Raw genomic sequence first — 50,267 nt, 5'->3', positions numbered from 1 at the left:
AAAAGGTAAGCTACTAAGAGCGAATGGTGGATGCCTTGACTGGTAAAGGCGATGAAGGACGTACTAGACTGCGATAAGCTACGGGGAGTTGTCAAGAAGCTTTGATCCGTAGATTTCCGAATGGGGCAACCCAATGTATAGAGATATACATTACCTATATAGGAGCGAACGAGGGGAATTGAAACATCTTAGTACCCTCAGGAAAAGAAATCAATAGAGATTGCGTCAGTAGCGGCGAGCGAAAGCGCAAGAGGGCAAACCCAGTGCTTGCACTGGGGGTTGTAGGACTGCAATGTGCAAGAGCTGAGTTTAGCAGAACATTCTGGAAAGTATAGCCATAGAGGGTGATAGTCCCGTATGCGAAAAACAAAGCTTAGCTAGCAGTATCCTGAGTAGGGCGGGACACGAGGAATCCTGTCTGAATCCGGGTCGACCACGATCCAACCCTAAATACTAATACCAGATCGATAGTGCACAAGTACCGTGAGGGAAAGGTGAAAAGAACTGAGGTGATCAGAGTGAAATAGAACCTGAAACCATTTGCTTACAATCATTCAGAGCACTATGTAGCAATACAGTGTGATGGACTGCCTTTTGCATAATGAGCCTGCGAGTTGTGGTGTCTGGCAAGGTTAAGCAAACGCGAAGCCGTAGCGAAAGCGAGTCTGAATAGGGCGCTTAGTCAGATGCTGCAGACCCGAAACGAAGTGATCTATCCATGAGCAAGTTGAAGCTAGTGTAAGAACTAGTGGAGGACTGAACCCATAGGCGTTGAAAAGCCCCGGGATGACTTGTGGATAGGGGTGAAAGGCCAATCAAACTTCGTGATAGCTGGTTCTCTCCGAAATATATTTAGGTATAGCGTTGTGTCGTAATATAAGGGGGTAGAGCACTGAATGGGCTAGGGCATACACCAATGTACCAAACCCTATCAAACTCCGAATACCTTATATGTAATCACAGCAGTCAGGCGGCGAGTGATAAAATCCGTCGTCAAGAGGGAAACAACCCAGACTACCAGCTAAGGTCCCTAAATCTTACTTAAGTGGAAAACGATGTGAAGTTACTTAAACAACCAGGAGGTTGGCTTAGAAGCAGCCATCCTTTAAAGAAAGCGTAATAGCTCACTGGTCTAGTGATTTTGCGCGGAAAATATAACGGGGCTAAAGTAAGTACCGAAGCTGTAGACTTGCACACAACTTAGATTATTTAAGTTTAGAATATAAAAAAACTAAGTTATATGTTTTAAGTTATATTTTTACTGATTTTTATAGAGTAAAGATAGAAATAAAGCTTAGTAAAATCAGTAAAAATATTCTTGGTTTAAAGTTTAAGTAGTTTAAGTTGTGTGCAAGTGGTAGGAGAGCGTTCTATTTGCGTCGAAGGTATACCGGTAAGGAGTGCTGGAGCGAATAGAAGTGAGCATGCAGGCATGAGTAGCGATAATTAATGTGAGAATCATTAACGCCGTAAACCCAAGGTTTCCTACGCGATGCTCGTCATCGTAGGGTTAGTCGGGTCCTAAGTCGAGTCCGAAAGGGGTAGACGATGGCAAATTGGTTAATATTCCAATACCAACATTAGTGTGCGATGGAAGGACGCTTAGGGCTAAGGGGGCTAGCGGATGGAAGTGCTAGTCTAAGGTCGTAGGAGGTTATACAGGCAAATCCGTATAACAATACTCCGAGAACTGAAAGGCTTTTTGAAGTCTTCGGATGGATAGAAGAACCCCTGATGCCGTCGAGCCAAGAAAAGTTTCTAAGTTTAGCTAATGTTGCCCGTACCGTAAACCGACACAGGTGGGTGGGATGAGTATTCTAAGGCGCGTGGAAGAACTCTCTTTAAGGAACTCTGCAAAATAGCACCGTATCTTCGGTATAAGGTGTGGTTAGCTTTGTATTAGGATTTACTCCGAAAGCAAGGAAACTTACAACAAAGAGTCCCTCCCGACTGTTTACCAAAAACACAGCACTCTGCTAACTCGTAAGAGGATGTATAGGGTGTGACGCCTGCCCGGTGCTCGAAGGTTAATTGATGGGGTTAGCATTAGCGAAGCTCTTGATCGAAGCCCGAGTAAACGGCGGCCGTAACTATAACGGTCCTAAGGTAGCGAAATTCCTTGTCGGTTAAATACCGACCTGCATGAATGGCGTAACGAGATGGGAGCTGTCTCAAAGAGGGATCCAGTGAAATTGTAGTGGAGGTGAAAATTCCTCCTACCCGCGGCAAGACGGAAAGACCCCGTGGACCTTTACTACAGCTTGACACTGCTACTTGGATAAGAATGTGCAGGATAGGTGGGAGGCTTTGAGTATATGACGCCAGTTGTATATGAGCCGTTGTTGAGATACCACTCTTTCTTATTTGGGTAGCTAACCAGCTTGAGTTATCCTCAAGTGGGACAATGTCTGGTGGGTAGTTTGACTGGGGCGGTCGCCTCCCAAATAATAACGGAGGCTTACAAAGGTTGGCTCAGAACGGTTGGAAATCGTTCGTAGAGTATAAAGGTATAAGCCAGCTTAACTGCAAGACATACAAGTCAAGCAGAGACGAAAGTCGGTCTTAGTGATCCGGTGGTTCTGTGTGGAAGGGCCATCGCTCAAAGGATAAAAGGTACCCCGGGGATAACAGGCTGATCTCCCCCAAGAGCTCACATCGACGGGGAGGTTTGGCACCTCGATGTCGGCTCATCGCATCCTGGGGCTGGAGCAGGTCCCAAGGGTATGGCTGTTCGCCATTTAAAGCGGTACGCGAGCTGGGTTCAGAACGTCGTGAGACAGTTCGGTCCCTATCTGCCGTGGGCGTAAGAAGATTGAAGAGATTTGACCCTAGTACGAGAGGACCGGGTTGAACAAACCACTGGTGTAGCTGTTGTTCTGCCAAGAGCATCGCAGCGTAGCTAAGTTTGGAAAGGATAAACGCTGAAAGCATCTAAGCGTGAAGCCAACTCTAAGATGAATCTTCTCTAAGCTCTCTAGAAGACTACTAGTTTGATAGGCTGGGTGTGTAATGGATGAAAGTCCTTTAGCTGACCAGTACTAATAGAGCGTTTGGCTTATCTTTAATAAAGCATCACTTCCTTGTTAAGGTTTTTAAGAAAGCTTTGAATGTTTTATATGAAATATTTATATAAACATTATGTTTTTAAGCTAATAAAATCTTTCAAGTAGAGTTTGTATTAGAACTTGCTCTTAACATTGTTTTTTAAGTATTCTATATAAAAACTTATTAAAGATAAAAGATAAGTAAAGAAGAAAGAGAATAAAGAAAAAAATAAAGAAATAAAAGATTAAGCTTTATTTATAAATTAAATCTTTCAAAGAATATTTAAATAACAATGTCCGTGATTATACAGATGTGGAAACGCCTTGCTCCATCCCGAACCAAGAAGCTAAGCACATCGTGGGTGATGATACTACGCCTTACTGGCAGGGGGAAAGTAGCTCATTGCGGACTTGTTAAATGTCTTCATTGCTTACTTTATATATAAATCCTATGTTTATTTTTATTGTTGTTTTAGATGATGCTTAGAATTGTGTTTAAAAAAGAGTTTGTTGCTGTTTAGGGTTTTTAAGAGAATAGGGTGTTTTTAGGGGTTTGGAAAATAATAGAGGATAAAATTTAAAATTTTCTAAGTTAAAATTACGTAAAATATATTAACAATATTTTTGAAAAGATGTCGAAAATTTGAAGGCATCAAAATGGATTTTATAAAATTTCTTAATCATTTTCAACCCATATCTAAATCTTCTCAGCAAGCTAGTGTATACAAATCTTTTAAGTTGAATTTAAAACCAAATATTCTTAATGAAAAAGACGAAAATTCCTCTTCATTTCAAGAGCAAAAAACAGATGTAGCTCAAACTATGCTTCAAAGATTAGAAGATGAAAAAGTTTTCAATCAAAAGGTAAGTGATAAAGTAAAAAAGCTGAAAGAGGTATGACTACTATATATTTTAGAGATCCTATTACAAATAAACTCGTTCGTAGTGCTTTAAGTTCAACAGCCATCAATAAAATGGGGATTGAATTTGACAAAGAAGATATGACTAAAAGACTTGATGGATCATATATATTAAGTGGAAAAGCTGAAAATTTCGTGGCTGGATGGTATGCTGATATAGCATATACTAGAGCTTATGTGGCTAGTGATAGAAATAATGATAGATATTTAGAAGATTATGAACTTGAAGATACGAAAAGTGGTTTTGTAGCACAGGAAACAAATTTAGGACTTTTTGTGCAATCTTATACACAATTAAATGGTAGCGTGGATACTCTATTTGGTTTTGAAAAAGATTTTAGAGAAATGCGTCCAGATGATACTAAAGATATAGATTATGCTGGTAGAACTATAGGTTTAGAGCTTGATAAAATGATAAGAAAAGATGGAGATTTTAATGGAGAGCTTAGTTTTAGCGAAACTGGCATGTAAGCAGTAAAAACCAAAGCTCCAAATTCTGGATGGACTGAAAGCGTAGGTATGTTAACTTTAACTAAATTTAATCAAACTAATACAATAGAAATTAAAGATATCTTAGATAAATTAGGTAAAGGTGTAAAATATGATGATTTAAGTGAAGATGAAAAATCTCTACTTAAAATGCAATTATCTGATAAAATTTTTGATGAAGTTGAAGATAAAGAAACTGGTAATAAAAAACTTGTTCTTAATCTGGATAAATTTAAAATTTTCTATGAAGGTTTTGTGGATTTATTTAAACAAAGAAGTGCAAGAATGCTAGGTTTAAAACCTGAAGATGCAACTAAACTTAATTATGACAATCTTGGTGAAATTGTCAACGAAATGAAGCAAACTTATTTTGATACAAATTCTACAAGTTATGGAAAAATAGCTGATTTAATTAAAATTTGGGCTTAGTTTTTATAATTATCTTGTAAAGTGTATTGTTATTTTTATTTTGATATGTTGTATTCTTATAAAAAATCAACTAATAAAAGTTTAGTCATATAGACTAAATAAAATTAAGTATATTTTTTTATATTTATACTTGACAAAATAACACTCAATGTTGTATAATACTTTTAGCAATCAAAAAATAGAGTGCTAAAAATTTAAGGAAAGAGCTATGAAAAGCCGAGATAAAAAGGATTTGATTTTAGATTCCATCATCCAAACTTATCTTTTAGATAATGCTCCTATTGGTTCAAATGAATTGAATTTAAATCTTTGCATCCCTGCTTCAACTATACGCGTTTATCTTAAAAGGCTTAGCGACGAGGGGTTGATCACTCAGCTTCATATAAGTAGTGGTAGAATTCCTACTATTTTGACAATGCAAAATTATTGGCAAAGTTTTTGGAAAAAAGAACAAGATCAAGATATCAATATCAAAAGTGAGAATTTTTTAAAAGAGTTGAGCAAAGAATTTGAAATTTATTGTCTTGTTTATGGTGGTAGAAGCTTAGTACTTAAAGAAGTGCTTGATCTAAATGCTAAGTTTATAGTGCTTGATTTTAAAGAAGAAGAGCTCGTTTTAAAATATGAAAAAGAAGCATGGAATTTTTTACAAAGTCTTATAGGATTAGATCTTTTTAGTATAGAAAGAATAGCTTTGAGAGTTCATTTTATGGATCTTGTAGAAAAAATAGCTAGCTTAAGACAAAATTTGATTTGCTATAGAAGTAATGAAGAAAGAGCTTATCAAATTTATCAAAATGATGAATTTGTTAAGCTCTTAGATTGTGGAGTTCATCGTTATTTTAAAGAAAGTCTTGAATTTGAACCTTTATTTAAAGAAGGTTTTATGGGGCTTAAGGTGGATGCGCAGTTTTTGGGCGAAGATGTAAATATTATCTTAGCAGGTAGTGTTTATACGGATTATAAAAAAATATTACAATACATAAAGGAGGCGGCGTGAGCGAGCAAAAGCAAGAATTTGAAAACGAAAACGCAGAAAATTCTGAACATTTGCAAGATGAGAATTTGCAAAATATCGAAGATGTTGAGCAAAACAAATTGCAAAAAGACTATGATGAATTAAAAGACAAATATATGCGTGCAAACGCTGAATTTGAAAATATTAAAAAAAGAATGGAAAAAGAAAAGCTAAGCGCTATGGCTTATGCAAATGAAAGTTTTGCAAAGGATTTGCTTGATGTTTTAGATGCTTTAGAAGCAGCTATCAATGTCGAATGCCATGATGAAATTAGCTTAAAAATCAAAGAAGGAGTGCAAAACACTTTAGATTTGTTTCTTAAAAAACTTGAAAAGCATGGAGTAGCTCTTATCAAAGAAGAAAAAGAGTTTGATCCAAATTTACATGAGGCAATGTTTCATGTAGATAGTGAAAATCATCAAAGTGGTGAAGTGGTTACCGTGCTTCAAAAAGGCTATAAAATAGCCGATCGCGTAATCCGCCCAACCAAAGTTAGTGTAGCAAAATAAATTTTAAAAAAAGGATAAAAAATGAGTAAAGTTATAGGTATAGATTTAGGAACAACCAATTCTTGTGTTGCTGTGTATGAACGCGGCGAGAGTAAAGTAATCCCAAACAAAGAAGGTAAAAATACAACTCCTTCTGTGGTAGCTTTTACAGATAAAGGCGAGGTTTTAGTAGGAGATAGTGCAAAACGCCAAGCGGTGACTAACCCTGAAAAAACTATTTATTCTATTAAAAGAATTATGGGTTTGATGATCAATGAAGACGCGGCTAAAGAAGCTAAAAACAGACTTCCTTATCATATCACTGAAAGAAATGGTGCTTGTGCGATTGAGATCGCAGGTAAAATTTATACTCCGCAAGAAATTTCAGCAAAAGTTTTAATGAAACTAAAAGAAGATGCTGAGGCTTTCTTGGGCGAGAGTGTTGTAGATGCGGTTATTACCGTGCCTGCATATTTTAACGATGCGCAAAGAAAAGCGACAAAAGAAGCAGGAACGATAGCAGGACTTAATGTATTAAGAATTATCAATGAGCCTACTTCAGCAGCTCTAGCTTATGGACTTGATAAAAAAGATAGTGAAAAAATTGTGGTTTATGATCTAGGTGGGGGAACTTTTGACGTTACTGTGCTTGAAACCGGCGATAATGTAGTAGAAGTTTTAGCAACAGGTGGTAATGCTTTCTTAGGAGGCGATGATTTTGATAATAAACTTATTGATTTTCTAGCTAATGAATTTAAAGATGAAACAGGCATAGATCTTAAAAATGATGTTATGGCTTTACAACGCTTGAAAGAAGCAGCAGAAAACGCTAAAAAAGAATTAAGTTCAGCTAATGAAACTGAAATTAATTTACCATTTATCACAGCAGATGCAAGTGGGCCAAAACATTTGGTTAAAAAACTCACTAGAGCTAAATTTGAAGGTATGATTGATTCTTTAGTGGCTGAAACCATCACTAAAATCAATGAAGTAGTAAGTGACGCAGGTCTTAAAAAAGATGAGATCAAAGAAATCGTTATGGTAGGAGGCTCTACTCGTGTTCCTTTAGTGCAAGAAGAAGTGAAAAAAGCCTTTAATAAAGATCTTAACAAGTCTGTAAATCCTGATGAAGTTGTGGCTATTGGTGCGGCGATTCAAGGTGCGGTTATAAAAGGCGATGTTAAAGATGTGCTTTTACTTGATGTTACTCCGCTCTCTTTGGGTATAGAAACTCTAGGCGGGGTAATGACTAAGATTATCGAAAAAGGTACAACTATCCCAACTAAAAAAGAGCAAGTTTTCTCAACCGCTGAGGATAATCAAAGTGCTGTAACTATCAATGTTTTACAAGGGGAAAGAGAATTTAGTCGTGATAATAAATCTTTAGGAAATTTCAATCTTGAAGGAATTCCACCAGCACCACGCGGTATGCCACAAATCGAAGTTACTTTTGATATTGATGCAAATGGTATTTTAACTGTTAGCGCAAAAGATAAAGCAACAGGTAAGGCTCAAGAGATCAAAATCACAGGTTCAAGCGGACTTAGCGAAGAAGAAATTAATAACATGGTAAAAGATGCCGAACTTCACAAAGAAGAAGATAAAAAACGCAAAGAAGCTGTAGATGCTAGAAATGCAGCTGATAGCTTGGCCCATCAAGTAGAAAAATCTTTAAGTGAGTTGGGTGAAAAAGTTGCTGCTGCTGATAAAGAAAATATCCAAAAAGCTCTTGATGATTTGCGCGAGACTTTGAAAAATCAAAATGCAAGCAAAGAAGAGATTGAAAGCAAAATGAAAGCTTTAAGTGAAGTTTCTCACAAACTAGCTGAAAATATGTATAAAAAAGATGAGCCAAACACAGCCAATGATAAAAAGAAAAAAGATGACGATGTAATCGACGCTGAAGTTGAGTAATCTTTCAAAATCTTCATTCAAGCCTTGTTAAAAGGCTTGAACTCAATTCTATTTTATCTTATTTAATTTTTAAAAATTTTTTAGTAGTGATTTTATATAATATATTATTAATAAAAATATAAGGAACACATCATGGAACAAAGCCAATTCCAGCCTATTGTCAACTTTATATGGAGTGTGGCAGATGATTTGCTTCGTGATGTTTATATGAAGGGTAAATACCGCGATGTTATCTTACCCATGACAATCATAAGAAGAATTGATGCGGTTTTAGAGCCTACAAAAGATAAAGTTCTCAAAGTTTACAACACTTATAAAGATAAATTTGAAAATTTAGATTTTATACTAGGCGGAAAACAAGGAAACAACCTAGGCTTTTTTAATTATTCTCGATTTAATCTACAAACCCTTCTAAATGATCCAAAAAACATAAGAATAAATTTTGAAAATTATTTGGATTGTTTTAATGAAAATATCAAAGATATCATTTTAAAATTTAAATTCAAAAACCAACTTGACACCTTAGAATAATCAAACATACTTTTTGGAGTGATAGAGAGATTTTGCTCACCTAAGGTAAATTTCAGTATAGAAGATATCTTAGATGAAAAAGGAAATGTTATCCACAAAGGCTTAAGCAACCTTGGCATGGGGTATGTTTTTGAAGAGCTTATCCGTAAATTTAACGAAGAAAATAATGAAGAAGCCGGAGAGCACTTTACCCCAAGAGAGATTATAGAGCTTATGACTCATCTTGTATTTTTGCCTGTAAAAGAGCAGATCAAGCAAGGAACATGGCTTATTTATGATTATGCTTGTGGAAGTGGTGGTATGCTAACAGAATCAAAAGAATTTATCACAGATCCTGAAGGGCTTATACAGTCAAAGGCAAATATTTATCTTTACGGACAAGAAATCAATCCTGAAACTTATGCTATATGTAAAGCAGATATGCTGATAAAAGGCGAAGATCCAGATCATATAAAATTTGGCTCTACTTTAAGCAATGATCAACAAAACTTACAATTTGATTTCATGCTTAGCAATCCACCTTATGGTAAGTCTTGGGAAAATGATCAAAAAATTCTAGGCGTGGAAAAGAAAGGTTTAAATTCAACTTGTAATGATCCAAGATTTAGCGTAGGTATCACAAGCAAAAGCGATGGACAAATGATGTTTTTGCTCAATATGCTTAGCAAGATGAAATTTGACACCCATTTGGGTTCTCGTATCGCAAGCGTGCATAATGGAAGCTCACTTTTTAACTCAGATAACGGTATGGTAGCTATAAGAAAGCATATCATAGAAAACGACTATCTTGAAGCCATAGTCGCCCTACCTACTAATATGTTTTATAACACCGGCATTCCCACTTTTATATGGATCATCACCAACAAAAAGCCAGAACACAAAAAAGACAAAGTCCAGCTTATAAACGCTACAAATGAAGAATATTTTTCAAAAATGAAAAAATCTTTAGGCTCTAAACAAAATGAAATGACTAAAGAACATATAGAAAAAATCACTAAATTATTTTTAGAAAATGCAAGCAACAAAGATTGCAAGATTTTGGATAATGAAGACTTTGGCTATACTAAAATCATCATAGAAAAACCAAAAAGCATAGAATTTCTAAAAGATGATGAAAAATTTGCAAAACTAAAAGACAAAGATAAAATCTTAGAAAAATTACAAGAATTAGAACAAAATCCACAAGACTTTAAAAACAGAGAAGAATTTATCAAATTTTTAGGTGTAAAGCTTAAAAAAAGCGAAGAAAATCTCATCATCGATAGTGACAAAACCAACAATACTAAAAAATTCCACTCAAAACAGACATACAAAACTACTATGACATAGAAGTAAAGCCTTATGTAGCAAACTCTTGGATAGCGTGGGAGAGTGCAAGTGTGGGCTATGAAATACTTTTTAATAAATACTTTTATACTTATACGCCACCAAGAAAACTAGAAGAAATAAACAGCGAATTAGAAAAGCTAGAAAAAGAAGTGCAAGATCTTTTAAGAGAGATTATGCAGTGAGAGTTTTTAAAGATAGTGGCATAGAATGGCTTGGGGAAATTCCGGAGCATTGGCAGATAGTTCCTATTAGATATTGTTTTAATGAATTTAATGTAAGATGTAATGATAATAACTATCCATTGTTATCTGTAACTATAGCAAATGGTGTGGTTTATCAAAATGATATAACAAACAAAAAAGATACTTCTAATGATGATAAATCAAGTTGCAAAATAGTTCCTATAGGTGCAATAGCTTACAATAAAATGAGAATGTGGCAAGGTGCTGTTGGTATAAATATGCTTGAAAAAGGTATAGTAAGTCCCGCTTATGTTGTAGCTATTTCAAATAAACAAATAAATATTAGTTTTAGTTATTATTTATTAAAATCAAAAAATATGATTAGTGAATATGAAAAATATTCTTACGGACTTTGTTCGGATATGAATAATTTAAGATATGAAGATTTTCAAAATATTAAAATTCCACTTCCGCCCTTAAAAGAGCAAGAGCAAATTGCAAATTTTTTAGATGAAAAATGTGAAAAAATAGCAAATTTTATAGAGAAAAAAAGAAAAACTCATCACACTTTTAAAAGAACAAAAACAAACCCTGATAAATGAAACTATCACAAAAGGACTTGATAAAAATATAAATTTCAAAGATAGTGGTATAGAACATTTAGGGGAGATTCCACAACATTGGAAGATTGTGAAATTAAAATATTTAGGAAGCTTTCAAAATGGAATAAGTATCAATTCTGAAGCATTTGGAGCAGGATATCCTTTTGTTAGTTATGGAGATATTTATAATAATATTTGTATCCCTTATAATATTAAAGGGCTTGTGAATTCTACAGAAATTGATAGAAAAATATATTCTGTAAAACAAGGTGATATCTTTTTTACTAGAACTTCTGAAACTATTGATGAAATAGGTATAAGTTCGGTATGTTTAAAAACTATTGAAAATGCAGTATTTGCAGGTTTCTTGATACGCTTTAGAGCTGATAAAAAAGTTTTAGATAATAATTTTGCAAAGTTTTATTTTAGAAGAAGCTTTAATCAATCCTTTTTTTGCAAAAGAAAATGGTTTAGTAACTAGAGCTTCTCTTAGTCAAGAGTTGTTAGGTAGATTATCCGTTGTTATCCCACCCCTAAAAGAACAAGAGCAAATCGCAAAATTTCTAGATTCTGAAATTTCTAAAATAGATGCTATAATAGAAAAAACCAAAAAACAAATAAAACTCATAAAAGAATACAAAACCACACTCATAAACCAAGCTGTTTGTGGTAGGATTAACTTATAAAGGGATAAAAGATGATTACTAAAATTTCTATGAAAAATGTAGCGAGTTATAAAGATGAAACAACACTAGAAACAAATAAGCGTATTAATTTGATTTATGGTTTAAATGGAGCAGGAAAAACGCAAATTTCTAAATTTTTAGCAAATCAAAAAGATGAAAAATTTAAGGATTGTAAAATAGAAGGTTTAATCAATCAAGAAAATTTAGTTTATAATCAAGATTTTATTGATGAAAATTTTTATGATACGGATAGGCAAAAAGGTATTTTTACACTCTCTGAAGAAAATATAATTGTAAAACAAGAAATTGAAAATTTACAAAAAGAATTAATAAGATTAAAATCTAGTCAAGATGAAAATCAAAGAAAATTAGAAGAAAAACAAAAAGATATAATAAAAATAGAAAATGATTTTAAAGGTGATATTTGGAAAATCAAGCAAAATTACAGTGATAATTTTAAAGATTTTTTTGAAGGAAAAAAGGGAAGCAAAGAAAGTTTTTTTAAATTTATAAATCCAAAAATAGAAGAAGTTTTATCTCTTGATACAATAAATCAAAATACAAATTTAGAAGAATTAAAGAAACAATATAACATTCTTACTGATGCGACACAAGTTAAATTAGAAAATATCAATGAAATTCCAAATATAGAATTTAAAAATATAGAAAATAACTTAATGTTTAATGAAATAATTGTAGGGAATCAAGATAGCGTTATCGCAAATTTAATTAAAAAGTTAGGGAATGAAGATTGGGTAAAAGATGGTTTTGATAAGTATGTTTTGCAAGATTCTCAAACTTGTCCTTTTTGCCAAAGTAACACAATCACTACAGAATTTAAAAGCTATTTAGAGAATTATTTTGATAAAACATATGAAAGTAAAATAAAAGAAGTAAAAAAATTAAATGATGAATATCAAAATTTATTGTCAAATATACCAAGTATAGAGACTTTTTACAGAGGAGATATTTTAGATGATAAAAATTCAGAATTTGAAAAATTATATTCTCAAGTAAAATTAAAACTTGAAGAAAATATTAGAAAAATTCAAGAAAAGATTAAAGAACCTAGTAAAAAAATAGAATTAGAAAAAACTAATGAAGTGTTTCAAAATTTTAATGATTATATCAAAGAAATACAACAAAAAATCATAGAATTTAATAGCAAGTTGGATAATTGTAAAAATGAGAAAGAGAAATTAGAAAAACAATTTTGGGAATTTGTGATTTTTGAAAAAAAGGAGATTATAGAAAAATACAACAAAGATAAAAAGGAACAGGAAATAAATAAAGGAGTTTTAGATAAAGAAAATCAAGCTATCAAAGATGACATACAACATATAGAAAATACCATAAAAGAAAAACAAAAAGAGGTAATTAATATCCAAGAAGCAGTTGATAAGATAAATAACCATTTGAAAGATTTAGGAATTTTAAGTTTCTATATCAAAACTCATGACAATGAAAAGCAAGAATACATTATCGCAAGAGAAGGAGAGAATAAACCTAGTTTTAAAACTCTAAGTGAAGGTGAAAAAACTTTAATTTCATTTTTGTATTTTTTGCAACTCTGTCAAGGCAAAAAAGAAAAAGATGAAGCAATTTTAGATAAAATTATCGTGATTGATGATCCTATTTCTAGCCTTTCTTTTAATTATGTTTATAATATAGCTCAACTTATTAAAGAAATATTTTTACGCAATAAAGATGGTAGTTATAAACAAATTTTTATTTTAACACACCATTTGTATTTTTTTAAGGAATTAATAGGGTTTAGAGAAGATTATAAAAAAGATATTTATACTTTTAGAATTAGAAGAAATGAGAATTATATATCTCATATCGATATAATGAAAGAAGATGAAATTTTAAATGACTATCAAGCTTATTGGCAAATTTTAAAAGATTATAAAGAAGGTAAAATTCATGCTATATTAATTCCTAATACTATGAGAAATATTTTAGAATATTTTCTAGGTTTTATTCAAAAAGATACAATTGATATAATAAAAAAAATAGAGAATGAAGATAAAGAAAAGAAATTTGAAGCTTTTTGTCGGTATATCAATAGAGAATCCCATTCTTTTATGGGTAATATGTCAGATGTAAAAGAAATCAATATCGATATATTTTTTGAAGCATTTAAAAAAGTATTTGAATATTTGGGACATCTTGAACATTATAACATAATGATGACTAAAGGAAACCAACAATGACTAACTACCAAGAAAAAGATTTAGAAGATTTCATAGAGTCTTATTTGTTAGAAAACCATGCCTATATCAAAAGAACAAATGAAAATTACGATAAAAATTTATGTATCGATACAGAAATTTTTGAAAATTTCTTGCAAGCTACACAAAGTGTAGCATTAGAAGAGCTTAAAAAGCGTTGTGGGCAAAACTATAAAAAAGAACTTTTTGATCGTATTTTCTCACAGATCAAAACTAAAGGCATAGTTAAAGCTTTGCAAGGCTATGTGGAGATCAAAGGCATTAAAATTTACCTAGCCTTTGCCAAGCCAAATACCAATGCAAACGAAGAAAGCGTGAAAAAATACGAGCAAAACACCCTTTCTATCATACGCCAGCTTTACTATAGCACGCAAAATAAAAACTCCCTTGATATGGTGATCTTTTTAAATGGCTTGCCTCTTATCACCATAGAGCTTAAAAACCATTTCACCGGACAAAATGTCTTTCACGCTATAGAGCAATACAAAAAAGATAGAAACCCAAAAGAAGCTATATTTAACTATACGATAGTGCATTTTGCGCTAGATCATGATCTTTGTTACATGAGTACGAAATTAGATCAAGATGCGACTACATTTTTACCTTTTAACCTTGGTTTAAATAATGGTAGTGGCAAAATAGGCCTAGCAAATGGAGCAGGTAATCCGCCAAGTGATGGTATAAAAACAGCTTATTTGTGGGAGAAAATCTTTAAAAAAGATACTTTGCTAAATTTATTTTTTAATTTTGTGCAAGTTGTAAAAAAGAAAAATGAAGAAATCATCATATTTCCTAGATACCATCAATTCGATGTGGTAGAAAAGCTACTCGCCCATGCAAAAGAAAACGGCACAGGGCAACGCTACTTGATCCAGCATAGTGCAGGAAGTGGCAAGAGTAATTCTATATCTTGGCTTGCACATAATCTCGTAAGCTTGCATAGACTTGAAAAAAATATCTTTGATTCTATCATCGTAGTAACCGATAGAAAAGTGCTTGATAGTCAAATAAGAGAAAATGTAAAATCCTTTTCGCAGACAAAAAATTTAGTAGAAGCTATCACTCATGGAAGCAAACAGCTTAAAAATGCTTTAGAAGAAGGTAAGAAAATCATCATCACAACCATACAAAAATTTCCTTTTATTTTAGATGAAATCAAAACTTTAAAAAGCAAAACTTTTGCTATCATTATCGATGAAGCTCATTCAAGTCAAAGCGGAAGCAATGCTCAAAAAATGGCAGAAGCCATAAGGGATAAAAGCGGCGATGAAAGTCAAAATTTAGATGATGAAATTTTAGAAATCATAAAAAATAAAAAACTCCAAAGTAATGCTTCTTATTTTGCATTTACCGCTACGCCTAAGCCAAAAACCTTAGAAATGTTTGGTATGCCTTGTGATGTTAATGGAGAACAAAGGTTTATCCCTTTTCATCTTTACTCGATGAAACAAGCCATAGAAGAAGGATTTATACTTGATGTATTAAAAGGCTATACAACCTATAAAAGTTATTATAAAATCATATCTTGTACAAATGATAATCCAAAATACGATAAAAAAAGAGCAAGCACAAAACTAAAAGCCTATGTCCAAAACAATATCAAAACAATCGAACAAAAATCACAAATCATGTGTGAGCATTTTTTCCAAAATAGCTTTAAAAAGATAAATGGTAAAGCAAAAGCTATGATTGTAACAAGCTCAAGAGAAAATGCTGTAAAGTATTATCTTGTTTTTAGAGAATATTTAAGAAAAAATTATCCACATTTTAAAGCCATTGTAGCTTTTTCAGGTGAAGTAAATTTAGAAGGTGAAATTTATAGCGAAAGTGCTTTAAATGGTTTTGCGGAAAATGTTTTAAAAGATGAGTTTAAAAAAGATGAGTATCGTTTTTTAATCGTTGCGGAAAAATACCAAACCGGATTTGATGAGCCATTATTACATACTATGTATGTGGATAAAGCATTAAGTGGGGTAAGTGCAGTACAAACTCTATCAAGACTAAACCGAACTTGCAAAAACAAAGAAAACACTTTTGTGCTAGATTTTGTAAATACTCATGAAGATATAGCAAAATCTTTTAGTGTGTTTTATGAGCAAACTTATTTAAGTGAAGCCACAGATGATAATAGAATTTTTGATTTAAAGGCAAATCTAAATGAGTATGAAATTTATACCCAAGAAGAAATAGATGATTTTGCAAATGCTATTTTAAGAAAAGAAAAAGAAAATATCATTCATGCAAAATTGGACATAATGCTAGATAGATTTAATCAAAAAAGTGATGATGAAAAATTAGATTTTTATAATAAAGCAAAAACTTATCTTAAAGAGTATTCTTTTCTTGCACAAATATTGCCTTATGAAGACATAGAGCTTGAAAAACTCTATATATTACTTAAAAAACTTGCTAGTAAGATCATCTTGCCTAAATCAGAGGATTTAGCTAAAGGAATTTTAGATAATGTGGATTTTGATAGTTATCGCTTGCAACTTGATAAAACACAAGACATCGTTTTACAAGGAAATGAAGAGCTAAAGCCTTCGTTTGCAGATGGTTCGAGCAAAAGTGTTGAAGCTGAATTAGAAGAACTTTCAAACATCATCAAAGATTTTAATAACAAATACGCAAATATAGACTTTAATGAAAGCGATAAAATTGCTAAAATCTTATATGATATAAAAGATGATATAGCAAAAAATGAAAGAATACGTGAAACTTTTAGCAAATCCGATATACAAAATTCTCGTATCGAGTTTGATGCGCTTTTAAAAGATAAAATTCAAGATATCTTGGAGTTAAATTTAGAACTTTTTAAACAATTTAATCAAAATATAGAATTTAAAGACAAGATAGCAAATACCATGTTTAATATGGTTTGTAATGATTTTTAAAGTATAAAATTGTCAAAAAAGGATAAATGTTTGTGAGTGTAGATTTTTTTAAAACCTTTGATATTTCAAATAATGAAAGATTAAAAGCTAAAAAAGTGCAGGGTAAAAAATATGAAATTTTTCTTAATGAAAATGAGCAAAGTCTTATAACTCCTAAAGTGTCTTTTAAAGAAATTTTGAGGTATTATTATCTTTATCCTAAAAATGCCATTCCTTCTTTTAAATTACCTTTTTTTAAGCCTGATTTGAGTGATTTTAGCACCCCACATATTACTTGGCTTGGCCATTCTTCGCTTTTTATAAGTTTTAAAGAGTATAAAATTTTGATTGATCCTATTTTTAACACTCATGCTTCGCCCATTTCTTTTATCAACAAGGCTTTTAAAAATGCTCCTGTTTATAATATAAATGATTTTAATGAAATTTTTGCTGTGATTATCACGCATTCGCATTTTGATCATTTAGATGCTAAGAGTGTAAAAGCTTTAAAAGAAAAAGCACGATTTTTTATCACACCTTTAAAAGTGGGAAATTATCTAAAAAGCTATGGGGTGAGCGAGAAAAAAATCATAGAGCTTGATTGGTGGAGTGGAATAGAATTTGGTGATTTAAAAATCATTGCAACACCTGCACAGCACAGTTCAAGTAGGGGAGATGGTAAAAACAAAACCCTTTGGGCTTCTTTTGTGATGGAATTTTTAAGTGTAGATAAGAGAGTGTTTTTTAGCGCAGATGGAGGGTATTTTACGCATTTTAAAAAAATAGCTGAGTATTTTGGAGATTTTGACTTAGCTTGTCTTGAAAGCGGACAATTTAATATCGCCTGGCCATATTCACACTCTTTTCCTGAGCAAATTTTAAAAGAAGCAAAAGATCTTAATGCAAAAGCTGTCATGCCTATACATTGGGGGAGATTTTTAGCAGGAACTCATGCGTGGAATGAGGTGGTAAAATTTCTTTATGAAAATTTAGATTTACCCCTTATCACACCAAAAATGGGCGAGGCTTATGAAGTAGGAGCTAAATTTAAACAGGATTTTTGGTGGAAAGAAGAATAAATTAACACAAGTTTATAATTTATATTTTGGTTTTTGCTATAGTTTTATAAAACTAAAAAGGAGATTTTATGAAAATCATTCAATGGAATAGGGCAGAATTTATCCCAAAAGAAGTGAAAATCAATGTTTTAATTGACAATGAAAAAGGCAAAGAAATTCAAATTTTATTAGCTAAAGATAGTGTGATGAAAGAGCATAAAGCTCCTTTTGCTATACATGTTCAAGTTTTAAGCGGTAAAATTTGGTTTGAAATGGAAAAGGAAAAATTTGAATTAAATGCTTTAGATATGATAAGCCTAGAGGCAAATGTAGCACATTCTTTAGGTGGATTAGAAAATTCTATAATAAGATTGAGTTTAAATAAATCAGATAGTGTTCAAAGGGTAAATGCTGTGCTTATTAAGCCTTAAAGTAATTTTAAGACTTAATAAGAAGCAATGAAATTTGCTATTCTTTCTAAACCTTTTTTGATAAGCTCATCGCTTGTGGCATAAGAAAGTCTGAAGTATCCATCCATTCCAAAACCTATACCTGGAACAACGGCAACTTTTTCTTGTTCAAGCAATTTTTGGCAAAATTTCATAGAATCTTTTTCTATTTTTTGTATATTTACAAAAAGATAAAAAGCACCTTCTGGTTTATAAACACTGATATTTGGGATTTGTTTAAGCATATCTAAGGCTAAGTTACGGCGTTTTTCAAAGGCTTGACGCATTTTTTCTATATCTTCATCACATTCTCCATTTAAAGCAGGAATGGCTGCATGTTGAGTGATGGAGCAAATATTCGAAGTGCTTTGTCCTTGAAGTCTTTTAACGGCTGAAATTAGGGCTTTATTTTTGCTTGCCATATAGCCAAAACGCCATCCTGGCATAGCTCCACATTTGCTAAGTCCGTTAATAGTCACAGTGCGTTTTAAAGCATCTTCGCTTACACTTGCAAAAGCTACAAAATCAAAACTATCATAGCGAAGTTTTTCATACATTTCATCACTTAAAACAGTAATTTGAGTTCCTTCTAAAACTTTAGCAATTTGAGTTAATTCTTCTTTAGAATAAATCGATCCTACAGGATTTGAAGGAGAATTTAGCATCAAAACCTTGGTTTTAGCTGTGATAGCTTTTTTTAGTTGTTCAGCGGTAATTTTAAAGCCATTTTCTTCCAAGCCTTCTATAAATACAGGTTTTCCACCTGCAAATTTTACCATTTCAGGATAGCTTACCCAGTAAGGACTAGGGATAATGACTTCATCATCTTTTTCTACTAAGCATTCTATACATTCAAAAAGAGAGTGTTTTGCGCCTACATTGGTGATAATTTCGCTTGTTTCATAATCAAGATTATTATCTTTTTTAAATTTGGTTTGAATAGCTTTTAATACTTCAGGAATTCCCGCAACAGCAGTGTATTTTCCACATCCTTTTTCAATAGCATTTATGGCGGCATTTTTGATGGTTTGCGGTGTGTCAAAATCAGGTTCGCCTGCTGAAAAACTAATGATATCCTCGCCTTTAGCTTTAAGTTCATTGGCAAGTGCGGTGATAGCTAAAGTGATAGATTCTTCTAAAACTTGAGATCTTTTTGTAAGCATTTTTCAATCCTTGATAATTTTTGTTTAATTTTAGCAGAAAATTGCATTTTTGTAATAAATTTAATTTAAAAATGAGTTATAAATTTCAATAAATGTGAAAATTTGTATTAATTTTTTAGGAAAAATTAATACGCATAATAATATGCATAATTTTATGTATTATAAAAAATTATTATTTTTGTGATTCAGGTCGTTTTAATATAAGATTTTCAAGTTCTAAAATTTTCTTTTCTAACTTTTCTAGTTTGTCATCGCAATTTGCATCTATAGCTCTAATATTTTTATTTTTACGCTCTTCGATAATATAAGCAGGAATTCCAACGGCAGTTAAATTTGCACCTACATCTTTAACCACTACAGCATTTGAGCCTATTTTGGCATTTTCTCCTATGGTGATATTGCCAAGTACTTTTGCACCTGAGCCTATGATCACTCCTTTTTTGATGGTTGGATGGCGTTTGATTCCTTTTTCAAGGCTTGTTCCACCTAAAGTAACGCCTTGATAAATTAAAACATTATCTTCTATGATCGCTGTTTGACCTATAACCACCCCATTGGCATGATCTATAAAAATACGTCTTCCAAGTTTTGCTCCAGGATGTAAATCTACTCCAGTTAGAAATTGCGAAATTCCACTAATCATTCTGGCAATGCGTTTAAAATTTCTTATGTAAAAAAAATGTGCAAAACGGTAATTTACCACAGCCCATACTCCAGGGTAATTAAAAAAAAGTTCTATAGAAGAATTAAAAGCTGGATCTTGTGCCTTTGGTTGAGAAAAATCTTCTTTTATAATACCCCAAAAATTCATCTAAACTCCTATACTTTTTAAATAACCATTATCATTTAAGAAGAGATAAAGTTCCCCTAAAATATGTTTTTTTTGTTTGTCATTGACAAGCTTAGAATTACTTATGCGTTCATTAAGTATATTCATGATAGCGTGTATATCATAGTCTAAATCTTCTAAGGCATCAAGTATGGATTGTGCTTCTATAATCCCCTCAACTTCATAGCCTTTTTCATTGATACTTATAATAGCTTCAGTAGGATGAGTAAAAAGATTGTGTTTCATTCCAAGTACTTCTTGATAGGCACCTACAAGGAAAAACCCTAGAAAATAATTTTCTTTTTCTACATCTACATCGTGTAAAAATAAAGGCTTATCTTTAGAGTATGAAATTTCTCCATCACTATCGCAGGTTATATCCCAAATACTTGCACTTCGAGTCGGTTCTTCATCTAAGCGATCAAGTGGCATGATGGGGAAATTCTGTTCTAAGCCCCAAAAATCAGGTATGCTTTGAAAGAGCGAAAAATTTACCAAATACCTTTCTTGTACTTCATCTTGTATGGCAAGTAAATCCGCAGGATTTTGCTTATCGCCTAAAAGCAAGATGGCTTTTTTTGTAATCAAATGAGTTAAAATTTCAGCATTGGAGCGATCTTGTAAATCCACATAGCCCAAATCAAAAAGAGTTAAAATACTCTCTAAATGATCTATGCTATCGTGCAAGTATTCTAATGCATTGGAAGGTTTTATGCTTTTATAAAGATCATAAAGCTCATCGATAAGTTTTGGATTTTGTTTTTTAAGTATGAGTTTGTTTTCTGCATATTCTTGAGAAAAAAGTTCCAATACAGGAGCGATTAAAACAGCATGATTAGCTGCTACAAAACGTCCACTTTCTATAAAAATATCAGGTTCTAAATCTTTTTTTTGTTCAGCTATGTTTTTTAGGATAAAAACTACATCGTTAGCGTATTCTCTTAGGGTGTAATTTCTACTTTTTTCATTTTTAAATTGTGAGTATTCTACAGCCAAACCACCACCAAGATTAATAGCTTTTAGATTTTTAGCCCCCATTTTTCTAAGTTCTGTATAGATATTTCCTGCTTCATTTAGGGCTTTTTTTAAAGGATGAATTTCGGTAATTTGTGAGCCTAGATGAAAGTGAATCATGGTAAATTGTTCTAAAAGTTTGTTTTCTTTGAGTAAATTTACTGCTTCTATGAGTTCAGTGGATGTAAGTCCAAATTTAGAATTAATCCCACCGCTTTTTGCCCAAATTCCAACTCCAGCAGAATGCAAACGCACGCGTAAGCCTATATTTGGTTTAGGTTTAAAGCGTTCTTTGGCTATGTCTATGATAGCTTCAAGTTCATTAAGTCCTTCTATGGTTAAAGTGATATTATGCCCCATTTCAGCTGCGATAAAGCCTATATTGATAAGTTCTCTATCTTTAAAGCCATTTACTGTAATAGGTGCGCCTTCGTTATTATAAGCCATAGCGAGTAAAAGCTCTGCCTTAGAACCTGCTTCAAGTCCGTAGTTATAGTCTTTTCCAAGCTTTACAAGATTTTTTACAAAACCAGGGTATTGATTGACCTTTAAAGGATAAACAGCATTAAATCCTCCTTTATAGCCAAATTCCTTTCTTGCTTTATTGAAATTTCCGTAAATATTTTCAATTTGTTTTTGAATAAGATGAGGAAATCTTAAAAGTAAAGGCCCCTTGTATCCATCATCTCTTAATTCTTTAACTATATCAATAATAGCAGGTTTTTTCTCATGATTGATACAAACTTTACCATTTTTGATAATAAAATTTTCATTTCCCCAAATATCAATACCATAATCCATTATAAAACCTTCTTTAAGTCTGAAATTTTAATCATTTTTTCTTCTTTTTTTGCTAAATTTTTATAAAACAAACTTTCACTTTGTGCTTCATTTTCTCCCATACAAAGAAAAATTTCAGCATTATTTTTATCCGCGTTTTCGAGATGTTTAGCTAGTTTTCTTGCCTCATAGCTTAAAAACACTTTATATTCTTTTCTTAAATTTGTAGCGATATGCAAAAGTTTTTGGATATAAATTTCATCCATAGCACAAAGATAAATTCCTTCTCTTTGAACCTTTTCTTCTTTTTGTTCTAAAATAGCTATAATTCTTTCTATGCCCATGGCAAAACCTACGCCAAAACCACTTTTTCCATCAAGGTATTCAATGAGTCTATCATATCTTCCACCCCCAGCAATAGCAGCTTTTGCACCAATTTCATCGCTAATGAATTCAAAAGCCGTTTTAGAGTAGTAATCAAGCCCTCTAACAAGCTTAGGATCCACTTCAAAATCCACTCCATTTTCTCTTAAAACGCTTTGTAAAATTTCAAAATCTTTTTGACAAGATGAGCATAAATTTTGATTTAAAAGCGGAACATCGTTAAGTAAGCTTTGGCAATGCTCATTTTTACAGTCTAAAACACGAATGGGATTTAAGTTTTTTCTACGCAAACAATCCTCGCAAAAACCTTCTTTGCCATCTAAAAAATGTATTAAATTTTCACGATATTTTGGCATACATTCTAAACAACCTAAAGAGTTAATCAGTAGTTTAAATTTAATATCTAAGCGTGAAAAAATTTCTACTAACATTAAAATAATACTTGCATCTTCATAAACGCTTGCGTTTCCAAAACTCTCAACGCCAAATTGATGAAATTCTCTTAAGCGTCCCTTTTGGGGTCTTTCATAGCGGAACATGGAACCATGATAAAACCATCTTTTCACACTAGTGTTTTTATCGAGTTTTTTTTCTATATAGGCACGCACCACCCCAGCAGTTCCTTCAGGGCGCATACAAACATGATTTTCGCCTTTATCGATAAATTCATACATTTCTTTACCTACTATATCAGAACTTTCTCCTACGCTTCTTTTAAAAAGGGTGCAAAGTTCTAAATGCGGTGTGTTGATAAAAGTAAAGCCATAGTTTTTAACTACTTCTTCACAGGTTTTAATCACTTTTTCATAATAATATGCATCTTTATCTAATAAATCTTTCATTCCTTTTAAAGCGTTAATCATTGTAAAAATTCCTTTATTTGTTGGTGTAATTTTTCTTTATTTTCTTTTGCGTCAAGTGTTAAAATTTCTATAGAAATTTTTTCTTTTAAAAAATGAAGCACTTTTTCGAGTTTATCTTGCACACTTAAAAAATACTCAATGCCACGTTTTTCTATGCTATCTAGTTCTTTTTGATTGAGGCGTTCTTGAATAAGGTTTGCATCTCCTTTTAAAAAGATAATTTTTTGTGGAAAAAAATTTTCTAAAGCAAAACTATTTAAAGCAAAAAGCAAATCGTTTTCAAAATCTTTGGCATAAGCCATGCCTGAAATAAAACTTCTATCGCTAATAATGAGTTTGTTTTGATTGGTTTTTAAGATTTCTTCAAAATGTTGAGCACGATCAGCTAAAAAAAGCAAGAGTTCAGCTCTTTTGCTAATAGGATGAGTTTTATTAAGTAAAATTTCTCTTAAATGTTTTCCAAGTTCTGTTCCGCCAGGTTCGAGTGTAAAAATGGCGTCTTTGTAAATTTCTTTTAAAAGTGAAATTTGCGTACTTTTTCCTACGCAGTCAATACCTTCAAAAACTACATACAAGATTGATCCTTTAAAAAAGGTAGAATTTCTTTTGGAACAAGAGAACTTACATCGCCCCCATGTGCTACTATAGAGCGAACAATAGAACTTGAAATAAAAGCATGTTTTAGACTTGGCATAAGATAAATGGTTTCCATATCTTCCCAAAGTGCGTGATTTGCATAGCCAATTTGCAATTCGTATTCAAAATCACTCACCGCTCTAAGTCCACGGATTATAGTATTAACTTTTAATTCTTTGGCTAAATCTACAAGTAAATTATCAAAAGCAATGATTTTAACATTTTTTAAATTTTGTGTTGCAAGCAGGGCTAGTTCTTTGCGTTTTTCTAAATCATAGCAAGGTTTTTTATGTTCACTTTTTGCTATGGCAACGATGACTTCATCAAAAATTTTTAAAGCTCGTTTGATAACATCCAAATGTCCGTTGGTAATAGGATCAAAAGTCCCAGGATATAAACAAGTCATTTTTGCTCCAATTTTTTTTAAAAATATAACAAATTTAAACTAAAAATTTTGCCATTTTTCATATAAATTGTGTTTTATTTTTAAAAGATCTAGCCATTTACCTACGATAAAATTTTCCATTTGTTCTAGATTGTTTGCTTTAGAATAACTTGCGATAATAGGAGGTGCGATAATAACTCCCATTTGGCTAAGTTTTAACATATGTTCTAAATTTAAAGTAGAAAAAGGCATTTCACGTACGCCTAAGATGAGTTTTTTTCTTTCTTTTAAGGCCACTGCTGCAGCACGCATTAAAAGAGTGTCTGCAAAACCAGCGTGAATTTTTGCTAAACTTGAAATCGAACAAGGAGCAATGATAGTTTTTTCTATTCCAAAAGATCCACTTGCTACACTTAGACTTAAATTTTTATCATCTAAAAAATGAGTGTATTTAAAATTTTCTTGACAAATTTCTTCTAAATTTGCTTCATTTTCAGCTTTGAAACTAAGTTTTGCACCTTGAGTTAAAATACAATAAAGTTCGCATTGATTTTCTAAATTTTTTAATAATTTTAAGCCTAAATTGACACTGCTTGAACCAGAAATTCCTAATAAAACCTTCATTGTATAATCATCCTATTTTTACCCACTACGATGCCTTGCATAACTTTACCTTCTTTGTTTTTTGCACGAATCCTTTCGCCCATATTTGCACTTTGCAAAGCCACAAGTTCGATTAAAACATCAACATTTGCTTCACTTAAAACTCCGATTATAGGATCATTTCGGCGTATTAAAGCTGTGGTTTTAAACATATTTGCTCTTAAAATGGTGTTTTTGTTAATATTGCTTTTAGCTACAAAATTATCTACATCATCTAAGGTTAAGGCATTTAAAGGAACTTTATCAAAATCAATCAATACGCTTTTATAGTCAAAAGCTCCAAGTTTATCTCCTCTTTTTATAGCGCGTTCGCTTTTTAAAACTTCTAAATTTGCTTGAATGAAATATCTAAAAAATACATTTTTTTGTATATTTTGCGGAGTTTTAAATTCAGCTCTTAAAAAGCCTTGTGCTTGATTAAAACGCCCATTAGCAATTCTTAGAAATTCATATTGATCAAAATCTTTAGGCAATGATGTTATTTTTAAATCAATTTGAGAAATTATAATTTTAGGAAAATTATTTCTAAATTCTTTAGCTAGTGCCGTTTTGATTTCTTCTAAACTAGCTGCTTGGATATAATTTATCACAATAAAAAAAGTTAAAAAAATAATTTTCATTTTTATCCTAAGAATTATAATGCAATAAATAGTATTTTAGCTTTTATAAGTTTAACAAAGCCTTTAGAAGGCTTTGTATAGAGTTAAAAAGTAGGAATAACAGAGCCTTTGTATTTTTCTATGATGAAATTTTTAATTTTATCGCTTGTTAAAATTTCTTTAATAGCAAGGCTTTTTTGATTTGTTTCTTCACCTTTTCTTGTAGCTAAAACAATAGCATATAAACTATCTTTATCTTCCATAAAAATACCATCTTTTAAAGGATTTAAACCTGCTCCAAGAGCATAGTTTGTGGTAATAACAGCCAAATCAGTATCATTTAGGGCTCTTGGAAGTTGAGCGGCTTTAAGCTCTATAAATTTAAGATTTTTTGGATTTTTACTTATGTCAATAGGGGTTTTAAGGGTGCTTTGACTTTTAAATTCTATTAAATTTGCTTTAGCTAGCAAATCAAGAGCTCTGCTTTCATTGGTAGCATCATTAGGTATAGCGATTTTAGCACCATTAGGAATGTCTTTTATATCTTTTATGGAGTTAGAATATATAGCCATAGGAACTAAAACAATAGCACCCAAAGAACTTAAATTTGTTCCTTTATGGGTATTAAAATCATCTAAAAAAGGTTTATGCTGATATAAATTTGCATCTAAATCTTTTTCATTTAAAGCGATATTAGGTATATTATAGTCATTAAATTCTTTAACTATTAACTTCCAACCTTTTTCTTGAAATAAGGGTTTGGAGAAATTTAAAATTTCAGCATAAGGCGTTGGTGTTGCACCTATGATTATGGTTTTATCTGCTCCAAAACTAAGGCTAATTGTAAATAAAACACTTAAAAATATTTTTTTAATATTCATGCTATACTCCTAAAAAGCTGGGATTAATATATCTTTATAATGTTCATTAATGATGGCTTTAAATTTATCGCTTCTTAAAATTTCATCAATTACTTTGGTTTTTTCGCTATTTTTATCTTCTGAGCGTACCACAACATAATTTACATAAGGGCTATTTTTATCTTCCCTAAAAATAGTATCTTTACTTGGATTCAGACCGGCTCCAAGTGCGAAATTAGAATTAATTATAGCAATATCAACATCATCTAAAGCTCTTGGAAGTTGTGCGGCTTTAAGCTCTATAAATTTAAGTTTTTTTGGATTTTTGTTTATGTCCAATGGGGTTTTTAGAGTATTTTTGTTAAGCTCTATTAATTTTGCTTTCTCTAAAAGCTCTAAAGCTCTGCTTTCATTGGTCGCATCATTAGGTATAGCAACTCTAGCACCTTCTTTAAGATTTTCTAAATTTTTGATTTTTTTACTATAAACTCCTACTGGAGCTATAAGTACAGGCGTTGTTGCAATTAAATTTGAACCTTTCTTTAGGTTGTATTCTTCTAAAAAAGGTTTGTGTTGATATAAATTTGCATCAAGTTCTTTTTCCTCTAATGCACGATTGGGCAAAATATAGTCTGAAAATTCTACTATTTTAAGCTCATACCCTTTGTTTTTAAAATCATCTTTCATTAGTTCTAGTAAGCTACCAAAAGGATTTGGAGTGGCTCCTATAGTAATGTTTTGTGCAAATAGACTAGATAAATTTAGAATGCAAGCGAGTATAATAATTTTAAATAAATTCATAAAAACTCCTTTGTATTTAAGAAAAAAGTCCCTAGGTAAGGGACAAAATTAAAAAGCAGGTAAAACAGATCCGTTGTATTTTTCTATGATAAATTGTTTGATTTTATCACTTTGTAGAGCTTGGATTAAGGCTTTGATTTTTGGATCGTTTTCATGTCCTACTCTTACAACAAGAATGTTTGCATACGGGCTTTCTTTATCTTCGATAAATACGCTATCTTTTGCAGGATTTAGATTTGCAGAGAGAGCGTAGTTGGAATTAATTACAGCAAAATCAACATCATCTAAAGCTCTTGGAAGTTGTGCGGGCTTTAATTCTACAAATTTAATTTTTTTAGGATTGTCTATAATATCAAGAGGTGTTTTTAAAGCCTTATCTTTAAATTTTACCAAACCTTTTTTTGCAATAATATCTAAAGCTCTACTTTCATTGGTTGGATCATTTGGAATGGCGATTTTAACCCCTTCTTTAATATCATCTAGACTTTTATATTTCTTGGAGTAAACAGCCATAGGTTCTATGTGTATGGCAGCTACTTTGATAAGTTTGGTGCCTTTGTTTTTATTAAATTCTTCCAAATAAGGAGTATGTTGGAAAAAATTTGCATCGGCTTCTCCGTTATCAACAGCTAGATTAGGTAAAACATAATCCGTAAATTCTTTGATTTCAAGTTTATAGCCTTGTTTTTCTAAATCAGGTTTTACTTGCTCTAGGATTTCAGCATGAGGGACGGGAGTTGCTGCAACTGTGATGGTTTCTAATGCATTTGCATTAAGACTTAATGTTAAAATACTTGCTATAAATAAAGATTTGATTTTCATTTTTTTCCTTTTTAGTCATTTTGTGCTTGCTTTAATCTTAATAAATTCACTCTGACTATCAGGAAGAAGCATATAAAAACTTGTTGATAGTCAGATTAACGCATCTGATACATCATTTTAATTCCTTTAATTTTTTGTTTAAATTTTACTTAAAAAAACTTATACTTATCTTAAAAGGAGATATAATCTCCTTATTTTTTGAAACCTTTATAAAGCAAACTTCCTAAAAATAAGATAAAAATAATTGCTTGCCAAAAGAAATTTTCATCATTGTTTATATTGATAACTATGCTAATTCCAAGTAAAATCAATAGAGTGGCGATGATATATGTAGTTTTGCTATTTTTAGCCCAAGTATAAAATAAATTACCTAGAATTTGAACTAACTGAACTAATATAAGTAGAATAACTACAGTTTGAATCATAACTTCTTTGTTAAATCTTTCATAACCATAGCGAATAGCGACATCTCCCAAACCTCCACCACCGACAGTTCCAGCAAGAGCAGAAAAACCAATGGTAAAGATCAAAGTTAGGGTAATTCCGCTAATTATAGCAGGAAGGGCCTCACTAAAGATAACCTTGAAGATAATTTGAATATTGCTAGCACCATAACTTTTTGCAGCTTCTATGATTCCTTTGTCTATTTCTTTAAAAGCGCTTTCAAGCATCTTTGCCAAATAAGGAGCTATTCCGATAGCTAAAGGAACTATGGCAGCATTTGTACCTATGCTTGTCCCTACTATGATTTTAGAAAGTGGTAAAAGAACAACTATAAGAATTAAAAATGGAAAGGCACGCAGTATATTTGTAATAAAATCTAAAATACTATAAGCGATTTTATTTTCTTTAATTCCATTTTTATCCCAAATAGCAAGTAAAATTCCAGGAATAATAGCCAATAAAAATCCAAATAGTACAGCCATTAAACTCATATAAATTGTTTCATTAAGCGCAGGTTTTAAAATGTTTTCATAATTTTCACTGAAACTTGTAATAGAACTTAAACTCACTTCTTTAATATCCTGCCAAGAAAATTCATTAAAAAATTGAGAAATTCTACTAAAAAAAGCACTGAAGATAGAGATGTTTTCTTCATTCATGATGCCACCTCCCATAATACTCCACTTTTTTCTATGTAGTCAAGAACCTTGTCTTTATCGTTTTCATTTATATTTATAACTAAATTTCCCAAGGCTTTTCCATTAAGTTTTTCTATTTTACCCCAAACTATGTTAAAGTCTATATTTAGAGTTCTTGCCATATGAGTGATGACGCTATTTTGGGCAACTTCTTTTGGAAAGTAAAGTTTGATATTAAGTCCGTGCTCAGGCAAGAAGTCGCTTTCTCCTAAAAATTCTTTCATTTTAGCATTAGGCCTTAAAAAAAGCTCATCAATTGCTCCACTTCCTATGATTTGTCCATGTTCAAGTAATAAAGCTTTTTGAGCTATGTCTTTTACTACATCCATTTCGTGAGTTACTAAAACAACAGTAATCCCAAATTCAGCATTGATTTTAAATATAAGCTCTAAAATATTTTTTGTAGTGTTTGGATCAAGAGCCGAAGTAGCTTCGTCACTAAGTAAAATTTTTGGGTTTAAAGCTAAGGCTCTAGCAATAGCAACGCGTTGTTTTTGCCCTCCACTCAGTTCTCTTGGATAGGATTTATTTTTATGATCAAGCCCTACGATTTCAAGTAGGGAATTGACTTTTTGGGCAATTTCTTTTTCGCTCATGTATTCTTTATTAAAAAGCTTGGCATGAAATTTACACTGAGTATAGTGTGTTCTTAAAGGCATAGCAACATTTTCAAATACATTTTTGCGCTCCATTAGGGCAAAATTTTGAAAAATCATCCCTATATCTTTTCTAAGCATTCTTAACTCTTTTAATTTTTTTTGACTTAAATCTTTAATTTCTTGATCAAAGACTTTTAAACTTCCTTCTTGATAATTCTCAAGTCCATTAATACATCTTAAAAGAGTGGATTTTCCAGCTCCACTATGACCTACTATGGCGTAAATTTCACCCTTTTTAATCTCCAAAGAAACATCGTTTATCACGAGTTCCTTGCCATAATATTTTTTTAAATTTTTTATTTTTATCAAATTTTTAACCTCTTAGATTTTGAAGTTCAACTGATATTTTTTCAAGTTGAATTTTTAAATTTTCTAGAGCTTCTTTATTTTGCTCAACCACCTCTTTAGGTGCGTTAGCGATGAATTTTTCATTTGAAAGCATGGAGTTAAGCTTGAAACTTTCTTTTTCAAGCTTATTTTTTTGATTTTCAAGTCTTGTTAAAATACCACTTAAATCAACATTTTCAAGCGTAATAAAAATTTCTAAATTCTCGCTAACATCACATATTGCCTTTGGTAATTTTTCTTCACTAAATTCTATTTGCTCGCACTTTGCGAGCATCATGATAAAATTCATATAAGCTTTGATTTCATCTTTGATTTTTTTATCGTTAAATTTGATATAAGCTTTTTCTATTTTAGAATTTCCAAGATCGATTAAACTTTTAGCACGGCGGATACCAACTATGCTTTCTATGAGCAAAGAAAAGATTTTTTCTATATTTTTATCTTGTTCTTTAAATTTTGGATATTTGCTTATCATAATAGAAGGGCTTGTTTTAAGTTCTGTATCGCTTAGTTTGTGGTATAAATACTCGCTGATAAAAGGCATGAAAGGATTTAAAAGTTTTAAAGCTTCTTTGAAAATACTACCAAGTTCTTTAACGCTTGATTTTTCGGCTTTGCTAAGCTCTATACCCCAATCGCAAAAATCATCCCAAAAGAATTTATATAGAGTATTAGCTGCATCATTAAAGCGATAATTGTCTAAATTTTCTCTTACATCCTTAACACAAGTTTGAAATTTGGCATAAATATATTTTGCTAATTCTGAATGAAGTGTGATATTTTCCAAATCTTCAAATTTACTTTCATTTAAAAGCAGATAATTTGTAGCATTATAAATTTTATTTGTAAAATTTCTAACTTGTAAAAGTTTATCATTGCTAAGTTTAATATCGCGTCCTTGTATAGCAAGAAGTGCTAAAGTAAAGCGTAAAATATCAGCACTATATTCTTTAATGCTTTCATTTGGATCGATGACATTTCCAAGACTTTTACTCATCTTTCTACCTTGCTCATCCTTTACAAGAGCGTGTAAATAAATATCTTTAAAAGGAAGTTGATGTAAAGCATTAGTGCTTTGAAACATCATTCTAGCCACCCAGAAAAATAAAATATCAAAACCTGTAATGAGTAAAGAATTAGGATAAAAATCTTTTAAATCCTTTTCAGACCAAATTTTATCTTTACCCCAATTTTCATTCCCCCAGCCTAAAGTGCTCATAGCCCAAAGTCCTGAAGAAAACCAAGTATCAAGCACATCTTCATCTTGTTTGAAATTTTGACTTTGACATTTTGGACAAGTTTTAGGCGTATGTTGGCTTGCCCATTCATGAGAGCATTCGCAATAATACACAGGAATTTGATGCCCCCACCAAAGTTGTCTTGAAATACACCAATCTCTTAAATCTTTCATCCAGGCATTAAAGCTATTTATCCAGTGATTTGGGTAAAATTTACTTTCTCCAAGCGCAACTTTTTCTATACTTTCTTGGGCGATTTCTTTTTTTACAAACCATTGTTTGGAGATATAAGGTTCAACTATATTGTTGCAACGATAGCAATATCCTATTTGATTGTTATGCTCTTCTATTTTTTCTATAAAACCAAGACTTTCAAGTTTGGCTACGATTTTTTCTCTTGCTTCTAAGCGTTCTAAACCTTGAAACTCTAAACAATGCTCGTTTAAAATTCCTTTTTCATCAAAAACACTTATAAAATCTAAATTATGTCTAAGTCCCACTTCATAATCATTCATGTCATGAGCGGGAGTAACTTTTACAACTCCTGTTCCAAATTCTTTTTCTACATGTTCATCGGCTATGATTTTAATGGCTTTTTTGCTTATAGGCAAAATCACTTCTTTACCCACAAATTTAGTATAGCGTTCATCATCAGGATGTACCATAACTGCAGTATCGCCAAAAAAAGTTTCAGGACGCGTTGTGGCTACTACTAAAAATTCATCGCTATCTTTTAAAAAGTATTTAATATGATAAAGTTTTCCTTTGTTTTCTTTGTATTCAACTTCTATATCACTTAAAGCGCCATCGTGAGTACACCAATTGATCATATAGTTTCCGCGTACAATAAGTCTTTTATCATAAAGTTCTACAAAGGCTTTTTTTACGGCATTAACCAAACCTTCATCCATAGTAAAACGCAAGCGACTCCATGCAGGAGTGATGCCTAGTGTTCTCATTTGGTCTAAAATTTTTCCACCGCTTTGCTCTTTCCACTCCCATACTTTTTCTATAAATTTTTCTCTACCTAGTTCTTCTTTTTTAATGCCTTGAGCAAGGAGTTGTTTTTCTACAACATTTTGAGTGGCAATACCTGCGTGATCAAGTCCTGGTTGATAAAGAACCTTATAACCGTCCATTCTTTTATAACGCGTCATAATGTCTTGTAGAGTGAAGGTTAAAGCATGTCCTATGTGTAAAACTCCAGTGACATTAGGAGGAGGCATCATAATGCAGAAATTTTTATCTTTTTCTTGTATGGTTTTATTGCCATCGATTTCAAAATATCCGCGTTCTTCGCAAATTTGATAATACTCTTTTTCTAAATTTTTATCATACATTATTTGCCTTTATTGTTTTAGCTTATTTAATAGAGCTAATTTCTATAATTTCACAAAACGGGAAGAAATATTGTGCTGTATTAAGTCCAGTTTTCAAACTTTTGATATGTTTAGAAAAATCACTTCCTTTGCCGTCTTTTTTAATTTGAAGTTTAAGTCTTTCTAAAATTTCTTCACGTGCTACATGTTCATTTAATTCTTTTGGATTGTTTAAATATGGGCTTAATCTATCTAAACTAATATATTTATAAGCTTTTTTCATATCTGAAAAGATAATTTCTTTGTTATAGATAGTTAATTTCATTTCCCCTTTTGGTAGCATTTTAACAAAAATACTTAGATAATAATCTTTTGCATTATCTTGTATAACGCTTAGCATATCTTTTAACAGATTGATTCTGTATTGGCTTAAAAATTTTCCATCTAAAATGTAAACTTTCATATTTTCTGTGCTAAGCTCAGGTTCTAAACGACTGTTTTTTCCTATGTTTAGATATTCTCTAGCGGTATTTAGATATTTATTTTTGTTTGATTTGTTTGATTGAAGTTCTTTTTTTACAGCTCTTTCTCTTTCTAAGATCTTTTGTTGTTTGCTGATTTCTTTTTTAAGAGCTTCTATTTTGGCTTGTTTATTTTCTTGTTTTAATTTTTCTTTATCCGTATCTAAAATTTGCTTATTTTCATTTGTATTAATATTATTACTTGTATTGGTGTCATTATTTAAGCTTTGATTGTTTTCGCTTATTGATGTATTAAATGTATCGTTATTTAAGCTTTGATTTTCATCTAATAGGTTTGTTTCTTGCTTTTGGATGGTATTGTTATTAATATTTATATCTAATGAACTATTGTTGGTTTGGATCGAAGGTGAATAGGAATTATCGTAGTTATTGGTATACGATTTTTGTTCGGTGTAAGTGTTGGTATTTAAGGTGTAATTCTTTGGTTTTGAATATTCAAAAAGATAATAATATGTTCCACCTAATATCACAATAACAGCAATTAATATGCTAACAATAATAGAAAAAATTTTCAAATTCATTTGCTATCCCTTAAAAACAGAAAGTTAAATAATTTTAGCATTGTACTATAATCTAATATAAAGTAATTTTAAATTTTTATATTTTTAAGTAATTTTTTTTTATAATTTTAACTTTTATAAGGAAAATAATGCCACTTTCAAAATTAAATAATGAACAATATCTTGCCGCTACTGCTGATTTTGGACACAATCTTGTTATTGCAAGTGCAGGGACGGGAAAAACTTCTACTATTGTTGCAAGAATTTCTTATCTTTTAAGCAAGGGAGTGGCACCTCAAAAAATTATGCTTTTGACTTTCACAAATAAAGCCAGTAAAGAAATGATAGGGCGTTTAGGGAAATTTTTTGATAAAAATATTACCAGTAAAATACTTGCAGGAACTTTTCATAGTACGGCTTATACCTTACTTAGAAATGCGGATAAAAATATAGCCTTAAAGCAAGCAAGCGAGTTAAAAACTCTACTTAAAAGTGTCTATGAAAAAAGAACTTTTAGGCATTTAAGTGATATAAAACCTTATCAATCAAGTTATTTATATGATCTTTATTCTTTGTTTCAAAACAAAGCGCACAATCAAGATTTTTATACTTGGTTTTGCCAAAACTACGAAGATCAAAGTATTTATGCTGAAATTTATGAAGATATTTTAAAAGAATATGATAATGAAAAAAAGCGTTTTAATTATGTAGATTTTAATGACTTGCTTATCAATCTAAAAGATCTTTTAAAAGAAGAAAAATATGAATTTGATGAAATTTTAGTAGATGAATATCAAGACACAAATACTTTGCAAAGTTCCTTAATAGAGGCTTTTCATAGTAAAAGTTTGTTTTGCGTAGGGGATTATGATCAAAGTATTTATGCTTTTAATGGAGCGGATATTAATATCATAGGTGGGTTTAAAGATCGTTTTAAAGATGCAAAAATTTTTTCTTTAAATAAAAACTACCGTTCATCAAGAAGTATTTTAGCTTTGGCTAATAAAGTGATTTTAAATAATGAAAGATTATATCCAAAAGAACTTATTGTTACAAGAAATGATGAGTTTAAAGCCCCATCTTTGCTTACTTTTGAAGAATTATTTGATCAGTATCAAAATATAGCCAAAATGATACTTACAAGTGGAGTAAGTTTGGAAGAAATTGCCGTGATTTTTCGCAACAACTCAAGTGCTGATGGGGTTGAAGTAGCTTTAAGGGAGCAGGGCATTGCAAGTATGAGAAAGGGAAGTGGAAGTTTTTTTGAAAGTTTAGAAGTTAAAGCTTTTAGCTCCATGCTTGCTCTTGTGGTAAATCCTAAAGATATCATGGCTTTTATTCATTTGGTTCAATATACCAAAGGTGTGGGTGGAGTTTTAGCAAAAGAAATTTTTGACGCACTTTTAAAATTAGGGCATGGAAATTTAATAAAAGGTTTTTTAGATCCTGATAAAAATGTAAATTTGCAAAATCATCAAAAAAGAAATTATCAACTTGGACTTTTTGCGGATTTAGAAGAATTAGCCAGCGAAACTCGTTTTAAATTTGAGAGCGAATTTGATGCACATCCTATTTTAAGACTTTCAAAAATCAATGATTTGTGCGCTAGAAATTTGGAAAAAATCTATCTTTTTTTAAAAAAAGCTATGGAAATAAAACATTCTTTGACTTTAGTCAATTTAATTTGTGAAAATTCTTTTTATAGAGAAATTTGCGAAGAACTTGCAACCAAAAGAGCGACAAATAAAGCAGGGCAGGTGGATTTATTAAGAAAGAGTGAAAATTTAGAAAAAATAGAAACAAAATTCAATGTTTTAAAAGAGCTTACAAAAAATTATAGCGATATTTACAAGTATTATAATTTTCTAACTTTAGGTGCAAGCGAAATGAGTAGTGGCAAAGGAGTTAATTTGCTTAGCGTGCATGCAAGTAAGGGCTTGGAATTTGATCTTGTTTTTGTGATTGATCTTGCGCAAGGTCGCTTTCCTAATCAAAAGCTTATGGGAATGGGTGGAAGCTTAGAAGAAGAAAGAAGACTTTTTTATGTTGCGGTAACTAGGGCAAAAAATATACTTTATTTAAGTTATGCTAAATATGATAAAAACAAAAAAACTTCTTTCGCTCCTTCTCGTTTTCTTATAGAAGCAGGGCTTTGCAAGGGAGAGTTAACTATAGATTGATAGAATTTTCTTTCATTATATTATAAAGAAAGGTTTATTTTATGAAAAAAATATTAATTTTAAGTTTAGCAGCAGCAAGTTTTTTAAATGCTGAAATTTTAGTTTATGGTCCAGGTGGTCCTGCTCCTGTACTAAAAGAGCTTGCTTTAAAATTTGAAGAAAAAACAAAAGAAAAGGTGATTGTAACTGCAGGTCCAACTCCAGCTTGGATAGATAAAGCAAAAGAAAATGCAGATTTGATTTTTTCAGGCAATACTTCAATGATGGATGATTTTGCTAAAAAAATTCCAAGTTTAAGTTTAGAAAATTTAAGCGTTTTAAATATGCGTCCATCAGGTATTATCGTGCGTCCAAATAATCCAAAAAATATTAAAAATTTTGAAGACATTTTAAAAGATGGCGTAAATGTTATGGTGGTTGATGGTGCAGGACAAGTTGGACTTTATGAAGATATGGCTTTAAAAAGTGCAAAAAGAGAAAATTTGGTAAAATTACGTAAAAATATAAAAATTTATGCTAAAAATTCCAAAGCCGCCGTAGATGAGTGGAATAACAATCCAAATATCGATGCTTTAATTATTTGGTCTCATTGGGCAAAGGCTTTAGGCGATGATAAAGCTTTATTTATCAAAGATAAAAATGCAGTGATTTATCGTGCAGCTGAAATAGCTCCTACAAAAAAAGGTTTAGAAAATAAAAAAGCTTTAGAATTTGTCGATTTTATTAAGAGTAAAGAAGCTCAAAAAGTGTGGAAAAAATATACTTGGAAAGAAGTAAAATAATTTTCAGTGAAATTAAAAATAATTAATGTTTATAGGATATAATCACTCCTAAAACATTAATTGCAATAATGTTTAAAATATCAAAAAAGGAAATTAAATGAGTACAGTAAATTTTAAAGGAAATCCTGTAAAACTTAAAGGAAATTCAGTAGAAGTTGGAGCAGATGCTCCTAAGGTAAATCTTAAAGCTAAAGATTTAAGCGTGATTGAAATCGGTGCAGCGGGTAAAACTCAAATCATTTTAAGTGTTCCAAGCTTAGATACACCAGTTTGTGCTACAGAAGCTAGAGAATTTAATAAAAAAGTAGCCAGTTACAATGGTGCTGAAGTGATTGTAGTAAGTATGGACTTACCTTTTGCTATGGGAAGATTTTGCAGTACAGAAGGTATTGAAAATTTAAGTGTTGCAAGTGATTTTGTGGCAAAAGAATTTGGTGAAAAATATGGTGTTTTGATAAATGAAGGTGCTTTAGAAGGGCTTTTAGCTCGTGCCGTATTTGTGATTAAAGAGGGTAAAGTGGCATATAAAGAACTTGTAAATGAAATCACAGAAATGCCAGATATTGCAAAACTTGATGCATTTTTTGGTGGTTCTAGCTGCTGCGGTGGTTGTGGTTGCCATTAATTTTGATTAAGCCCATTCTTAGGGCTTAATTTTTACATCTTCATTTTTTTATTATTTTAAGTTGATTATTTTTAATATTTATTTTGTGTAAGAATAATATAAAAAGGACAATAAAACTCCTATAAAATAGAGCTTTAAAATTATTATTTTTATTAAAATTTCAAGAGATTTTTATACTCCATTTTTTATAATAAGATGATTTTTTTATTTTGGAGGAATAAGGATGAATAGAAGGGATTTTATTAAAAATACCGCTATTGCAAGTGCTGCTAGTGTTGCAGGACTTAGTGTTCCAAGCTCTATGCTTGGCGCGCAAGAAGAAGATTGGAAATGGGATAAGGCTGTTTGTAGATTTTGTGGAACTGGCTGTGGAATTATGATAGCCAGAAAAGATGGCAAAATCGTAGCAACAAAAGGCGATCCTGCAGCACCCGTAAATCGCGGACTTAATTGCATCAAAGGTTATTTTAATGCTAAAATCATGTATGGTGAAGATCGCCTTGTTATGCCTTTGCTTCGCATGAATGAAAAAGGCGAATTTGATAAAAAAGGCAAATTTCAACAGGTTTCTTGGCAAAGAGCTTTTGATGAAATGGAAAAACAATTTAAAAAAGCCTACAATGAACTCGGCGTTACAGGTATAGGGATTTTTGGTAGTGGGCAATACACTATCCAAGAAGGTTATGCTGCTTTAAAACTTGCAAAAGCGGGTTTTAGAACAAACAATATCGATCCAAATGCAAGACATTGTATGGCCTCTGCAGTGGTTGGTTTTATGCAAACTTTTGGTGTAGATGAACCATCAGGCTGTTATGATGATATAGAACTTACAGATACTATCATCACTTGGGGAGCTAATATGGCTGAAATGCACCCAATCCTTTGGTCAAGAGTAAGTGATAGAAAACTAAGTAATCTTGATAAGGTCAAAGTTGTTAATCTAAGCACTTTTTCTAACCGTACTTCAAATATTGCTGATATTGAAATTATTTTTAAACCAAATACAGATTTGGCTATTTGGAACTACATAGCAAGAGAGATTGTTTATAATCATCCAGAGGCTATGGATATGAAATTTATCAAAGATCACTGTGTATTTGCAACTGGTTATGCTGATATTGGTTATGGTATGAGAAATAATCCAAATCATCCAAAATTTAAAGAAAGTGAAAAAGATACAGTTGAAAAAGAAAATGTAATCACTTTAGACGATGAAGAGGCTACTTCTTTATCTTATCTTGGCGTTAAAGCGGGTGATAAATTCGAAATGAAACATCAAGGTGTGGCTGATAAAAACTGGGAAATTTCTTTTGAAGAATTTAAAAAAGGTTTAGCCCCTTATACTTTGGAATACACTGCAAAGGTAGCCAAAGGTGATGATAATGAGTCTTTGGAAGATTTTAAGAAAAAACTTCAAGAATTAGCTAATCTTTACATAGAGAAAAATCGCAAAGTCGTAAGTTTTTGGACTATGGGCTTTAATCAACATACAAGAGGTTCTTGGGTAAATGAACAAGCTTATATGGTGCATTTTTTACTAGGAAAGCAAGCTAAACCAGGTAGTGGAGCCTTTTCTTTAACAGGGCAGCCAAGTGCTTGCGGAACGGCTAGGGAAGTAGGGACTTTCTCGCATCGTTTACCTGCGGATATGGTTGTGGCAAATCCAAAACACAGAGAAATTTCTGAAAAAATTTGGAAAGTTCCTGCAAAGACCATCAACCCAAAACCAGGTTCTCCTTATCTTAATATCATGAGAGATTTAGAAGATGGAAAAATTAAATTTGCATGGGTGCAAGTGAATAATCCATGGCAAAACACTGCAAATGCAAATCACTGGATCGCAGCAGCAAGAGAAATGGATAATTTTATTGTTGTAAGTGATTGTTATCCTGGAATTTCAGCAAAAGTAGCTGATCTTATTTTACCAAGTGCTATGATTTATGAAAAATGGGGTGCTTATGGTAATGCTGAAAGAAGAACTCAACATTGGAAACAACAAGTTTTACCTGTAGGTGCTGCCATGAGTGATACTTGGCAAATTTTAGAATTCGCAAAACGCTTTAAGCTTAAAGAGGTTTGGAAAGAACAAAAAGTAGATGATAAACTTACCTTGCCAAGCGTTTTAGAAGAGGCAAAAGCTATGGGTTATAGCGAAGATGATACACTTTTTGATGTGCTATTTGCCAATAAAGAAGCAAAAAGCTTTAATCCAAACGATGCTATCGCAAAAGGCTTTGATAATACTGATGTTAAAGGCGATGAGAGAAAAATTCAAGGCAGTGACGGAAAAGAATTTGCAGGCTATGGCTTTTTCGTTCAAAAATACCTTTGGGAAGAATATCGTAAATTTGGCTTAGGACACGGCCATGATTTAGCGGATTTTGATACCTATCATAAAGTAAGGGGTTTAAGATGGCCTGTGGTTAATGGCAAGGAAACACAGTGGAGATTTAATACTAAATTTGATTATTATGCTAAAAAAGCGGCTCCAAATTCAGATTTTGCTTTTTATGGTGATTTTAACAAAATGCTTACAAATGGAGATTTAATAGCTCCTAAAGATGAAAAAGAGCACAGTATTAAAAATAAGGCTAAAATTTTCTTTAGGCCATTTATGAAAGCACCTGAAAGACCAAGCAAAGAGTATCCATTCTGGCTTGCAACAGGAAGGGTTTTAGAGCATTGGCATAGTGGAACTATGACTATGCGTGTGCCTGAGCTTTACCGTGCTGTCCCTGAAGCGCTTTGCTATATGAGTGAGAAAGATGGAGAGAAATTAGGCTTAAATCAAGGTGATTTGGTTTGGGTGGAATCTCGTCGTGGTAAAGTAAAAGCAAGAGTAGATATGCGTGGAAGAAACAAACCGCCTGTAGGACTTGTGTATGTGCCGTGGTTTGATGAGAATGTATATATCAATAAAGTTACTTTGGATGCGACTTGTCCGCTTTCAAAACAAACTGACTTTAAAAAATGTGCTGTAAAAATTTATAAGGCTTAATTTAGGGTTTTGATTAAATGAAAGGTAGAAGAGAATTTTTCGTTAGCGCCTTTAAGGCTGCATGTTTATGTACAGGAGGTGGATTTTTGGTTAATTTGACTTTAAAAGCCGATGATAATTATGCCTTGCGTCCTCCTGGGGCTGAAGATGAAGCTAGATTTTTAAGCAAATGTATTCGTTGTGGGCTTTGTGTAAAAGCCTGTCCTTATAATACTTTAAAGCTCGCTAGCTTGTTAGATAGTCCAAAAAATGGCACGCCTTTTTTTAGAGCAAGAGAAATTCCTTGTTATCTTTGTAAGGATATTCCTTGCATTAGAGAATGTCCAACTGATGCTTTAGATAAAAAGCATTTAGAGCAGGGTATAGAATCCTTGAAAATGGGTATTGCTATTGTTGATAGTGCTTCTTGTGTGGCACACTGGGGAATTCAATGTGATGCTTGTTATAGAGCTTGTCCTTTGATAGATAAGGCTTTAAAACTTGAGCTTAAACGCAATGAACGCACCGCCAAACATGCTTTTTTACTACCTAGTGTGGATCATGAAGTGTGTGTAGGTTGTGGGCTTTGTGAACTTGCTTGTATTACTGAAAAACCGGCCATTCGTGTTTTACCAAGGGAGTATGTATTGGGAAAAGCAGGATCTCATTATGTAAAAGGCTGGGATGAAAAAGATGAAGGTCGTATAAAAAATACAGATACTTCAAAACATTTTAATGCTAAAAAAGCAACCAATTATTTAAATGATGGAGAACTGTGATGAAGTATTTAATTGCTAGACGCATCGTTCAGCTTGGAATTTTAGCGCTTTTTAGTTTTAAAGCTACAGATTTTATCTTGCAGGGAAATTTAAGTTCTTCTAGACTTTTTAATACCATACCTTTAAGCGATCCTTTTGCGGTTTTGCAAATCATTTTAGCAAGCTGGAGTATAGATTTAATGGCTTTAATAGGAGCTTTGATTATATTTTTTATCTATGGTTTGCTTTTAGGAAGGGTTTTTTGCTCTTGGGTTTGTCCTGTTAATTTAATCACAGATTTTGCTGCTTTTGTGCGAAATAAATTAACCCTTAATAATAAATTTTTAATTTTGCCTAAAAATTTACGCTATTTTGTGTTGGTCTTGGTTTTAGTCCTTTCTTTTGTATTTTCATTACCTGTGTTTGAAAGTTTTTCTTATATAGGAATAATACATAGAGGGATTATTTTTACTACAAGTTCTTGGATTTTTGTAGCCTTTATACTTTTTTGTATCGATACTTTTTTAAGTCCTAGGGCAATTTGTTCACATTTTTGTCCACTAGGAGCTTTTTATGCTTTTATTTCTCGTTTTGCTTTGCTTAAAATAAAGCATGATAGTGATAAATGCACTAAATGTTATGAATGTATCCGTATTTGTCCTGAAAAACAGGTTTTGTGGATGGTTGGAAAAGAAAGTACTAGCGTGAAATCAGGAGAGTGTATAAGGTGTGCAAGGTGTATAGAAGTTTGTAATGATGATGCTTTGAATTTTAATATTTTTGATTTAAGGAATAAATGATGAAGAAGAAATTGGTTTTATTAGGAAGTGCTGCAGTGGTATTTTTTGCCGCTTGTGCAATGAATAGTGGGGTAAGTTCGGAACAAATTGGACTTAGAAAAGCAAGTTTAGAAAATGAAAATAAAGTAAATTTAGTGGAAGCAAATTTCACAACTTTACAACCTGGGGAATCTACTCGTTTTGAGCGTTCTTATGAAAATGCACCACCATTAATTCCGCATGCTATTGAAGATTTGTTACCTATAACTAAAGATAACAATATGTGCTTAAGCTGCCATGATAAGGCTATAGCAGCAGATGCTGGTGCAACTCCACTTCCTGCTAGTCATTATTATGATTTTAGACACAATAAAACCACAGAAGATATGATTAGCGATAGTCGTTTTAATTGCACTCAGTGTCATGTTCCACAAAGCGATGCAAAACCTTTGGTGGGAAATAGCTTTAAACCTGAATTTAAAAATGAACAATTAAAAAGTCGTTCAAATTTAATTGATGTGATTAATGAGGGTGTAAAGTAAATAAATGAAAAAAATTCTTTTTATTTTGAGTCTTTTTTGTGTTTTGTCTTATGCTTATGAGCTGAAATTAAATGCTAATATAACAGCTTTAAAGCTTGATAAGCAAAACTTATATATAGGCACTGATAAAGGTGAAATTTTACAATATAACATTAAAGATAAAAGTTTAAAAGAACTTTTATCTTTGCCAAAGATTAAAAATTATTATGGTGATGATTTTGCTAAAATTTACAACATTGATATTTTTAAACATACACTTTTAATACTTAGCGAGGGTGATTTTGGTGCTAAAAATTTAAGTTTTTATAAGGAAAATTTACAAATCAAAAAGCTCGAAGAAAATAGCATAATAAAAGCATTTTTTATCAATGAAAACACTTATCTTTTGATTTCTATTGGTTCTGAAATAGAATTGATTGATAAAAGTTTAAAAAATATAAAAAAATTTAATTTTTCTCATTCTAGTCTTAATGATGCAGTTTTAAATGAAGATAAGAGTATGCTGGTTGCAGGTTTTGAGAGTGGTGAAGTGGAGCTTTTTGATTTGAAAAATTGGAAGATGTTAAAAAACTATGATAAAATGCATAAAGATAATATCTATCAAGTAGATTTTAAAAATAATGTTATTTTAAGTTGTGGAACGGATAGGCGTATAGGAGTTGTAAAAAATGAAGAGCAAAATTTTTTACAAAAAGATTTTTTGATATATACTTGCGCTTTAAGTCCTAATGGAGAATTGGCTGTTTATAGTGATAACGAAGCTGGAGTTAGTGAAGTTTTTAGCACAAGTGATTTTAAGCCTGTTAAAACTTTTAATAATGAAAATTTGATGAGTGAGTTTATTATTTTTTTAAACAATAAAGATTTTATTGTTTCAGGCTTTGGTGATAGTATAATGTTTAGGAGTATTGATGAATAATCTTTCTAGTGTTTTGATTTTAGCAAAAGAAGAATATATAAATGATTTAAAAAAGGCTATATCTGAAATTCCTTTTTGTTCTGTAGAACTTTGTAAAAATGAAAAGATTATAGTTGTGATTGAAAGTGAAAATTTAGAAGATGAATTAAACTCTTATAAAATGCTTGAGAAATTGCCAAATATTATCAGTATTAATATGGTTTTTTCTTATCAAGATTTAAATGATGATATCCAAAAAGCAATCAATAGCGGCGCAATAGAAACGATAGAAAAAAATGAAAATGCTGAGAATATTCGCTACTATGGTAGTGTATTTAATCAATTTTCTTAAAGTGTAAAGTATATGGTATTTTTAATCCCATTGCTTATTGTAATTGGTGTTATTTTTGGAATTGATTATGTGTATTTTAAAAATCAAGATTTAAAAGTGCAAGTTAAAAAAGAACAAAAAGAATTAAATTCTAGCTTAGAGAAAGAAAAAAAAGAATATATAGAAAAATTGTTTAAAACAAAATAGACATTAAAAATCATATTATTTTCTTAAAGATAAATTAAAAAGCTTTTTGCTAGAATTAAAGAAAAATTTTAGGAAACAGTGATGAAAAATACAGTCACTGAAGCTTCTATCTATGAGGCTCAAGGGTTAAAAGACGAAGCTTTAGAAATTTATAAAAATATCTTAAAAGAAGATCCAGATAACCAAAACGCTATCGATGCGGTTCGTCGTCTTAGTGGTTTTAGATCCAAGCATAAAGATTTAAACACTCAAATGTTGGATTTTTTTATTAATATGAAAAGCGATGAAGAAATTAATGAATTTAAAAGGTGGTTGATAAAAATATGAATTTGGAAGATTTAGCTAAAAAAACCATTAGTGAAGTTAGCTCTATCATAGAAGAGCAAAGAAGACAAAATGAAATTTTAAAAGAACAAGAATTAAGCAGAAAAACTGAAATAAAAGATGAATTACCACCTATGGAGTTTGTATGCGAAGAACTTGATACTCCGCAAGACTTAGAAGATAAAATTTCTATGGCAAAATTTGAAGAAGAGCAAAAAATACAAAATAATATTGAAATTTCTACTCAGGAAAATAAAGAGTTTAAAAAAGAAGAGCCTTTTTTACAAAGTGAAATTTTAAATCCCAGTGTTATGACAGAGGTTCAAACGCTTAATGAGGATATTTTTTTAAAACATCTTAGAGAGAGAATTTTAGTTCTTTTTGAAGGTTTAAATAGCATAAAAAAAGATGATCTTGAAAATAGGTTAAACTTGACCATAAATTTTTTAGAGTTTTTGCTTGCAAATATCGAAGATAAGCTTAAAAAATAATCCCGATTTACAGTTTATCGCTGAGTTTTTAAAGCCTTATACTAAACGAGCGTATTTGGTTGGAGGTAGCGTTAGGGATTTGTTTTTAGGCTTAAAAATTTGTGACTATGATATAGAGCTTTATGATATAAAACCTAAAGATTTTGAAAAGATTATGCAAAAATTGGGCGCACAAGGCCTTGGAAAAAGTTTTTTTGTGCATAAGTTTAAAAATTATGATTTAGCTCTTGCTAGAACCGAAAATAAAATAAGCTATGGACATAAAGGTTTTGAAGTTCAAATTTGTAATGATGAAAAACTTGGCGCCAAAAGACGCGATTTTACCATAAATTCTATGATGATTAATCTTTTTAACGATGAGTTTTTAGATTTTTATGGAGGATTAAAAGATCTAGGAACAGGCTTTTTAAGGCATATTGACAAACAAAGCTTTCAAGAGGATAGTTTAAGAGTGTTAAGAGCGGTAGTATTTGCTTCAAGGTTTAACTTTAAGATAACTAGTGAAAGCTTGAAATTGATGCAAAGTATGGATATAACTGATCTTAGCAAAGATAGGATCAATGCGGAGCTTTATAAATTCTTTAAAAGCCCTAGGCTTGATGTTGGCTATAGATATTTGCAAGAACTTGACTTAGAAAAACAGATTTTTGGGTTTGAGAGTGTTTTTAAGAGTTTGGAATTTCAAAATTTACTCAGACAAAGTAGAGAATTTGTAAAAAGCGATGCTTTATTCTTGTATTTGTATTTGAATTTTTTTAATTTAGAAAAAGATATATTTTTTAAAAGAACCAAACTTAAAAAAGAATACCTAAAATACGCAAATCAAGCTTTTTATCTTGATGATATAAGTGATTTTGAACTAGCAAAAATTGCTTTTGAAATGCCTTTGAAGGAATGGCTTGGACTTTGGAGTAAAAAGCGTATTGAGCAAGCTAAAAGATTAAGACTTTATGAGAATAAGTTTGAAAGTAAAATTTTAGCAAAAGATTTCATAAATGCTGGATTTTGTGGTAAAATTCTTGGTTTAAAGATTCAAGAAGCAAGAGAGAATGAATTAAAAGAATATATAAAAGGTTTAGCTAAATGATTTCTGTATTAAAAATTTGCACCAAAGATCAAAAAGGTTTAATCTATAGAATTTCTGATGTTATTTTTAAATATCATATCAATATAGTAAAAAACGATGAATTTGTAGGCGAAGGAATGTTTTTTTTTCGTGCTCTTTTAGAAGCTGAGTTTGATAAAGAAGCTTTTATAGGAACGCTTGAGGCTATGCTTGGACAAGAAGCCTTGATAGAGCTTTGCGAGAAGAGAAAAAAAGATATTGTTGTTTTTGCTACTAAAGAAAGTCATTGTTTGGGAGATTTGCTAATAAAGCATTATAGTAACGAACTTGAGGCAAATATCAAAGCTGTAATTTCAAATCACAACTCTTTAAAGGATTTAGTTGAGAAATTTGAAATTCCTTATCATTTTATCAGTGCTGAAAATTTAGATCGTAAAGAGCAAGAAAATCAGATTTTAAAATGTCTTGAACAATATAAATTTGATTATTTGGTTTTGGCAAAATATATGCGAATTTTATCTCCTGATTTTGTTAAGCATTTTGAAGGTAGGATTATAAATATTCACCATTCTTTCTTGCCTGCATTTATAGGAGCAAATCCTTATAAACAAGCTTTTGAAAGAGGGGTTAAAATAATTGGAGCTACGGCACATTTTGTAAATAATAATCTTGATGAAGGTCCTATTATCACTCAAGCTGTTTCGCCTGTAAACCATGAATTTACTTGGCAAGATATGCAGCAAACAGGTAGAAATATAGAAAAAGATGTTCTTTCAAAAGCACTTGATTTGGCTTTTGAAGATAGAATTTTTATATATAATAATAAAACTATAATATTTTAATGTGATAATTTTATTATAGTTTTATTTAAAGCATTAAAAAAATAATCAATATCCTCTTTTTCATGCGTATAATGCAAACTTATTCTTAACCAGCCTGGTTTTGTTTTAAGTTTTTGATTATCTTTTAAGCCTAGCAAATCATGACCATAAGGCCCAGCACAAGCACATCCAGCGCGTGTTTCTATGTGGTATTTTTTACTAAGTTCGTAAGCGATATCAAAAGGAGAAATTCCTTTGATATTGAAAGCAAAAATAGGCAATCGGGTTTTTAAATTCTTTGCATATAAAATTAAATTAGGTATAGTTTTTAGTTTTTCAAAAAAATAATCTTTTAGAATTTCTTCTTTTTTTTCTATATTTTTAATCCCTATAGAATCTTTGATTTTAAAAGCTAAGCTAGCGCGAATGAGTTGTAAAATTCCAGGTGTTCCTCCTTCTTCTAAAGCTTCTTCATTGCAAAGGTAGCATTGTGAAGTGCGAGAAACATAGCCCACAGTTCCACCTGCTGCAAAGCTAGGCTTGTTTCCACAAAGATCTTTTTTGATGGCTAAAAGTCCAGAACCACCAATACCACCGATTAATTTATGAGAACTTATAAACAACGCATCATAGTATTGGCAAGATATGTTTTTATAGGGAATGAAACTAGATGCATCAAAAGCAACTATCCCTTTAAATTTACGAACCATTTCAGAAATGCGTTTATAATCACTTAATATCCCAGTAACATTTGAAGCCAAAGAAAAGCTAGCGATTATTTTTCTTTTTTTGTTTTTTTGTAAAGTTTTTTCTAGAAAATCAAAATCAATTTCTCCATTTTTATCTAAGGGAATTCTAATGCATTCACACAAGCCTTCTCGAAATGAAAGTTCATTAGAATGATGCTCATAAGGCCCTACGATAACTAAAGGTAAGGTATTTTTATCAATTTGCGTAAAATATCTTTCTTTTACAAGAGGAGGAATGTAAATGCCGATCAATTCTTGAAATTTTTTAATAGCACTGCTTGATCCTGTTCCGCAGGCTATAAGGGCAAAATTTTCATCTAATGATAAACTTTTTTTTATATCTTTTCTTGCTTGTTCGTAAATTTGTTGAGTTTTAAAAGAATTCAAAGAGCTATCAGAATGTGTGTTTGCATAGGTTGGAAGAATTTTTGAAATTTCTTTTTCTACACATTTTAGAGCTAAAGCACTTGCTGTGAAGTCAAAATGCAAAATACCTTTTTTTAAGATCAATTCTTTTTTTAAATCTGAAATTTGCAAATACAATCCTTATAAAAATTTGTTAAAATTATACTATAAAAATGCTTTATAAAAGGAAAAATATAAAATTTAAGAACTTTGTAGATTTGCATAAGAATTTGTCTTTAAGCAAGCTTTTTGATTTTTATAGTGTGTTTGAAGGTTTTGAAAAATTAAACATTTTAAATTTTGAAGATGATGTATTTGCAAATATAGAGCAAATTTTGCTTGATGATTATCTAAAAATTAAAAGTTATTTCGCCTTGGATGAAACAAGTTCTTACGCTCTTACTTTACTAGCTAAAAACAATCGCAAGCGTTTTTCTATCAATAGAAAAATTCAGCATTTTAAAGCTTTATCTACACTTAAATATCTTTTAGAAACAGGTATAATAAAACTTGAGTATAGTAAGGAAGCTAAAAAAATAAAAGATAAAAGACAAAAAATCAAAAAAGAACTAAGATCTTATGTTGTCCAAGATAAGATTATATTTAGCAACCATTTTATTCGTTTCTTTTTTTATTTTTTAAAGCCCAATGAAAAGCTTATTTTGCAAAATCGTTATAAAGAAGTTTTAGAATGCATTAAAGAAAAATTTGAACTTTATCAAAGTTTTTGTTTTGAACAACTTTCTAGAGAATTGCTTGAGAAAAAATTCAATATCAATGGAGTGCAAAGTTACTGGGATAAGAATTTAGAACTTGATCTTTATTATCAAGATGAAAATTTATGTTTTGTCGGAGAAGTTAAATTTAAAAATAAAAAAATTTGTAAAAATATTTTAAATCTTTTAAAATCAAAAGCAAAGTCTTTAAATTTGGCTCCAAATTATTACATTATAATCTCAAAAAATGGTTTTAGCAAGGAATTTGATAAAATATGTGAACAGAATTTGCTTTTACTTGATTTGAATGATTTTAAGATTTTATTAGAGGAATGATAAATGAATGAAAGTATTTTAAAAAGTTTAGACTCAAATGAAAAAGAAACCCTACAAAAAGGCTTAGAAAGTCTTATAGAACAAACTTATGTAATAGAAAATGAATACAAAACTTTAAATGAAAACTATAATTCCTTACGCGCAATGGTTGATGAGATTATAGAGGTGTTGCCTAGTGCACTTTGGATTTTAGATAAAGAAAAAAATATTATTTTACAAAATCAAGAAGCCTTGAAAAATCCAAAATTACTTAGTATCATTAGTCTGGATAAAATTCGTGATGAGCTTGAATTTGAAGGTAGGTTTTATGCGGTAAAAATCATAGCACATAATGAAAAAACTATAGTTTCAGCTATAGATATTAGCGATGAAAAACGCAATGAAAGGCTTGCAAGCATGGGCAGTGTGGCGGCTCATTTGGCACATGAGATAAGAAATCCTATTGGATCTATATCTTTACTTGCTTCAACCCTTTTTGCTCGTAGTGAGCTTAAAAATAAGCATATAGTTCTTGAAATCCAAAAGGCTATTGCTAGAGTAGAGCGTATCGTAAATTCAACTTTACTTTTTACTAAGGGTGTGCACATCAATGCTTTAAATTTTAATCTTTTAGAGTTAAAAGAAGAGTGTGAAAGTGCCATTAACTCTTATAATTTTACTTCTCAAATAGACTTTGAAATATCTTTTTTGGATAAGCAGATTTGTGCTGATAAAGCTCTTCTTGGTTTGGTTTTGCAAAATTTGATTTATAATGCTATTGATGCGATAGAAGAAAGCGAATGTGAAAAGCCTATGATTAAAATTTTAGCAAGTTGTGATAATGAAAAAATATGCATCAGAGTGTATGATAATGGTTGTGAAATAAAAGATGAGAAATTGGTTTTTGAAGCTTTTAAAACAACAAAACTTAAAGGCAATGGGCTTGGTTTGTCTCTTTCTAAAGAAATCATAAACGCTCATAAGGGAGAGTTAAGTTTTCAAAGTGATCCTAAGAATTTTTATTTTACCTTACCTTTGGTGTGATAAATATTTTCTTTTCACCCCAAAACGGAACAGATCTTGCTTATATTATTTTAATATATTTAGATTGAAGGCAGAAAAATCTAAATCAAGGAATTAATATGAGTATCTTTAGCATCAATGATAACTCAAACTATAATTCTATACTTTCACAAGCAAAAGCTAATAAAGAAAGTAAAGAAAATTCTAAAATAAGTTTTGCTAATGCTTTTTTAAAACAAAATGCTAGTAAGTTAAATGAAATTCAAAATGCAAATTCACAAACTCTAGCAAGAAGTGAAGTATTAAATTCTACTAATACAACAAATACTAGCAATAATACTAATTTTAGTATAAGTAGTAAGACAAGTTCTCCTAATTATGATATATCAAGTGAATTTAAAAACTCTATTTATACTCTAAAATACAAACAAGCAGATATAAGTAATACTTCTACTAATACAGCCTATGGTTATAGTGTAGATAAA

General features: G+C 31.1%; 42 protein-coding genes, 2 rRNA genes and 3 pseudogenes. 31 read left to right on the top strand and 16 right to left on the bottom strand.

Annotation, left to right across the window (positions count from 1 at the left end):
- Positions 1 to 3: 3 nt before the first annotated feature.
- From AJN69_RS01845 to AJN69_RS01785, 14 genes and pseudogenes are all read left to right on the top strand, one after another.
- Positions 4 to 3,063, top strand: a 23S ribosomal RNA gene (locus AJN69_RS01845).
- Positions 3,064 to 3,339: 276 nt separating this feature from the next.
- A 5S ribosomal RNA gene (gene rrf / locus AJN69_RS01840) occupies positions 3,340 to 3,456 on the top strand.
- A 245-nt stretch (positions 3,457 to 3,701) separates the two neighbouring features.
- Positions 3,702 to 3,944: a hypothetical protein gene (locus AJN69_RS09995; protein WP_180365769.1), complete on the top strand. Its 243-nt coding sequence runs from the start codon at positions 3,702 to 3,704 to the stop codon at positions 3,942 to 3,944.
- Positions 3,941 to 4,435, top strand: a complete 495-nt coding sequence (locus tag AJN69_RS09990) for a hypothetical protein (protein WP_180365770.1) — start codon at positions 3,941 to 3,943, stop codon at positions 4,433 to 4,435. The genes AJN69_RS09995 and AJN69_RS09990 overlap by 4 nt, the downstream gene beginning before the upstream one ends.
- Positions 4,436 to 4,483: 48 nt before the next feature.
- Positions 4,484 to 4,882: a hypothetical protein gene (locus AJN69_RS09985; RefSeq protein ID WP_180365771.1), complete on the top strand. Its 399-nt coding sequence runs from the start codon at positions 4,484 to 4,486 to the stop codon at positions 4,880 to 4,882.
- Between the two features lie 208 nt (positions 4,883 to 5,090).
- On the top strand, positions 5,091 to 5,882 hold the full coding sequence (locus AJN69_RS01830) for an HrcA family transcriptional regulator (protein ID WP_002880628.1): 792 nt from the start codon (positions 5,091 to 5,093) through the stop codon (positions 5,880 to 5,882).
- Positions 5,879 to 6,409: a nucleotide exchange factor GrpE gene (gene grpE / locus AJN69_RS01825; protein WP_002790452.1), complete on the top strand. Its 531-nt coding sequence runs from the start codon at positions 5,879 to 5,881 to the stop codon at positions 6,407 to 6,409. Before AJN69_RS01830 ends, grpE begins: the two co-directional genes overlap by 4 nt.
- A 21-nt stretch (positions 6,410 to 6,430) precedes the next feature.
- Entirely contained in the window at positions 6,431 to 8,302 is a 1,872-nt protein-coding gene (gene dnaK, locus AJN69_RS01820) for a molecular chaperone DnaK (RefSeq protein WP_002856760.1), read from the top strand.
- 132 nt (positions 8,303 to 8,434) lie between these two features.
- A pseudogene (locus AJN69_RS01815) lies at positions 8,435 to 10,344 on the top strand (N-6 DNA methylase).
- A pseudogene (locus tag AJN69_RS10585) lies at positions 10,341 to 11,632 on the top strand (restriction endonuclease subunit S). Before AJN69_RS01815 ends, AJN69_RS10585 begins: the two co-directional pseudogenes overlap by 4 nt.
- A gap of 11 nt (positions 11,633 to 11,643) precedes the next feature.
- Entirely contained in the window at positions 11,644 to 13,848 is a 2,205-nt protein-coding gene (locus AJN69_RS01800) for an AAA family ATPase (protein WP_070287963.1), read from the top strand.
- The gene (locus AJN69_RS01795; RefSeq protein ID WP_070287965.1) at positions 13,845 to 16,760 is read left to right on the top strand and encodes a type I restriction endonuclease subunit R; all 2,916 of its coding nucleotides are present in this window, start codon (positions 13,845 to 13,847) and stop codon (positions 16,758 to 16,760) included. The genes AJN69_RS01800 and AJN69_RS01795 overlap by 4 nt, the downstream gene beginning before the upstream one ends.
- 26 nt (positions 16,761 to 16,786) lie before the next feature.
- Positions 16,787 to 17,818: an MBL fold metallo-hydrolase gene (locus AJN69_RS01790; protein ID WP_002876106.1), complete on the top strand. Its 1,032-nt coding sequence runs from the start codon at positions 16,787 to 16,789 to the stop codon at positions 17,816 to 17,818.
- 68 nt (positions 17,819 to 17,886) lie between these two features.
- A complete protein-coding gene (locus tag AJN69_RS01785; protein ID WP_070287966.1) occupies positions 17,887 to 18,228 on the top strand; it encodes a cupin domain-containing protein in 342 nt (113 codons plus the stop codon).
- 14 nt (positions 18,229 to 18,242) lie between these two features.
- Here the strand turns inward: AJN69_RS01785 and AJN69_RS01780 are convergent, their stop codons facing one another.
- From AJN69_RS01780 to AJN69_RS01710, 15 genes are all read right to left on the bottom strand, one after another.
- Complete coding sequence (locus AJN69_RS01780) at positions 18,243 to 19,409, bottom strand: pyridoxal phosphate-dependent aminotransferase (protein ID WP_070287968.1); 1,167 nt, start codon at positions 19,407 to 19,409, stop codon at positions 18,243 to 18,245.
- Positions 19,410 to 19,581: 172 nt separating this feature from the next.
- Positions 19,582 to 20,220 carry a serine O-acetyltransferase gene (gene cysE, locus AJN69_RS01775; RefSeq protein WP_070287970.1) on the bottom strand — a complete coding sequence of 213 codons (639 nt, stop codon included), beginning with the start codon at positions 20,218 to 20,220 and terminating at the stop codon, positions 19,582 to 19,584.
- On the bottom strand, positions 20,221 to 22,056 hold the full coding sequence (gene speA, locus AJN69_RS01770) for a biosynthetic arginine decarboxylase (RefSeq protein ID WP_074487182.1): 1,836 nt from the start codon (positions 22,054 to 22,056) through the stop codon (positions 20,221 to 20,223).
- Positions 22,053 to 23,279 (bottom strand): histidine--tRNA ligase, encoded by a 1,227-nt coding sequence (gene hisS / locus AJN69_RS01765; RefSeq protein ID WP_070287972.1) that lies wholly within the window; start codon positions 23,277 to 23,279, stop codon positions 22,053 to 22,055. The genes speA and hisS overlap by 4 nt, the downstream gene beginning before the upstream one ends.
- On the bottom strand, positions 23,276 to 23,854 hold the full coding sequence (gene tmk / locus AJN69_RS01760; RefSeq protein WP_002880642.1) for a dTMP kinase: 579 nt from the start codon (positions 23,852 to 23,854) through the stop codon (positions 23,276 to 23,278). The genes hisS and tmk overlap by 4 nt, the downstream gene beginning before the upstream one ends.
- Complete coding sequence (gene coaD / locus AJN69_RS01755) at positions 23,845 to 24,321, bottom strand: pantetheine-phosphate adenylyltransferase (protein WP_002852633.1); 477 nt, start codon at positions 24,319 to 24,321, stop codon at positions 23,845 to 23,847. The genes tmk and coaD overlap by 10 nt, the downstream gene beginning before the upstream one ends.
- A gap of 39 nt (positions 24,322 to 24,360) precedes the next feature.
- Complete coding sequence (locus AJN69_RS01750; RefSeq protein WP_070287974.1) at positions 24,361 to 24,924, bottom strand: UbiX family flavin prenyltransferase; 564 nt, start codon at positions 24,922 to 24,924, stop codon at positions 24,361 to 24,363.
- Positions 24,921 to 25,583 (bottom strand): flagellar basal body P-ring formation chaperone FlgA, encoded by a 663-nt coding sequence (flgA, locus tag AJN69_RS01745; RefSeq protein ID WP_070209832.1) that lies wholly within the window; start codon positions 25,581 to 25,583, stop codon positions 24,921 to 24,923. The genes AJN69_RS01750 and flgA overlap by 4 nt, the downstream gene beginning before the upstream one ends.
- Positions 25,584 to 25,666: 83 nt before the next feature.
- Positions 25,667 to 26,443, bottom strand: coding sequence for a MetQ/NlpA family ABC transporter substrate-binding protein (locus tag AJN69_RS01740; RefSeq protein WP_070209831.1), 777 nt, complete (start codon positions 26,441 to 26,443; stop codon positions 25,667 to 25,669).
- A 9-nt stretch (positions 26,444 to 26,452) separates the two neighbouring features.
- The gene (locus AJN69_RS01735) at positions 26,453 to 27,223 is read right to left on the bottom strand and encodes a MetQ/NlpA family ABC transporter substrate-binding protein (RefSeq protein ID WP_002857015.1); all 771 of its coding nucleotides are present in this window, start codon (positions 27,221 to 27,223) and stop codon (positions 26,453 to 26,455) included.
- 48 nt (positions 27,224 to 27,271) lie between these two features.
- The gene (locus AJN69_RS01730) at positions 27,272 to 28,045 is read right to left on the bottom strand and encodes a MetQ/NlpA family ABC transporter substrate-binding protein (protein ID WP_002872575.1); all 774 of its coding nucleotides are present in this window, start codon (positions 28,043 to 28,045) and stop codon (positions 27,272 to 27,274) included.
- 191 nt (positions 28,046 to 28,236) lie between these two features.
- On the bottom strand, positions 28,237 to 29,148 hold the full coding sequence (locus tag AJN69_RS01725) for a methionine ABC transporter permease (protein WP_002881711.1): 912 nt from the start codon (positions 29,146 to 29,148) through the stop codon (positions 28,237 to 28,239).
- Entirely contained in the window at positions 29,145 to 30,155 is a 1,011-nt protein-coding gene (locus tag AJN69_RS01720) for a methionine ABC transporter ATP-binding protein (RefSeq protein ID WP_070287976.1), read from the bottom strand. Before AJN69_RS01720 ends, AJN69_RS01725 begins: the two co-directional genes overlap by 4 nt.
- A 4-nt stretch (positions 30,156 to 30,159) precedes the next feature.
- Positions 30,160 to 32,772 carry a valine--tRNA ligase gene (locus AJN69_RS01715; protein WP_002881713.1) on the bottom strand — a complete coding sequence of 871 codons (2,613 nt, stop codon included), beginning with the start codon at positions 32,770 to 32,772 and terminating at the stop codon, positions 30,160 to 30,162.
- A gap of 22 nt (positions 32,773 to 32,794) precedes the next feature.
- Positions 32,795 to 33,814, bottom strand: coding sequence for a hypothetical protein (locus AJN69_RS01710; RefSeq protein ID WP_070287977.1), 1,020 nt, complete (start codon positions 33,812 to 33,814; stop codon positions 32,795 to 32,797).
- A gap of 128 nt (positions 33,815 to 33,942) precedes the next feature.
- Here AJN69_RS01710 and AJN69_RS01705 point away from each other — a divergent pair, with 128 nt between their 5' ends.
- From AJN69_RS01705 to purU, 14 genes are all read left to right on the top strand, one after another.
- Positions 33,943 to 35,973 carry an ATP-dependent helicase gene (locus AJN69_RS01705; RefSeq protein WP_002881715.1) on the top strand — a complete coding sequence of 677 codons (2,031 nt, stop codon included), beginning with the start codon at positions 33,943 to 33,945 and terminating at the stop codon, positions 35,971 to 35,973.
- Between the two features lie 41 nt (positions 35,974 to 36,014).
- Positions 36,015 to 36,755, top strand: a complete 741-nt coding sequence (gene peb2, locus AJN69_RS01700; protein ID WP_002881716.1) for an AcfC family adhesin PEB2 — start codon at positions 36,015 to 36,017, stop codon at positions 36,753 to 36,755.
- Between the two features lie 97 nt (positions 36,756 to 36,852).
- Positions 36,853 to 37,380: a thiol peroxidase gene (tpx, locus tag AJN69_RS01695; protein ID WP_002856712.1), complete on the top strand. Its 528-nt coding sequence runs from the start codon at positions 36,853 to 36,855 to the stop codon at positions 37,378 to 37,380.
- A gap of 223 nt (positions 37,381 to 37,603) precedes the next feature.
- Positions 37,604 to 40,378 carry a periplasmic nitrate reductase subunit alpha gene (gene napA / locus AJN69_RS01690; RefSeq protein WP_044780312.1) on the top strand — a complete coding sequence of 925 codons (2,775 nt, stop codon included), beginning with the start codon at positions 37,604 to 37,606 and terminating at the stop codon, positions 40,376 to 40,378.
- Between the two features lie 17 nt (positions 40,379 to 40,395).
- Positions 40,396 to 41,136, top strand: coding sequence for a ferredoxin-type protein NapG (gene napG / locus AJN69_RS01685; RefSeq protein ID WP_044780313.1), 741 nt, complete (start codon positions 40,396 to 40,398; stop codon positions 41,134 to 41,136).
- A complete protein-coding gene (gene napH, locus AJN69_RS01680; protein WP_079264427.1) occupies positions 41,133 to 41,915 on the top strand; it encodes a quinol dehydrogenase ferredoxin subunit NapH in 783 nt (260 codons plus the stop codon). The genes napG and napH overlap by 4 nt, the downstream gene beginning before the upstream one ends.
- A complete protein-coding gene (locus AJN69_RS01675; protein WP_079860290.1) occupies positions 41,912 to 42,436 on the top strand; it encodes a nitrate reductase cytochrome c-type subunit in 525 nt (174 codons plus the stop codon). Before napH ends, AJN69_RS01675 begins: the two co-directional genes overlap by 4 nt.
- Positions 42,437 to 42,440: 4 nt before the next feature.
- Positions 42,441 to 43,355, top strand: a complete 915-nt coding sequence (locus AJN69_RS01670) for a WD40 repeat domain-containing protein (protein ID WP_070209829.1) — start codon at positions 42,441 to 42,443, stop codon at positions 43,353 to 43,355.
- A complete protein-coding gene (locus AJN69_RS01665) occupies positions 43,348 to 43,686 on the top strand; it encodes a chaperone NapD (protein ID WP_061210770.1) in 339 nt (112 codons plus the stop codon). Before AJN69_RS01670 ends, AJN69_RS01665 begins: the two co-directional genes overlap by 8 nt.
- Positions 43,687 to 43,698: 12 nt before the next feature.
- Entirely contained in the window at positions 43,699 to 43,872 is a 174-nt protein-coding gene (gene tatA2 / locus AJN69_RS01660; protein ID WP_002876097.1) for a Sec-independent protein translocase subunit TatA2, read from the top strand.
- Positions 43,873 to 43,950: 78 nt separating this feature from the next.
- The gene (locus tag AJN69_RS01655) at positions 43,951 to 44,199 is read left to right on the top strand and encodes a tetratricopeptide repeat protein (protein ID WP_002859818.1); all 249 of its coding nucleotides are present in this window, start codon (positions 43,951 to 43,953) and stop codon (positions 44,197 to 44,199) included.
- Positions 44,196 to 44,687 carry a CiaD-like domain-containing protein gene (locus AJN69_RS01650; protein WP_070209828.1) on the top strand — a complete coding sequence of 164 codons (492 nt, stop codon included), beginning with the start codon at positions 44,196 to 44,198 and terminating at the stop codon, positions 44,685 to 44,687. The genes AJN69_RS01655 and AJN69_RS01650 overlap by 4 nt, the downstream gene beginning before the upstream one ends.
- Positions 44,656 to 45,774, top strand: coding sequence for a CCA tRNA nucleotidyltransferase (locus AJN69_RS01645; protein ID WP_032599965.1), 1,119 nt, complete (start codon positions 44,656 to 44,658; stop codon positions 45,772 to 45,774). The genes AJN69_RS01650 and AJN69_RS01645 overlap by 32 nt, the downstream gene beginning before the upstream one ends.
- A complete protein-coding gene (gene purU / locus AJN69_RS01640) occupies positions 45,771 to 46,595 on the top strand; it encodes a formyltetrahydrofolate deformylase (protein ID WP_002881724.1) in 825 nt (274 codons plus the stop codon). Before AJN69_RS01645 ends, purU begins: the two co-directional genes overlap by 4 nt.
- On the opposite strand, the gene AJN69_RS01635 is transcribed toward purU, so the two are convergent.
- Positions 46,592 to 47,866: an aminotransferase class V-fold PLP-dependent enzyme gene (locus tag AJN69_RS01635; protein ID WP_002860760.1), complete on the bottom strand. Its 1,275-nt coding sequence runs from the start codon at positions 47,864 to 47,866 to the stop codon at positions 46,592 to 46,594. The two genes, purU and AJN69_RS01635, sit on opposite strands and share 4 nt — an antisense overlap.
- Positions 47,867 to 47,901: 35 nt before the next feature.
- Here AJN69_RS01635 and AJN69_RS01630 point away from each other — a divergent pair, with 35 nt between their 5' ends.
- The 3 genes and pseudogenes from AJN69_RS01630 to AJN69_RS01620 form a co-directional block, all read left to right on the top strand.
- The gene (locus tag AJN69_RS01630) at positions 47,902 to 48,780 is read left to right on the top strand and encodes a DUF234 domain-containing protein (protein ID WP_079396825.1); all 879 of its coding nucleotides are present in this window, start codon (positions 47,902 to 47,904) and stop codon (positions 48,778 to 48,780) included.
- Positions 48,781 to 48,783: 3 nt separating this feature from the next.
- A complete protein-coding gene (gene flgS, locus AJN69_RS01625; RefSeq protein WP_002881726.1) occupies positions 48,784 to 49,803 on the top strand; it encodes a fla regulon two-component system sensor histidine kinase FlgS in 1,020 nt (339 codons plus the stop codon).
- A gap of 98 nt (positions 49,804 to 49,901) precedes the next feature.
- Positions 49,902 to 50,267: pseudogene (locus tag AJN69_RS01620) on the top strand (hypothetical protein); the annotation flags it as partial.

It is taken from the genome of Campylobacter sp. BCW_4338 (assembly GCF_001763255.1).
GTDB classification, from domain to species: Bacteria; Campylobacterota; Campylobacteria; order Campylobacterales; family Campylobacteraceae; genus Campylobacter_D; species Campylobacter_D jejuni.
This window is presented reverse-complemented; position numbering and strand designations above follow the sequence as displayed.

Coding starts and splice junctions, on each gene's coding strand:
- AJN69_RS09995 (WP_180365769.1), top strand. CDS start 3,702: ATGGATTTTATAAAATTTCTTAATCATTTTCAACCCATATCTAAATCT.
- AJN69_RS09990 (WP_180365770.1), top strand. CDS start 3,941: ATGACTACTATATATTTTAGAGATCCTATTACAAATAAACTCGTTCGT.
- AJN69_RS09985 (WP_180365771.1), top strand. CDS start 4,484: ATGTTAACTTTAACTAAATTTAATCAAACTAATACAATAGAAATTAAA.
- AJN69_RS01830 (WP_002880628.1), top strand. CDS start 5,091: ATGAAAAGCCGAGATAAAAAGGATTTGATTTTAGATTCCATCATCCAA.
- dnaK (WP_002856760.1), top strand. CDS start 6,431: ATGAGTAAAGTTATAGGTATAGATTTAGGAACAACCAATTCTTGTGTT.
- AJN69_RS01800 (WP_070287963.1), top strand. CDS start 11,644: ATGATTACTAAAATTTCTATGAAAAATGTAGCGAGTTATAAAGATGAA.
- AJN69_RS01795 (WP_070287965.1), top strand. CDS start 13,845: ATGACTAACTACCAAGAAAAAGATTTAGAAGATTTCATAGAGTCTTAT.
- AJN69_RS01790 (WP_002876106.1), top strand. CDS start 16,787: ATGTTTGTGAGTGTAGATTTTTTTAAAACCTTTGATATTTCAAATAAT.
- AJN69_RS01785 (WP_070287966.1), top strand. CDS start 17,887: ATGAAAATCATTCAATGGAATAGGGCAGAATTTATCCCAAAAGAAGTG.
- AJN69_RS01780 (WP_070287968.1), bottom strand. CDS start 19,409: ATGCTTACAAAAAGATCTCAAGTTTTAGAAGAATCTATCACTTTAGCT.
- cysE (WP_070287970.1), bottom strand. CDS start 20,220: ATGAATTTTTGGGGTATTATAAAAGAAGATTTTTCTCAACCAAAGGCA.
- hisS (WP_070287972.1), bottom strand. CDS start 23,279: ATGATTAACGCTTTAAAAGGAATGAAAGATTTATTAGATAAAGATGCA.
- coaD (WP_002852633.1), bottom strand. CDS start 24,321: ATGACTTGTTTATATCCTGGGACTTTTGATCCTATTACCAACGGACAT.
- AJN69_RS01750 (WP_070287974.1), bottom strand. CDS start 24,924: ATGAAGGTTTTATTAGGAATTTCTGGTTCAAGCAGTGTCAATTTAGGC.
- flgA (WP_070209832.1), bottom strand. CDS start 25,583: ATGAAAATTATTTTTTTAACTTTTTTTATTGTGATAAATTATATCCAA.
- AJN69_RS01740 (WP_070209831.1), bottom strand. CDS start 26,443: ATGAATATTAAAAAAATATTTTTAAGTGTTTTATTTACAATTAGCCTT.
- AJN69_RS01735 (WP_002857015.1), bottom strand. CDS start 27,223: ATGAATTTATTTAAAATTATTATACTCGCTTGCATTCTAAATTTATCT.
- AJN69_RS01730 (WP_002872575.1), bottom strand. CDS start 28,045: ATGAAAATCAAATCTTTATTTATAGCAAGTATTTTAACATTAAGTCTT.
- AJN69_RS01725 (WP_002881711.1), bottom strand. CDS start 29,148: ATGAATGAAGAAAACATCTCTATCTTCAGTGCTTTTTTTAGTAGAATT.
- AJN69_RS01715 (WP_002881713.1), bottom strand. CDS start 32,772: ATGTATGATAAAAATTTAGAAAAAGAGTATTATCAAATTTGCGAAGAA.
- AJN69_RS01710 (WP_070287977.1), bottom strand. CDS start 33,814: ATGAATTTGAAAATTTTTTCTATTATTGTTAGCATATTAATTGCTGTT.
- AJN69_RS01705 (WP_002881715.1), top strand. CDS start 33,943: ATGCCACTTTCAAAATTAAATAATGAACAATATCTTGCCGCTACTGCT.
- peb2 (WP_002881716.1), top strand. CDS start 36,015: ATGAAAAAAATATTAATTTTAAGTTTAGCAGCAGCAAGTTTTTTAAAT.
- tpx (WP_002856712.1), top strand. CDS start 36,853: ATGAGTACAGTAAATTTTAAAGGAAATCCTGTAAAACTTAAAGGAAAT.
- napA (WP_044780312.1), top strand. CDS start 37,604: ATGAATAGAAGGGATTTTATTAAAAATACCGCTATTGCAAGTGCTGCT.
- napG (WP_044780313.1), top strand. CDS start 40,396: ATGAAAGGTAGAAGAGAATTTTTCGTTAGCGCCTTTAAGGCTGCATGT.
- AJN69_RS01675 (WP_079860290.1), top strand. CDS start 41,912: ATGATGAAGAAGAAATTGGTTTTATTAGGAAGTGCTGCAGTGGTATTT.
- AJN69_RS01670 (WP_070209829.1), top strand. CDS start 42,441: ATGAAAAAAATTCTTTTTATTTTGAGTCTTTTTTGTGTTTTGTCTTAT.
- AJN69_RS01665 (WP_061210770.1), top strand. CDS start 43,348: ATGAATAATCTTTCTAGTGTTTTGATTTTAGCAAAAGAAGAATATATA.
- tatA2 (WP_002876097.1), top strand. CDS start 43,699: ATGGTATTTTTAATCCCATTGCTTATTGTAATTGGTGTTATTTTTGGA.
- AJN69_RS01650 (WP_070209828.1), top strand. CDS start 44,196: ATGAATTTGGAAGATTTAGCTAAAAAAACCATTAGTGAAGTTAGCTCT.
- purU (WP_002881724.1), top strand. CDS start 45,771: ATGATTTCTGTATTAAAAATTTGCACCAAAGATCAAAAAGGTTTAATC.
- AJN69_RS01630 (WP_079396825.1), top strand. CDS start 47,902: ATGCTTTATAAAAGGAAAAATATAAAATTTAAGAACTTTGTAGATTTG.
- flgS (WP_002881726.1), top strand. CDS start 48,784: ATGAATGAAAGTATTTTAAAAAGTTTAGACTCAAATGAAAAAGAAACC.